Origin of the sequence: Chitinivorax sp. PXF-14, from assembly GCF_040812015.1 — a bacterium.
Classification (GTDB): domain Bacteria; phylum Pseudomonadota; class Gammaproteobacteria; order Burkholderiales; family SCOH01; genus JBFNXJ01.
This window is the reverse complement of the sequence record NZ_JBFNXJ010000021.1, coordinates 1-57,671: the sequence shown is the minus strand read 5'-3', so window position 1 is coordinate 57,671 and position 57,671 is coordinate 1. Positions and strand designations below refer to the sequence as shown.

45 protein-coding genes (1 of these 45 running past the window's edge) are annotated in these 57,671 nt (G+C 65.5%); 22 read left to right on the top strand and 23 right to left on the bottom strand.

The features are described 5' to 3' along the window. The 4 genes in view from ABWL39_RS19320 to dmpG are tightly spaced (at most 26 nt apart) and all read left to right on the top strand, a layout consistent with a single transcriptional unit that may run on beyond the window. Window positions 1-1,080: the 3' portion of a bifunctional 3-(3-hydroxy-phenyl)propionate/3-hydroxycinnamic acid hydroxylase gene (locus ABWL39_RS19320; RefSeq protein WP_367795309.1), read on the top strand. It extends 717 nt beyond the left edge of the window; only the last 1,080 of its 1,797 coding nucleotides appear in the window; its start codon lies off the left edge, out of view; the stop codon is at window positions 1,078-1,080. Between the two features lie 26 nt (window positions 1,081-1,106). Beyond that, window positions 1,107-1,886 carry a 2-keto-4-pentenoate hydratase gene (locus tag ABWL39_RS19315; RefSeq protein ID WP_367795307.1) on the top strand — a complete coding sequence of 260 codons (780 nt, stop codon included), beginning with the start codon at window positions 1,107-1,109 and terminating at the stop codon, window positions 1,884-1,886. Between the two features lie 10 nt (window positions 1,887-1,896). Next, a complete protein-coding gene (locus ABWL39_RS19310; RefSeq protein ID WP_367795304.1) occupies window positions 1,897-2,835 on the top strand; it encodes an acetaldehyde dehydrogenase (acetylating) in 939 nt (312 codons plus the stop codon). A 10-nt stretch (window positions 2,836-2,845) separates the two neighbouring features. Further along, on the top strand, window positions 2,846-3,871 hold the full coding sequence (gene dmpG / locus ABWL39_RS19305) for a 4-hydroxy-2-oxovalerate aldolase (protein WP_367795300.1): 1,026 nt from the start codon (window positions 2,846-2,848) through the stop codon (window positions 3,869-3,871). A gap of 45 nt (window positions 3,872-3,916) precedes the next feature. On the opposite strand, the gene ABWL39_RS19300 is transcribed toward dmpG, so the two are convergent. Then, the gene (locus ABWL39_RS19300; protein WP_367795344.1) at window positions 3,917-4,663 is read right to left on the bottom strand and encodes an SGNH/GDSL hydrolase family protein; all 747 of its coding nucleotides are present in this window, start codon (window positions 4,661-4,663) and stop codon (window positions 3,917-3,919) included. A gap of 231 nt (window positions 4,664-4,894) precedes the next feature. Continuing rightward, complete coding sequence (locus tag ABWL39_RS19295; protein ID WP_367795297.1) at window positions 4,895-5,578, bottom strand: type 1 glutamine amidotransferase domain-containing protein; 684 nt, start codon at window positions 5,576-5,578, stop codon at window positions 4,895-4,897. Between the two features lie 188 nt (window positions 5,579-5,766). On the opposite strand from ABWL39_RS19295, the gene ABWL39_RS19290 reads away from it, so the two are divergent. Then, entirely contained in the window at window positions 5,767-6,654 is an 888-nt protein-coding gene (locus ABWL39_RS19290; RefSeq protein ID WP_367795294.1) for an AraC family transcriptional regulator N-terminal domain-containing protein, read from the top strand. 141 nt (window positions 6,655-6,795) lie between these two features. On the opposite strand, the gene ABWL39_RS19285 is transcribed toward ABWL39_RS19290, so the two are convergent. After that, complete coding sequence (locus tag ABWL39_RS19285) at window positions 6,796-7,413, bottom strand: helix-turn-helix domain-containing protein (RefSeq protein WP_367795291.1); 618 nt, start codon at window positions 7,411-7,413, stop codon at window positions 6,796-6,798. A 43-nt stretch (window positions 7,414-7,456) separates the two neighbouring features. Here ABWL39_RS19285 and ABWL39_RS19280 point away from each other — a divergent pair, with 43 nt between their 5' ends. Then, window positions 7,457-8,152, top strand: a complete 696-nt coding sequence (locus ABWL39_RS19280; RefSeq protein ID WP_367795288.1) for a B3/4 domain-containing protein — start codon at window positions 7,457-7,459, stop codon at window positions 8,150-8,152. Between the two features lie 95 nt (window positions 8,153-8,247). Then, window positions 8,248-8,898, top strand: coding sequence for an FMN-binding negative transcriptional regulator (locus tag ABWL39_RS19275; RefSeq protein WP_367795285.1), 651 nt, complete (start codon window positions 8,248-8,250; stop codon window positions 8,896-8,898). A gap of 171 nt (window positions 8,899-9,069) precedes the next feature. Here the strand turns inward: ABWL39_RS19275 and ABWL39_RS19270 are convergent, their stop codons facing one another. Beyond that, the gene (locus ABWL39_RS19270) at window positions 9,070-10,029 is read right to left on the bottom strand and encodes a LysR family transcriptional regulator (RefSeq protein ID WP_367795282.1); all 960 of its coding nucleotides are present in this window, start codon (window positions 10,027-10,029) and stop codon (window positions 9,070-9,072) included. Window positions 10,030-10,164: 135 nt separating this feature from the next. Here ABWL39_RS19270 and ABWL39_RS19265 point away from each other — a divergent pair, with 135 nt between their 5' ends. The 3 genes from ABWL39_RS19265 (at window position 10,165) to ABWL39_RS19255 (ending at window position 13,351) form a co-directional block, all read left to right on the top strand. Further along, the gene (locus ABWL39_RS19265) at window positions 10,165-11,313 is read left to right on the top strand and encodes an iron-containing alcohol dehydrogenase (RefSeq protein WP_367795279.1); all 1,149 of its coding nucleotides are present in this window, start codon (window positions 10,165-10,167) and stop codon (window positions 11,311-11,313) included. A 123-nt stretch (window positions 11,314-11,436) separates the two neighbouring features. Beyond that, entirely contained in the window at window positions 11,437-12,867 is a 1,431-nt protein-coding gene (locus ABWL39_RS19260; protein ID WP_367795276.1) for an MFS transporter, read from the top strand. 88 nt (window positions 12,868-12,955) lie between these two features. Beyond that, window positions 12,956-13,351 carry a cupin domain-containing protein gene (locus ABWL39_RS19255; protein ID WP_367795341.1) on the top strand — a complete coding sequence of 132 codons (396 nt, stop codon included), beginning with the start codon at window positions 12,956-12,958 and terminating at the stop codon, window positions 13,349-13,351. Between the two features lie 329 nt (window positions 13,352-13,680). On the opposite strand, the gene ABWL39_RS19250 is transcribed toward ABWL39_RS19255, so the two are convergent. After that, the gene (locus ABWL39_RS19250; RefSeq protein ID WP_367795273.1) at window positions 13,681-14,607 is read right to left on the bottom strand and encodes a helix-turn-helix domain-containing protein; all 927 of its coding nucleotides are present in this window, start codon (window positions 14,605-14,607) and stop codon (window positions 13,681-13,683) included. 170 nt (window positions 14,608-14,777) lie between these two features. On the opposite strand from ABWL39_RS19250, the gene ABWL39_RS19245 reads away from it, so the two are divergent. The 5 genes from ABWL39_RS19245 (at window position 14,778) to ABWL39_RS19225 (ending at window position 21,558) form a co-directional block, all read left to right on the top strand. Continuing rightward, a complete protein-coding gene (locus tag ABWL39_RS19245; protein WP_367795338.1) occupies window positions 14,778-15,482 on the top strand; it encodes an ABC transporter ATP-binding protein in 705 nt (234 codons plus the stop codon). After that, window positions 15,479-16,867, top strand: coding sequence for an ABC transporter permease (locus ABWL39_RS19240; protein WP_367795270.1), 1,389 nt, complete (start codon window positions 15,479-15,481; stop codon window positions 16,865-16,867). Before ABWL39_RS19245 ends, ABWL39_RS19240 begins: the two co-directional genes overlap by 4 nt. Window positions 16,868-16,879: 12 nt before the next feature. Next, window positions 16,880-17,659 carry an outer membrane lipoprotein-sorting protein gene (locus tag ABWL39_RS19235; protein ID WP_367795267.1) on the top strand — a complete coding sequence of 260 codons (780 nt, stop codon included), beginning with the start codon at window positions 16,880-16,882 and terminating at the stop codon, window positions 17,657-17,659. Then, on the top strand, window positions 17,656-18,936 hold the full coding sequence (locus ABWL39_RS19230; RefSeq protein WP_367795264.1) for a hypothetical protein: 1,281 nt from the start codon (window positions 17,656-17,658) through the stop codon (window positions 18,934-18,936). Before ABWL39_RS19235 ends, ABWL39_RS19230 begins: the two co-directional genes overlap by 4 nt. A gap of 636 nt (window positions 18,937-19,572) precedes the next feature. Next, on the top strand, window positions 19,573-21,558 hold the full coding sequence (locus tag ABWL39_RS19225) for a diguanylate cyclase (protein WP_367795261.1): 1,986 nt from the start codon (window positions 19,573-19,575) through the stop codon (window positions 21,556-21,558). Window positions 21,559-21,604: 46 nt separating this feature from the next. On the opposite strand, the gene ABWL39_RS19220 is transcribed toward ABWL39_RS19225, so the two are convergent. The 17 genes from ABWL39_RS19220 to ABWL39_RS19140 all read right to left on the bottom strand — a co-directional run bounded on the left by ABWL39_RS19220 (window position 21,605) and on the right by ABWL39_RS19140 (window position 44,174). Then, on the bottom strand, window positions 21,605-22,066 hold the full coding sequence (locus ABWL39_RS19220) for an isoprenylcysteine carboxylmethyltransferase family protein (protein WP_367795258.1): 462 nt from the start codon (window positions 22,064-22,066) through the stop codon (window positions 21,605-21,607). 245 nt (window positions 22,067-22,311) lie between these two features. Continuing rightward, entirely contained in the window at window positions 22,312-23,502 is a 1,191-nt protein-coding gene (locus ABWL39_RS19215) for an efflux RND transporter periplasmic adaptor subunit (RefSeq protein WP_367795255.1), read from the bottom strand. A gap of 17 nt (window positions 23,503-23,519) precedes the next feature. Beyond that, a complete protein-coding gene (locus ABWL39_RS19210) occupies window positions 23,520-25,889 on the bottom strand; it encodes an ABC transporter permease (RefSeq protein ID WP_367795335.1) in 2,370 nt (789 codons plus the stop codon). Next, window positions 25,889-26,611, bottom strand: coding sequence for an ABC transporter ATP-binding protein (locus ABWL39_RS19205; RefSeq protein WP_367795252.1), 723 nt, complete (start codon window positions 26,609-26,611; stop codon window positions 25,889-25,891). The genes ABWL39_RS19210 and ABWL39_RS19205 overlap by 1 nt, the downstream gene beginning before the upstream one ends. Before the next feature lie 127 nt (window positions 26,612-26,738). Further along, a complete protein-coding gene (locus tag ABWL39_RS19200) occupies window positions 26,739-27,938 on the bottom strand; it encodes an EAL and HDOD domain-containing protein (RefSeq protein WP_367795249.1) in 1,200 nt (399 codons plus the stop codon). Window positions 27,939-28,226: 288 nt separating this feature from the next. Continuing rightward, entirely contained in the window at window positions 28,227-29,300 is a 1,074-nt protein-coding gene (locus ABWL39_RS19195) for a chemotaxis response regulator protein-glutamate methylesterase (protein WP_367795246.1), read from the bottom strand. Window positions 29,301-29,302: 2 nt separating this feature from the next. Beyond that, window positions 29,303-29,926 (bottom strand): chemoreceptor glutamine deamidase CheD, encoded by a 624-nt coding sequence (cheD, locus tag ABWL39_RS19190; RefSeq protein WP_367795243.1) that lies wholly within the window; start codon window positions 29,924-29,926, stop codon window positions 29,303-29,305. Next, window positions 29,923-30,798 (bottom strand): CheR family methyltransferase, encoded by an 876-nt coding sequence (locus ABWL39_RS19185; RefSeq protein WP_367795240.1) that lies wholly within the window; start codon window positions 30,796-30,798, stop codon window positions 29,923-29,925. Before ABWL39_RS19185 ends, cheD begins: the two co-directional genes overlap by 4 nt. Before the next feature lie 5 nt (window positions 30,799-30,803). After that, complete coding sequence (locus tag ABWL39_RS19180) at window positions 30,804-33,629, bottom strand: methyl-accepting chemotaxis protein (protein WP_367795237.1); 2,826 nt, start codon at window positions 33,627-33,629, stop codon at window positions 30,804-30,806. 162 nt (window positions 33,630-33,791) lie between these two features. Next, window positions 33,792-36,137, bottom strand: a complete 2,346-nt coding sequence (locus ABWL39_RS19175) for a methyl-accepting chemotaxis protein (RefSeq protein WP_367795234.1) — start codon at window positions 36,135-36,137, stop codon at window positions 33,792-33,794. A gap of 20 nt (window positions 36,138-36,157) precedes the next feature. Beyond that, a complete protein-coding gene (locus ABWL39_RS19170; RefSeq protein WP_367795231.1) occupies window positions 36,158-36,655 on the bottom strand; it encodes a chemotaxis protein CheW in 498 nt (165 codons plus the stop codon). Window positions 36,656-36,703: 48 nt separating this feature from the next. Continuing rightward, window positions 36,704-38,914 (bottom strand): chemotaxis protein CheW, encoded by a 2,211-nt coding sequence (locus tag ABWL39_RS19165; protein WP_367795228.1) that lies wholly within the window; start codon window positions 38,912-38,914, stop codon window positions 36,704-36,706. Window positions 38,915-38,929: 15 nt separating this feature from the next. Next, window positions 38,930-39,295, bottom strand: coding sequence for a response regulator (locus tag ABWL39_RS19160; protein WP_367795225.1), 366 nt, complete (start codon window positions 39,293-39,295; stop codon window positions 38,930-38,932). A gap of 33 nt (window positions 39,296-39,328) precedes the next feature. Next, entirely contained in the window at window positions 39,329-40,543 is a 1,215-nt protein-coding gene (locus tag ABWL39_RS19155; protein ID WP_367795221.1) for a methyl-accepting chemotaxis protein, read from the bottom strand. A 684-nt stretch (window positions 40,544-41,227) separates the two neighbouring features. Continuing rightward, the gene (locus ABWL39_RS19150; protein ID WP_367795219.1) at window positions 41,228-41,704 is read right to left on the bottom strand and encodes a hypothetical protein; all 477 of its coding nucleotides are present in this window, start codon (window positions 41,702-41,704) and stop codon (window positions 41,228-41,230) included. A gap of 139 nt (window positions 41,705-41,843) precedes the next feature. Further along, on the bottom strand, window positions 41,844-43,058 hold the full coding sequence (locus ABWL39_RS19145) for an MFS transporter (RefSeq protein ID WP_367795216.1): 1,215 nt from the start codon (window positions 43,056-43,058) through the stop codon (window positions 41,844-41,846). 123 nt (window positions 43,059-43,181) lie between these two features. Next, window positions 43,182-44,174, bottom strand: coding sequence for a hypothetical protein (locus ABWL39_RS19140; RefSeq protein WP_367795213.1), 993 nt, complete (start codon window positions 44,172-44,174; stop codon window positions 43,182-43,184). Window positions 44,175-44,393: 219 nt separating this feature from the next. Here ABWL39_RS19140 and ABWL39_RS19135 point away from each other — a divergent pair, with 219 nt between their 5' ends. The 7 genes from ABWL39_RS19135 to pelG all read left to right on the top strand — a co-directional run bounded on the left by ABWL39_RS19135 (window position 44,394) and on the right by pelG (window position 56,938). After that, entirely contained in the window at window positions 44,394-47,129 is a 2,736-nt protein-coding gene (locus ABWL39_RS19135; protein ID WP_367795210.1) for a bifunctional glycoside hydrolase 114/ polysaccharide deacetylase family protein, read from the top strand. Continuing rightward, entirely contained in the window at window positions 47,092-50,802 is a 3,711-nt protein-coding gene (locus ABWL39_RS19130; RefSeq protein ID WP_367795207.1) for a tetratricopeptide repeat protein, read from the top strand. Before ABWL39_RS19135 ends, ABWL39_RS19130 begins: the two co-directional genes overlap by 38 nt. Before the next feature lie 44 nt (window positions 50,803-50,846). Further along, entirely contained in the window at window positions 50,847-51,377 is a 531-nt protein-coding gene (locus tag ABWL39_RS19125; RefSeq protein ID WP_367795204.1) for a penicillin-binding protein activator LpoB, read from the top strand. Further along, on the top strand, window positions 51,377-52,720 hold the full coding sequence (locus ABWL39_RS19120; protein WP_367795201.1) for a PelD GGDEF domain-containing protein: 1,344 nt from the start codon (window positions 51,377-51,379) through the stop codon (window positions 52,718-52,720). The genes ABWL39_RS19125 and ABWL39_RS19120 overlap by 1 nt, the downstream gene beginning before the upstream one ends. Before the next feature lies 1 nt (window position 52,721). Continuing rightward, a complete protein-coding gene (locus ABWL39_RS19115; protein WP_367795198.1) occupies window positions 52,722-53,732 on the top strand; it encodes a lipopolysaccharide N-acetylglucosaminyl transferase in 1,011 nt (336 codons plus the stop codon). Next, window positions 53,729-55,300: a GT4 family glycosyltransferase PelF gene (gene pelF, locus ABWL39_RS19110; RefSeq protein WP_367795196.1), complete on the top strand. Its 1,572-nt coding sequence runs from the start codon at window positions 53,729-53,731 to the stop codon at window positions 55,298-55,300. Before ABWL39_RS19115 ends, pelF begins: the two co-directional genes overlap by 4 nt. 261 nt (window positions 55,301-55,561) lie before the next feature. Continuing rightward, complete coding sequence (pelG, locus tag ABWL39_RS19105) at window positions 55,562-56,938, top strand: exopolysaccharide Pel transporter PelG (protein ID WP_367795193.1); 1,377 nt, start codon at window positions 55,562-55,564, stop codon at window positions 56,936-56,938. Window positions 56,939-57,018: 80 nt separating this feature from the next. On the opposite strand, the gene ABWL39_RS19100 is transcribed toward pelG, so the two are convergent. Next, on the bottom strand, window positions 57,019-57,671 hold a 653-nt coding region (locus ABWL39_RS19100), incomplete at its 5' end, for a hypothetical protein (protein WP_367795190.1).

The following is a 57,671-nucleotide window of genomic DNA, read 5'->3' as shown; positions in this document are numbered from 1 at the left end:
GTGGTCAGCTGTATCCAGCCCGACCGCTTTCATCGCTTCGAGTTCATGCTGCAACCGGGGCAGACCAAGGAGTACATGGAGCAAGCAGACACGGTGCGTCAACACCTGTCGCGCTTCATCGATCCGGACAAGTTCGAGGTCAAACGCAAGCTGGTCTACACCTTCAACGCGTTGATCGTGGAACGGTGGCGCGATCGCCGGGTATTACTGGCCGGTGATGCTGCCCACATGACGCCACAGTTCATGGGACAAGGTGCCAGCGCCGGCATCCGGGATGCCTTCAATCTTGGCTGGAAGCTCAGTAGTGTGCTCAACGGCCAGGCAGGGGACGTGCTGCTCGACAGCTATGGGAGAGAACGCCACGACCACGCCAAGGCGATGATTGACGTCTCCGTGCGGCTTAAGGGCGTCGTATCCATGACGCACCCGATTGCCACCCTTCTACGCGATTTCGCCATCAGGGCCATACTGGCTACCCCCATGCTTTGCCGCTGGTTCCAGGAGGGCGGTTTCAAGCCGCGCCCGGTCTACACCAAGGGGCGTTACCTGGGTTTGCCACGCAGGAAACGCCGCGGGCCGGAAGGGGGCCTGGCCCCGCAACCGGACGTTCGCCTGATCAACGGACATCGACGCCTCCTCGACGAGGTATTGGGCCCGGGCTTCTCTCTGATCGGCCTTGGCGTGGACCCAAGGGCCACGCTCACGGCCGACAACCTTGATTGGCTCGCCAGTGTCCGAACCTGCTTTGCCGAAATTTACCCCTATGGGCAGCGCCCTCAGGGCCTCCATGGCGTACAGCACGCCACGCCATCCGGGCTCAACGAAATCGAGGACGTGAGTGGCGAGATGATCGGGTGGTTTGCCAGCGCAGGCTTCCGCCGCGATGCGGTCGCGGTACTACGGCCAGACCGCTTCACCTTTGCACTGGTCGCCAGCCGGGACCTGAACGATGCGATCAGCGCTCTGCGCAGGCAGATGGGAGCGGCCAGCGTGGCCGCCATGCCACGACACGAGCCGCAGCCACCGGACGGGGGATGCGGCCGGCACGGCCCGCCAGTAACGCCCCACACCCACGACTGACCAACACACCAACACAGGAGTATTCCATGTCGTCCCCACTCAGCCTGGCGGCAGCCGCCCTGCGCCAGGCACGTCATGACTTGACCCCCATTGAACAAGTGTCGGCAAGCTACGGCATCCACACGCTTGACGACGCCTATGCCATCGCCGCTTCCAACACCGCGGCCCGAATTGCAGCAGGCGCTCGCGTCGTCGGCAAGAAAGTCGGCCTCACCTCCAGGCCGGTACAGCTGCAACTCGGCGTCGATCAACCAGACTTCGGCATGCTCTTCGACGATATGGAATATCTGGATGGCAGTGCAGTGCCCATGTCACGGCTGATGCAGCCGAAGATCGAAGCGGAAGTCGCCTTCGTCGTTGGGCGCGATCTGACAGACGCCGCCCCCAGCTATGGCGAATTCGTGGCCGCATTGGCGTGCGCCCTGCCGGCGCTCGAGATCGTCGACAGCGCCATTGCCGCCTGGAAGCTCACACTGTTCGACACGGTTGCGGACAACGCATCGTGCGGCCTCTACGTGCTGGGCAATCAGCCCGTCGCCGTCGGCGAACTCTCCTACAGTGGGCTCGAACTCGAGCTCTACAAAAATGGCGAACTCGAATCGCTTGGCTCCGGCGCGGCCTGCCTTGGCCATCCGCTACGCGCCGCTTACTGGCTGGCCCGAACCATGGTCGAGCGGGGTGAAGGGCTGCGTGCCGGCGAGCTGATCCTGTCCGGCGCACTCGGCCCCATGGTGAATATCCAGGCAGGCGACCATATCAGCGCACGCATGGGCAAGCTTGGCACCGTTTCGTGCCAGATGGTTTGAGGGGAACGCGATGAACAGGAAAATCAAAGCCGCCGTCATCGGCAGCGGCAATATCGGCACCGACCTGATGATCAAGCTGCTGCGCCACGGTAGACATGTCGAAATAGCCGCAATGGTTGGCATTGACGCGGCCTCCGACGGCCTCGCCCGCGCCCAGCGCCTTGGCGTGGCGACGACCCACGATGGCGTCGAGGGTCTGGCTCGCCTGCCCGGTTTCGACGACATCCACATTGTGTTCGACGCCACCTCGGCCAGTGCCCACGTCAGAAATGACGCCTTCCTGCGCGGCATCAAACCCGGCATCCGCTGCATCGATCTGACGCCGGCGGCCATCGGGCCGTATTGCGTACCTGTTGTGAATCTGGCGGCCCAGCTCGATCGGCCCAACGTCAACATGGTGACCTGTGGCGGCCAGGCGACCATTCCGGTGGTGGCAGCCGTTTCCCGGATCGCCAAGGTGCATTATGCCGAGATCGTGGCATCCATCAGCAGCAAGTCTGCCGGCCCCGGAACACGAGCCAACATCGACGAGTTCACCGAAACGACATCCAGGGCACTCGAGGTAGTCGGCGGTGCGACGAAGGGCAAGGCCATCATCGTGCTGAATCCGGCGGAACCACCGCTGATCATGCGCGACACGGTGTATGTCCTGTCCGAGCCGGCTGACCCCGGGCGCATTCGGGATGCGATCGAGACCATGGTCGCCGCGGTCAACGCCTACGTGCCCGGCTATCGGCTCAAACAGGCAATTCAGTTCGAACTCATCCCTGCCGACGCGCCGCTGAATGTGCCAGGCCTGGGCCAGCGTTCCGGCCTCAAGATCTCGGTTTTCCTGGAGGTAAAAGGCGCGGCGCACTATCTGCCGGCGTACGCGGGCAACCTCGACATCATGACCTCGGCCGCCATGGCGACCGCCGAGCGCATTGCACAATCCATCATTCAAGGTTGAGGAATCCATCATGACCTTCAACCCGGGAAAGAAGCTCTACCTCTCAGACGTCACCTTGCGTGACGGCAGCCACGCAGTTCGCCACCAGTACAGCATACGCAACGTGCAGGAGATTGCCCGCGCCCTCGACAGCGCACGCGTCGACAGCATCGAAGCGGCGCACGGCGATGGCCTGCAAGGCGCCAGTTTCAACTACGGCTTTGGCCTCCACTCCGATCTCGAATGGATCGAGGCCGTGGCCGATGTCATCTCTCACGCCAGGATCGCGACATTGCTGCTGCCCGGCATCGGCACCATTCACGACCTGAAAGCAGCCCATGTCGCCGGCGCCCGCGTGGTGCGCGTCGCGACGCACTGTACCGAGGCAGATATTTCCCGCCAGCATATCGAGTATGCGCGCGGCCTCGGCATGGACACGGTCGGCTTTCTGATGATGAGCCACCTGGCCACGCCGACGGCGCTTGCCAGGCAGGCCAAGCTGATGGAGAGCTATGGCGCCACCTGCATCTACGTCGTGGACTCGGGCGGCGCCATGGGCATGCATGACATCCGCGATCGTTTCCGCGCACTCAAGGATATATTGCAGCCCGACACGCAGACAGGCATCCATGCCCACCATAACCTGTCATTGGGCGTGGCCAACTCCATTGTCGCCGTCGAGGAAGGCTGCGACCGCATCGATGCCAGCCTGGCCGGCATGGGGGCCGGCGCGGGCAACACCCCGCTGGAAGTCTTCGTCGCAGCCGCCGAGCGCATGGGCTGGGACCATGGCACGGACCTCTACGCGCTGATGGATGCCGCTGATGATCTTGTCCGGCCCCTGCAGGATCGCCCGGTACGCGTTGATCGCGAAACACTGGCGCTTGGCTATGCCGGGGTCTATTCCAGCTTCCTGCGCCACGCGGAGGTAGCGGCCAGGAAGAATGGGCTCAAGACAGTGGATATCCTGGTGGAACTGGGCAAGCGCCGCATGGTGGGCGGCCAGGAGGACATGATCGTCGACGTCGCGCTCGATCTAGCGACTCGCCGGACATAGAGCAGCGCCAGCGCGAGGCATGGGATCGTGGTGAAACGGCCGGGCTCAGCGCGCCGATCGCCACCGGGCGCCACCCTCGCCCTGCGCGGCATTCAAAAAGCCATGAATGCTCGTGGCGGCCTCGTCTGCCCATTGCGAATAGATGGCCGGGCCCGGATGGAACCCGTCTTCAGCCATCAGCTCCGCCCGCAACGGGAAATCGTTGACCAGCAGGGAGCAGTCGCGTCGCGCCGAAACCAGTTGGTAGCGGTGCTGGTTGAAGCGCCTTGCCCTGTCGCCCAGATACCAGCGCAACGGCTGCGGCAAGGCGGGAAACGCATGCATCGGCGGAATCGGCGCCAGCACGATGTGAGCGACGCCGTACTTGTCGCGCAGCAGATCGAGCAGCCGCCCCTGCCCTGCACGCCATTCCGCCAGCCGGATGCTGCTGGTGACATCGTTGACCCCGATCGAGACCACGGCGATATCGAACGGATCGGTCGCCGATTGCGCCAGTAATTGCAGCAAGGCCTGGGTATCCACCCCCGACCGGGCGACCAGCCGCCAGGCAACCCGATGCGTTTGCGCCAGCCGCGACACCAGTCGGCCTGCCAGCGCCTCATCCTGGCTGGGAACGCCGACACCGGCGGCCGCCGAATCACCGACGATCACGATGCGAAGCGCGGCCCCCTCGCCACGGATACCCTCGCGCACACCGAAAGCCTCGGGCAATGTTGGCGTAGCCCAACGGGTATAGTGTCCCTGCAACAGCAGCAAGGGGCCCAGCGCCAGTTTGGCGATAGTTTCAGACAGCACGACGACGATCTCCTCGCAGACCAGACGATTCTCTATTCATTATCGTTTGCGCCGCGATTGGGCGCGCAGAATCTTGCCGATCGGTGAGGTGAACGGCGGCTCGCCCCACACGATCGGCAGCGGCATCGTATCCGGCTCAGCATTCGCGACAGCGCCGGATGCTGCCATTTTCGGCCAGCGCTGCGCAATATGGCGATCCGGCCCCGGCCTGCGGGGGCATGATCGCGCTCAGCGGCCCAGGGCCTGGATCAGCAAGTCGGCCACAGCGGCGCCGGAGGCCGGGTTCTGGCCCGTGACGACACGCTGGTCCACCACGGCAAACGCCGCCCACGGCTCAGCCGCCTTCACGTAGCGGGCGCCGCGCCTGACGATTTCATCCTCGGTCATGAACGGCACATACTGATCCAGCTCGGCCTGGCGCTCCTCCTCGTTGGAGAAGCCGGTGATCTGCCTGCCTTCGATCAACGGCGTGCCGTCGGACAGCGTGATGTTCAACAGGCCGGCCACGCCGTGACACACCGAGGCGACATAGCCGCCCGCCTCGTAGATCCTGCGGCTGAGTGCCTGGAAATCCTGGTTGTCGGGGAAATCCCACATCACGCCGTGGCCGCCGACGAAGTAAATCGCCACATAGTCGTCCGGGTTCACCTCGCTGGGCTTGAGCGTGGCACCCAGGCGGTTCATGAAATCACGGTTGTGATACCACGCCCAGTCGATGGGCTCGGCCAGCACCAGGCTGTGCGGGTCGATCGGCGTGTAGCCGCCGTTGGGCGTAAGGTAATCCACCTCGTAGCCGGCCTTCTCCACGCGCTCGACAAAGTGCACCGCCTCGCCGAGCCAGATGCCGGTGGCACGGTTGATGGTCGGATATTTTTCGGTGGTGGTCAGCACTACCAGCATTTTCCTGCTCATCACGATCTCCTGTATTGGGGGCGCGACGTCGGTCGCGGTGATGCCATTTAACCGCCACCCCCGCCCCGCGGTGAATGCCTAAACATCGCCATCGCTTGCCTAATCATGCATTTCCATGGAGAGCCTGGCTTAGCAATACATATATCTGCTAGAGTTTAATCACGCCGATTAACCCAATCCTCTATACCATGCAGCTCACCAGCCCAGCCATCGCCCACGCGCTCCTGGCCCTGACACCGCTCGAAGGCCACCACCCGGCCGCGCTCGATGGCGTCACACTGATGAGGGCCGACGCCAGCCTCGCGCCGGCCCCGGTACTGCAGGAGCCCTCCATCGTCATCATAGGACAGGGGCTCAAGCGCGGTTATCTGGGTGATGAAGTGTTCCATTACCAGCCGGGGCAGTGCCTGGTCGTGTCCGTCCCCATGCATTTCAACTGCGATACGGTGGTCGGGGACGATGGCCCGATGCTGGCGCTGGCGGTGCAGGTGGACATGGCGACGGTGCGCGAGCTGTTGTCGAAAATGCTTCCGCCCCGCTCGCCGGCCCCGGCTGCACCCAGCCGGGGCATGGCCGTGGCGGACCTCGATGCGGCGATGACCGATACGGTACAACGCCTGTTGCAGGCGCTGGCCTCGGCCGATGAAACCCGCATCCTCGGGCCGCAACTGCTGCGGGAGCTGCACTACCGCGTGCTGCAAGGCCCCGGCGGCGATTGCCTGCGGGCGCTGGCAGCCTGGCACGGCAGGTCGGGCCCCATCTTCCGGGCGTGCGAGCGTATCCGGCTCGATTATGCGCAGGCGCTGGACATCGGCACGCTGGCCCGCGAAGCCGCCATGAGCGCGTCGGCGTTTCACCAGGCGTTCAAGGCGGTGACGGGGCATTCGCCGATCCAGTATCTCAAAGCCACGCGGCTGCACCGCGCGCGTGAACTGATCCTGCACGGCAGCAATGGCGCCGCGCAAGCGGCCTACGAGGTCGGCTATGCCAGCGCCTCGCAGTTCAGCCGCGAATTCAAGCGGCTGTTCGGTCATTCCCCGGCAGATGCCATCCACCATGCCGGCGAACACGCCTGAGGGCTCGCGCCATGCGGGTACGCCAGCCCAGGCGGCCCTGCATGCAGGCCAGGTCGATGACAGCTCGCAACCCCATGCACCCCATGCAAGTGCGCTACCGCTCCCGCGGATAGCCGCGCCGGGCCAAGCCGGCGCGAGCGCTCAAAATGCCGTCGCCAGCTGGTGAAGCTCAGCCACCGTCATCGTGAATAGCAGCGTGGTATCGCCGTCGTTCGCATAGCGATGCGGCGCGTCGGTCCTGGCCACGCCGGAGCTGCCGGCCGGGATCAGCAGCGCGGCCTCTCCCACCGTCACGCTCAGCGCCCCCCGCTCGACATGGAATAGCTCGAACGTGCCCTGCGGATGCCCGGACGATTCAAACGACTCGCCGGGCGGCAGCTCCCAGCGCCACATTTCGATCATATTGGGCCCGCTGGTGCCTGCGAGCAGACGTGCGGAGCCGCCCTTGGGGCCAGTCCACAGAGTCGGGATGTCCTTGCCCTCGATCAGGTGCACCGCGGGTGCGCTGGCCACGTCGACGATGTCCGCCACCGACACGCCAAGCGCCGCAGCAAGCTTGCACAGGATCGCGATGCTCGGGTTGGCGACGCATTTCTCGATCTCGACCAGCATGCCCTTGCTGACGCCGGCGCGGCGGGAGAGCTCGTCGAGCGAGAGTTTCTGCCTTTTTCTGTGCTCCTTGAGCTTACCGGCGACGGCTGCGCTGACGGTTTGCACATCGGCGCCCGATTCGGTCGTTATATTGACTTTTTTGGTCATTGGTCACTATTATGGGATAAATCAGTCACTAGGTGATTCTCCGATGCGCTCCGTCCTGCCGTCAATCGATCCGCATATTGCCAGCCTGGCGCCTGGCTTTCGTGCGCTCAGCATCAGCGTCGAGGCCGCCGACATCGTCAATCCGGGCGTCGGCGCCGAGGCCCTGAGTCATGCCTGCCAGTCGCTGTCCGCCGGTGGCGCGCCGTGGGCCGATGCCCACCTGCTGGCCTGGGCCGAGGTGTTCCGCAAGTTTGGCGCCAAGCCGCAGCGCACCCCCTGCTCCGCCGAGGCCCTGCGCAAGCGGGTGCTACGCGACGGCGGCATGGCCAGCATCGACCCGGTGGTCGACCTGTACAACGCGATCAGCATCCGGTACGCCATCCCCGTCGGCGGCGAAAATCTTGCGGCCTATGTCGGCGTGCCCCGGCTGGTCATCGCGGATGGGACTGAGCCGTTCGACACCATGAAGGACGGGGCACCGGCCCACGAAACGCCCGAGGCCGGGGAAGTCGTCTGGCGCGATGACGTCGGCGTAACCTGCCGCCGCTGGAACTGGCGCCAAGGCGTCAGGACCAGGCTGAGCGCTGATGCCAGGCAGATGTGGTTCATCCTCGAAAGCCTGCCGGCCATGCCGCTGGCGGCGCTGCACGAAGCAGGCGAGCAGCTGGCACAGAGCCTGCAGCTCATGATGCCCGGTGCGACGATCGGTTCGACGCTGATCGGCGTCGAAAACCGCTAGCCAGCGGGCACCGCCCCTGCGTCGATCCACCGCGGCTTGCAGCCGACTTGCCGGCCCTCGCAGGCGGCGCCGATCAGCTACCGAATGGAGCCAAGATGTATCTCCCCCCGCATTTCAATGAGTCACGTACCGATGTGCTGCATCAATGCATCGCCCAGCACCCGTTCGGCACGCTGATCACCCATGGCAGCAACGGGCTCGATGCCAACCACATCCCCTTCGACCTGGCGCCGAACGAAGGTGAGCTCGGCGTGCTCAGGGCCCATATCGCCCGCGCCAACCCGCTGTGGCAGGAGATTGAAGACGGTGCCGAGGTGCTCGTGGTGTTCAGCGCGGGCGACGCCTATGTCTCGCCAAACTGGTATCCCACCAAGCACGAGTCCCACCGGCAGGTGCCGACATGGAACTACATCGTGGCCCATGCCCATGGCCGAATCCGCTTTCTCGACGACGAGAAGGTCGTCAGGGGTGTGGTTGCCCGGTTGACCCGCACGCATGAAGCCTCGCAACCGGCGCCATGGAAGATGGGCGACGCGCCGGCGGATTACCTCGATTCCCTGCTGCAACGGATCATCGGCCTGCAGATCGACATCACCCGCCTCGTCGGCAAGCGCAAGCTGGGGCAGGATGAAGAGGCGCGCGACATCCACGGCGCCGGCAACGCGCTCAAGGCCTGTGGCAAGCACCTGATTGGCGACGCGATGCTGGCCCAGCTCGCGGGCAAGCAAGAGACGCCGCAGGGCTGAATTTCCGAGCTGAGGCCAGGGCCCCCTGGTTTGACGGCATGCTCGCCACGCGTGTCATGCCCCATACTCCCGCAGAGCCCACCTGGCGGTGATGGCTGCCGCCAGCCTGTCTGGCCGCTGCATCGCAGTCCGCAGCGTGCCTGCCGGGGTCGGGCCCAGCAGCCGGCTCCGTCACGGCGCCAGCCCGCGTGCCGCCGCCATCGCCAGTTCGTCGGCGGTGAGTACGAAGTCGGCGTTGTCGGTAAGCCGCTCGATCGCCAGGTCGATGAAGCGCCGCACCCTTGCCGGTTGTGCCGCGCGGCTGCCGTAGTAGACGAACAGGCTGTAGTGCTCGGCCACGTGGTCGAGCAGCAGCGGTACCAGCCGGCCCGAGCGGATCAGCGGCGCGGCGGTCGGTGCGGCGAGCTGGCCGATGATTTCGCCGCCGAGCACGGCCCTGAGTTCGAGCGCTTCGTCGTTGGTGCAGAACGCCGGGTTGACCGGTTGATCCTGCATGCTATCGCCTAGCCGCACCCGCCATGGCACCACGCGACCGTCGCTGGGGCGACGGAACGCGCTGCAGCGGTGCGAGCTCAGCTCGTACAGGCTTTTGGGCACGCCATGCTTGCGCAGGTAGCTGGGGGCGGCGCAGATGACCAGCTGCAGCGGGAACAGCCGCCTGGCCACCAGCCCTTCCTGCGGCGAGTTGCCGAGCCGGAAGCCGACGTCGATGCGGTCCTCGACCCAGTTGCCTATCCTGTCGTCGAGCTGGACATCGGGCTGCACCTCGGGGTACAGCCGGCAATACTCATCGAGCAGCGGCCCGATGACGGGCAGCAATACCGTGCGCGGCCCGACGACGCGCAGCGGGCCGGCAAGGTCTTCGCGGGTCTGCCTGGCAGCGAGCAGCGCCTGCTGGAAGCCGATCAGCGACGGTTGCACCGCATCGAGAAAGCGCTGCCCCTCCTCCGTCAGCGACATGCTGCGCGTGGTGCGATGGAACAGCCGCGCGCCCAGGTATTGCTCCAGCTGGCCCAGCGCCTTGCTGGCGGCCTGCGGCGATATCTGCTGCGCCTCTGCCGCGCGGCTCAGGCTGCCGAGCTCGGCGGTGAGCACGAAGGTGGTGATGGAGCGCAATTCATTGATTGACATGCTGGCTTCCGTTAGCGTGATTTACATATTTTAGTTGTAAATAATTCAAGCAATATCACTCTAGTTCAATGTTTGTCCGGAAACTAAAGTGTCGTCCAGCAAGCACCACGGCAACGACTGACCAAAGGACAAATCATGGACAACTTCACTTTCCATAACCCCACCAAGATCGATTTCGGCACCGGCAAGGAACAACAGATCGGCCAGCACCTGGCTGAGCACGGCATCCGCAAGGTGCTGCTGTGCTACGGCAGCGACCGCATCAAGCGCGACGGCCTGTTCGATACCGTCAGCAAGAGCCTGGCCGCGCACGGCATCGAATTCATCGAATTCGGCGGCATCGTCAGCAACCCGCTGCTGTCGACCGTGCGCGAAGCGATCGCGCTGGCCCGCGGCCATCGTGTCACCGCCGTCCTGAGCGTGGGCGGCGGCTCGGTGCTCGATAGCGCCAAGGCTGTGGCCGCCGGTACGCTGTATGACGGCGATGTGTGGGACCTGTTCATCGGCAAGGCCGCCGTCACCGCAGCGCTGCCGGTGTTCGACATCCTGACGCTGGCGGCCACCGGCAGCGAGATGAACGGCGGCGCGGTGGTGACCAACGAGGCGACCCGCGAGAAGTTCGCGATCCAGTCCCCGCACGTGTTCCCCAAGGTTTCCATCGTCAACCCGGCGCTGATGCAGACGGTATCGCGCGACTATCTCGTCTATTCCGCCGCCGACGTCATCGCGCATTCGATCGAAGGCTATTTCACGGCGACGGTGCAGCCGGCGTTCCACTCGCGCATGGTGGAGGCCATCATCAATACCGTGATCGAAACGACTGAAGCGCTGCTCGCCAACCCGGCGGACTACGACGCCCGCGCCCAGTTCGCCTGGGCTTCGACGCAGGCGCTGAATGGCCTGATCTATACGGGCACCGCCGGCTTCAGCTACCCCAACCACATGATCGAGCACGCGCTGTCGGCGCTGTTCAACGTGCCGCACGGTGCCGGCCTGTCGGTCGTCATCCCGGCCTGGATGAAGTGGTATCACGGCCGCAACCCGGCGCAGTTCGAACGCTTTGCCCGCCATGTCTTCGGCGCGGCCAATGTCGAGCAGGGGATTGCCGCGCTCGAGCAGTGGTTCGACAAGATCGGCACGCCCACCCGGCTGTCGCAGTTGGGCATCACCGAGGACGACCTGCCCGCCACGATCGAGAACGTGCTGAACAACGCGCGCTATTTCGGTATCGCCGAGCTCTACACCCGCGAGGCGGTGGCCACCATCCTGCGGCACGCCCTGTAAGGCGCGGCAGGGCACGGCGGGGCTCGCTCCTCGCCGTGCCCTGCTGGCAAGCACCAGCCACCGACGATGTGTTGCGCCCGCAGCCGGGCGCAAGGCAGCAATCGCAGAAGAACGGAAAGAAATATGAGCCGCACGGACAACACGGTCGATCGCCGCGCAGTGCTCGCCATCATCATGGCGAGCTATCTGATGATCGTGATCGACATCTCCATTGTCATCACCGGCCTGCCCAGGATACAGGCCGGGCTGGGCTTCACGCCTGCCGGGCTGTCGTGGGTGCAGAACGCCTACACGCTGGCCTTTGGCGGCCTGTTGCTGCTCGGGGCACGGGCGGGTGACATCCTGGGCCGCCGCCGCATGTTCATGCTGGGGCTGGCCATCTTCACCGTGGCCTCGCTCGCGATCGGGCTGGCGCCGTCGCCGGCCTGGCTGCTGACCGCCCGCGCGGTACAGGGCATGGGTTCGGCCATTCTGGCGCCCTCGACACTGGCGCTGATTTCCACTCACTTTGCCGAAGGGCCGGAACGCACCCGCGCGCTGTCGCTCTACGCCGCCGCAGCCGGCATCGGTGCCACGCTTGGCCTGGTGCTCGGCGGCCTGTTCGCGGACCTGCTGTCCTGGCGCGCCGGCTTCTTCATCAATCTGCCGATCGGCCTGCTGCTGATCCTGGCGGCCCAACGCCATTTCCGCGAAACGCCAATGCAGGCGGGCCGCTTCGATATCGCCGGCGCGGCGAGTTCCACGCTCGGCATGACGGCGCTGGTCTACGGCCTGGTCAGCGCCGCCGACCATGGCTGGGGCGACCTGCTGACGCTGGCGGCCCTGTCGGCCGGATTTGTGCTGCTCGGGCTGTTCCTGCTGATCGAGGTCCGTGCCCGCCAGCCGGTGCTGCCACTCAGACTGTTTGCCAGCCGCGAACGCAGCGGCGCCTACGCGGCCCGCCTGCTGTTCCTCGGCGGCATGGTGGGGTTCTGGTTCTTCATCACGCAGTTTCTGCAAGGCGTGCTTGGCTTCAGCCCGTTCGAGGCCGGGTTGGCGTTTTTACCGGCCACGCTGACCAATTTCGCCTCGGCCATGCTGGTGCCGCGCCTGACACGCCGTTTCGGCAATGGCACGCTACTGGCAAGCGGCCTGCTGGCCTGCCTGGCGGGCCTTGCCTGGCTCGGGCAGATGTCGGCGGAAACCCCTTACCTGAGCGGCATCGCGCTGCCGATGGTACTGATCGGGCTGGGCCAGGGGGCCGCATTGGCGCCGCTCACCGTGTCGGCCGTGGCCGGAGTCGCGCGCGAGGATGCCGGGGCGGCATCGGGCCTGGTCAACGTCGCCCATCAGCTGGGCGGGTCCATCGGGCTCGGCATGCTGGTGGTGGTCTTTGCGGCAGCGGCACCAGCACAGCTGACGGGCGCGCCATTGCTGGCACACCGCATCGCCATGGTGATGGACAGCAGCGCGCTGATGATGGCCCTGGCGCTGCTGGTGACACTCACCCAGATCTTGCCGGCACACGCCGGCAAGGCCGACACCACCGCAAGGCAAGCCGCCGCCGGCGGCTGACCTTGGCCCGCCTAACCAACAACGATCAAGTCAAGTAACGATCAAGCGAGGAAACATCATGTCCGACCTATCCCTATCACCTGCCGCCGTGACCGTTGCCCGGGCCGGCTCGCAGGCATCCTACCCCGGCCCGGCCGACTGGTTCACCGGTATCGTGCGGGTCGACCCGCTGTTCGCGGCCCGGCAGCCCGCCGCCGGCTCCGGTGCGCTGGTGACCTTCGAGCCCGGCGCGCGCACCGACTGGCACACCCACCCCTTGGGCCAGACCCTGATCGTGACGACCGGCTGCGGACGGGTGCAGCACTGGGGCGGCCCGATCGAGGAGATCCGCCCGGGCGACGTGGTGAGTATTCCGCCCGGTGTCAAACACTGGCACGGTGCCGCCCCTACCACGGCGATGAGCCATATCGCCATTCAGGAACAGGCGGACGGCAGCGTCGTCCACTGGCTCGAAAAAGTCAGCGACGAGCAGTACCCGCCCTGAGTTACCGGTGATTTGAAAGCACTGTTTGCTGTTGGACGGCTGCTTCGCGCGATCGGGCAGCCGTTTTTTTCGTGCGGCATGGGCCGGGCACGGCAATGCAAACCTGTGCCAGGCGGCTTTCTGCGTAATGCCAGTCAGTTAAGCTCTGGCGACCCTCTCCCCTGGCCCCTCTCCCACACATGGGAGAGGGGCAATTTGTAGCCAGGCCCACGGTTTTGCTCCCTCTCCCGTTTACGGGAGAGGGTTGGGGAGAGGGCAAATTGTGGGATATTTTCCTCAACTGACTGGCATTGGGCTTTCCGCGGGCAATAGGCCGCTGGCCGGCCAGCTCAGCGCGGCAGATGACCTTCGCTGAAGCCCCATAGCCGATAGGCCCAGAAAGATTCGTCGGCAAAGATGCGGCGGCGTAATTCTTCTGGTGAAAAGCCGGTGATCTGGCGGGTCTGGCGGCACAGGTGCGACTGATCGGCGTAGCCGGATTTGCTCGCTACCTCGCTCCAGTTAACGTCGCCCGAACGGCTGGCGACCACCGCATCGTAGAACGCCTGCTCCGACCGCCCCAGGCCTCGCAGTTCGCGCAGCGGCTGGCCGGTCCACTGCTTGATGCGCCGCTCGATCTGGCGCACGCTGCGCCCCCACCCCGATGTCGCGGCACGCAGCGCCAGGCCCTGCGACCAATCGGTGTAGATCTGGCTGCACACGCCCTGCTCCGGCCGGGCCTGCGACCACAGGGGCAGCAGAAACGATTCGATCAGCTTCACCCGGCTGTCGTCGTCCGGTGCCGTTGCCACGGCATGGCACATCGCCATCCAGGCGGGGTCGAGCACCGCCTCCGCCGGCTGGCAGCGGTTGAGGTGGGCGCCTGGGTCGATGCCGGTCAGCGCCGACAGGGCATCGGGTAGCAACAGCAGCACCATGGCGTGCATCGGCCCGGGGTTCCAGCTGATGGCCGGACGGTTGTAGGGCCCGCAAAATGTGATCGGCCCGATCGGGCTGCGCGGGCTCGCGCCGTCGGCGGGAAAACCTGCGTCGAGCACATCGCATTGCCCGCTCAGATACCACAGGATCGAACACACCGGCGACGCCGGCAGGTGGTTGTAGCGCTGCTCGTCGAGCAATACGGCGCCACGGGTATCGCGACTGATGATCGCGCGCACGCACGACGCCAGGCTCGTTCGCGGCAGCCACAGCTCGGCGCGGGCCGCGCTCGGCGGCACATGCGCGAAGGATTCGGTGGGCGGCTGGATTTTGAACATGCGGCAGTATAAAAAACCCGCCCGCGGCTGCCTAGGCCCTGTTGATATGGGGCAACCGGGCCGCGCCACATGTCGAAAACATTCAATACGCCCAAGCCGGATACAATTATTATGCCATCCAGATTGGCCGGCCCCATGCCGGCCGTAGTTTGACTTGTGGAGGCAAAACCATGTACCCGGTCAGTTTGCGTCATGTGGAAAAAATCTATCATCTGGACGCGGTGGCGGTGCCGGCATTGAGCGACATCACCATCGACATTCATCCGAGCCGTTTCACCGTAATTTCCGGGCCGTCCGGCAGCGGCAAGACGACGCTGCTCAACCTGATCGGCTGCATCGACCGTCCCGATCGCGGTGAGGTCGTGGTCTCGGGGATCGAGGTGCAGAAGATGACGGACGACGCCCTCTCCGATTTCCGGGCGCGCCACCTCGGCTTCATCTTTCAGAATTTCAACCTGCTGCCGGTGCTGACTGCTTACGAAAACGTCGAATATCCGCTGCTGCTGGCCAAGGTGCCGCCAGCCGAGCGCAAAAAACGCGTACAGGCGCTGCTCCACGATGTCGGGCTCGCCGATCGGCAGCACAACCGGCCCGGACAGCTGTCCGGCGGCCAGCGGCAGCGGGTGGCCATTGCGCGGGCGCTGGCCACTCAGCCCAAGCTCGTGCTGGCCGATGAGCCCACCGCCAATCTCGATAGCCATACCGGGGCGGAAATCATCGCGCTGATGCGGAAAATGCAGCGCGAGCACGATGCGTCGTTTGTGTTTTCCTCGCACGATCCGCAAGTCCACGCCGAGGCGGACGACGTGATCTACATTCGCGACGGGCGAATAGTCGGCGCTGAACAGCACAAAAACGGGGGCGCCCAGCAATGAATACCCTGAAACTGGCACTCCGCAACCTGCTGCGCAATCGCCGCCGCTCGCTGACTACCCTGCTGGCGATGATCGTCGGGCTGGTGTCGATCCTGACGTTTGGCGGCTATCGCTCCAACATCATCTACGGCTCGCTGACCGGTTTCGTGCAGCACACGGGCCACCTGCAGATCCAGCACAGCGGCTATTTCCTCGATGGCGGCGACAACCCAACCGCCTACGGCATCGCCGATTACCAGCGGATGATTGCCGCAATCAAGCGCGACCCGGAGCTGGCGCCGATGTTGACGGTGGTGACGCCGACGCTGCAGCTCGGCGGCATCGCCGGCAATTTCTCCGCCGGCGTATCGCGCTCGGTGATGGCAATTGGCCTGGTGCCCGAGGAGCGCAACCAGATGCTGCAATGGAACGAGTTTGGCGTCGTCAGCTATGCCAAACCGCTGCCGCTGGCCGGTACCCGCATCGATTCAGCCGTCGTCGGTACCGGCGTGGCACGCAAGCTGAAGCTGTGCCAATTGCTTAAGGCCAGCGACTGCTCGGCGGCGCCAACCAGCGCGGCGAGCGGCGGCAATGCCACACCCGACGACATCGCCGCGCTGTCGTCGCTGGAACAGACCGGCCCGGCACAAGTCGACCCCAATCGCATCGAAATGCTGGCGGCCACCGCGCATGGCGCGCCCAACGTCGCCAGCCTGAGCGTGATCAAGGCCAACAATATGGGCATCAAGGCGCTCGACGATGTCTACATGGCCCTGCACCTGCCGCAGGCGCAGCGGCTGATCTACGGCTCGCAGCCGCCGCAGGTGACCGCGATCATCGTGCAGTTGCGCCATACCGCGCAGATTCCGGCGGCGCGCCAGCGGCTGGCAATGCTGCTGGAGAAGGAATTCGGCAATCAGTCGCTGGAAGTGCTGGATTTCAAGGAGCTCAACCCGATCTACGGCCAGACCAATCAGTTCATGGATTCGATGTTCAGCTTCATCTCGCTACTGATCGGCGTCATCGTGCTGTTCACCATCGGCAACACCATGAGCACCGCGGTCGTCGAGCGCACTGTCGAGATTGGCACCCTGCGCGCGATGGGGCTGCGCCGCGCCGGCATCCGCCGCCTGTTCCTGTGCGAGGCGGCGCTGCTCGGGCTGGCCGGGGCGGCGCTGGGCGTGATCTGCGCGCTGCTGATCGCCTACCTGATCAACCACAGCGGCTGGAGCTGGACCCCACCGGGCTATTCCTACGCCTACCTGATCCTGGTGCGCGTCGGGCAGGATATGCCGCTGCTCATCGGCAGCGTCACCGGCATGGTGGCTGTGACCCTGCTCTCCGCCTGGTGGCCCGCCCGTCGTGCCGCCAAATTCGAAATCGTCGATGCCCTGCGCCACGTCTGAAGGAAAACGACCATGAAACGACTCAAGACCGCCGCCCTGTTCGCACTGGCCCTGGCCTGCGGCACCCTGCCAGCGTGGGCGGCACGCAGCCCGCAGGAAATCCTCATCGCCAGCGATGCGGTGCGTAACCCGGATTTCCCCTTCGGCCTGACCAACACCCTGGTCGAATACCGCAAGGGCAAGGAGACCGATCGCAGCACGCTGGCGATCTACTCCCGGGCCGACCCGAATGGCGGCCAGTTCCGCAGCCTGGTGCGCTACACCGCGCCATTGCGCGATGCCAACAAGCTGATCCTGTTCAATGGCAAGGACATGTGGTTCTTTGATCCGTCGAGCAAGGCGAGCATCCGCCTGTCGCCACAGCAGCGGCTGCTGGGGCAGGCCTCCAACGGCGACGTGGTTACGGTCAATTTCGCCAAGGACTACCAGGCGACAGCCGCCGTTGAAGAAGACACGCAGGACGGCGACCGGCAAACCCGCCATTGCTACAAGCTGACCATCAATGCCAGCACGGACGCCGCCACCTACGCCCAGATCACCATGTGGGTCGATGCCGCAACGACAAGGCCGGTCAAGGCGCGCTTCTTTTCCGACAGCGGCAAATTGCTGAAAACCGCCTACTACCGCCATTACCAGCCTATCTTCGGCGTCGAGCGCCCGACCGAGACCGTCATCATCGACGGCCTGGAACCCGACTGGGTGACGGTGATGCGCTATTCCGACTGGGTCAAGCGCGATGTGCCGGAAACCTGGCTGCAACGTGACTATCTGCCGCGCTTCAAACCAGAATGAGCCCATCCCGACTCCCCCGCCTCGCCCTTGCCGCGATCGCGCTGCTGCTGGCCCGACACGCCTGGGCCGACGATGACGACGCGAATGCGCTGATGCTGGCCGACCAGGTCGACAGCACGGTGGCGCAGCGCAGCGACTGGCGCTCGTTCATCGAAGGCTCGGCCGGCTACAGCCACTGGCGCAACGGCAACAACCGCCGCGATAGCCAGCGCCTGTCGCTCGACACCCAGTACGATCATTCGCTGTCGCCGGCCTGGCGCCTGTTCGTGGCCGACCGGCTCGACATCGGCTGGCCATCGCAGAACGGTAACCCGCATGGCATCAACACGCTGAAGGAAGCCTACCTCAACTGGCGGGCGCAGCCGGAAACGCTGCTCGACGCCGGGCGCGTCAATGTGCGCAACGGCGTCGCCACCGGCTACAACCCGACCGACTATTTCCGCCGTGGCGCCGTCCGCTCGCCGGTGTCGATCAGCCCCGCCAGCCTCAAGGAAAACCGGCAAGGCAGCGTGATGCTGCGCGGGCAGCAATTGTGGGATGGCGGCTCGCTGACGGCGCTCTATTCGCCCGAGCTCGACGATCGTCCATCGAGCGACGGCTTCAGCCTCAACCCGGGCGCCACCAATTACCGCGACCGCTGGCTGCTGTCGCTGAGCCAGAAAATCAGCAGCGACTACACGCCGCAGCTCCTTTTCTATCAGGAAGCAGGCCGCAACGCGCAGCTCGGCTTCAACCTGACGCGGCTCATCAACGACTCGACGGTTGCCTATCTCGAATGGTCGGGCGGGCGCCGGCAGCCGGAGCTGGCGCAGGCCTTGCAGCAATACCAGCCCGGCTGCGCCTGCAAGGCCTGGCGCAACCAGCTGGCGACCGGCGCGACCTACACCTCGCCGAACAAGCAGTCCCTCACCGTGGAATATCACTATAACGGCGCGGCGCTCGACCGCGAGCAGTGGGATGCGCTGCGCCACGGCTACCTGCCCGCCTATGCCCAGTACCGCAACTGGACGGCCGCGGCGCAGGATTCGCCGACGCAGCAGGCGCTGTTTTTCTATGCCAGCTGGCAGGATGCGCTGCTGCAGCACCTCGACGCCAACCTGATGCACAACGTCGATCTGGCCGATCACAGCCGCCGGCTCTGGTTCGAGCTGCGCTACCATCCGGGCCACGTCGATTACGTGATTCAGTGGCAACGCAATAGCGGCGAGGCCCTGAGCCATTTCGGCGCAATGCCCGAAGCGCAGAGCTGGCAGGCGCAAGTGCGCTATTACTTCTAGGCCGGCACGCGGGCCGGCTGCCGGCCAGGGCCGCCGCCCGCACCTCATGCCGCTGGCTTCTCCATCCGCCGGGACAATACGCCGAACCGCCCGCACGGCATGGGCCCGCCATGGCGAGATGCTGGCGGGCCATCACGGCAGGCCGCCCCCGGCCGGAAAGCGGCGGCAAGCCGCGAGCCCGCCCAGGCCTATTCGTCACCGATGCAACAATCCCGGAATGAACAAATCCGCCACCCAGGCAGCGGGCATGTGGCGCACGCCCGCCAGGCATGCTATATCGAGCTAAACTCGCCATCCGCCTTGCATGTAGCGTTGTCAGGGGGCGTGCTGGCGCGCCGGAACATGAAAGACCCAATAGAAAACTGATGACCGGGATTGCGCTATCGTTGGCACCCCACCCGCTCGGCGGGACAGCACGACGCCCGTCGAGGCATACTTCGACATGGGCGCCAGCCCTGGCTGAATGCGGGCCGCCAGCGCCATGAAAGCAGACAAGACATCCGTCGTACAACCGATGAAGAAGAAGATAGCCGCACGCCTTACCGCACCTTGCCCATGCCTTTGAGATCGACAGAACTGCTTGGCCCTCCCCTCCCGATTCGCGGCCGGCGAATCCGGGTACTCCTGGCCTGGCTCGTGTTCGCCAGCCTGCTGCCTGGCATGATCGGCGTCGCCTTCCTGTTTGTGCGGGAATACCAGCGCGGCGCAGCCAATGCGGAGCGTGAGACGATCACCACGGCGCGCGCACTGTCCCAGGTCGTCGACAGCCGTCTGACGCAGGCCCAGACCGTGGCACAGGTGCTCGCCACGGCCGGCGCGCTGCGCAGGGGCGATTTCGAGCGGTTCGATGAGCGTGCCCGGGAAATCCTGGCCCTCACCAAGGCTGGCGCCAACGTCGTGCTGGCCGACGCGACCGGGCAGCAGGTGTTCAATACGCTGCGACCGATTGGCGCGGCACTGCCGCAACACGGCAACCCGAAGCAGCTGAAGCAGGTGTTCGAGACCGGCCAGGCGGTCGTATCCGACCTTTATCTGGGTGGCGTGTTACGTAAATCCATCATCAGCGTGGACGTGCCGGTGATCATCGACGGCCAGGTCAAGTACGACCTGAGCATGGGTGTCATGCCGGGTACCTTCAGCCAGATCCTCGCCGCCCAGTCCTTCGCCCCCGACAAGATCGTCGCCATCCTCGACAGCCAGGGCGCCATCGTCGCACGCACGCACGGTCAGGGGCGTTTCGTCGGCCAGAAAGCGGTTCAGCCGGTGCTCGACCGGATGCGCGTATCGCCGGAAGGGTCGATAGACGTCCCCACACGCGAGGGCATTCCGTCCGAGATCAGCTGGAGCCGCTCTCGAACGACGGGCTGGGGTGTGGCCATTGCCACGCCGCACGCCACCACCCGGCGCGAGCTGATGGCGCCGATCGCCACCCTGCTGGCCGGCATGATCGCCATGCTGGCGCTCGGCCTGGCATTGGCATGGACCTTGAGCCGCAGCATCGCCGACTCGCTCCATGCCTTGCTGGAACCCGCCGCCAGGCTCGGCAACGCCGAGCTGGCACCGATTCCGCCGGTCGCGATTTGCGAGGCCGCCGAAGTTGCCGTCGCGATCAACCATGCCTCCATATTGCTGACGCGCCGCACCAATGCGCTGCTGGAAGCCAACGAGAAACTGCAGGCCCAGGGCGCTGAGCTGAAGGAAGCCCATTACCTCGCCCGCTTCGGCCACTGGCGCTGGCGGCAAGACTCGCCCGAGCTGCTGGTGTCCGAGTCGTCGGAAGAGATATTTGGCAGGAAGATTCCGCGCCTGCTGAAGGATTGCCTGTCCCTGCTATCGCACGATGCACGCGTACAGCTGCTCGAAGCGGTGGCCGAGACGTTGCGTACCGGCCAGAGCTTTTCGCTGGAGCTCCCCGCCATTCATGCCGATGGCCACACCATCTGGCTCGACATGAAGTGCGAGGCCATCCGCAACGATGCCGGCGAAATCGTGGAACTGCTGGGGACGGCGATGGATGTCACCGCGCGCAAGCAGGCAGAGCTTGAGCTGATGGCGCTGAATAAATCCTACCGCACCCACCTGGAGCAGCAGGTGGCGCAACGCACGGCAGAGCTGTCCACCGCCAACGAGGAGCTCGCCAAGCTGGCCCGCACCGACGCCCTGACCGGCATCCATAACCGCATTGCCGCCCAGGAGCGGCTCAAGGCCGAGCGGCTGCGCATGAAGCGAAGCGGTACGGCCTATTCGGTGCTGTTCCTCGACATCGATCATTTCAAGAACGTCAACGATACCTATGGGCACGAAATCGGCGACCTGGTGCTGAAGCATTTTGCCCACCTCGTCCAATCGTCGATCCGGGAAGTCGATTTCCTGGCCCGCTTCGGCGGCGAGGAGTTCCTCGCCCTGCTGCCCGACACGGGTCTCGAAGGTGCGCTGACGATGGCGGAAAAGATCCGCCAGATCATCGCCAATGCCCCGTTTCCCGGGGTTGGGTCGATCACCGTCAGCATCGGCGTGGCGGTGGCCGGGCATGCCGACGACAAGGAGGACGACGTGGTGAACCGCGCCGATGCGGCGCTCTACCGGGCCAAATCGGGTGGCCGCAATGTGGTGCGCGCCTGAGCGCGCTTAGCAGGCGCTCAGCCCAGGCTGTTGCCGGGCAAGCCCGTCACAACCAGCGCCGGACCTTCGCCCGGTAATCACCATAGGCTTCACCGAACCTCGCGGCAAGGACGCGCTCTTCGGGCATGATCTGAAAGCGCGTGATGTAGGCCACGAAGGCGATCGGCCCGACCAGCGCCCACGGTGCGGCAAGAAAGACCATCCAGCCAAGCAGCACGAGCGCGCCACCGACATACATCGGGTTGCGCGTCAGCCGATAGATGCCGCCCGTCACCAAGGTCGAGGCCTGTTCGGGCTTGAGCGGGTTAACGGTCGTCCGGGCACGGCGGAAGGCACTGGCACCGGCATAACTGATGCCACCGCCCAGCAGCGGCAGTACGAGCGCAAGCGCCACCCGCGCGGGCAGCGGCATGTCGATACCCGGCGTGTAGCGGGAAATGCCCCACATGGCGCCCCCCATGATCAGGGCGACGACGGGCGGCGGGATTTTAAGTTCGAGCGTGGGCATGATGGCGATCCGTGAGGTGACGCAATGGGGCGCTTCAGAACACCTGCGGCGTATGCGCCCACCGTCACTTTCGCCCGCCTGAGGCGGTTTTTCAAGGCCCCCCCGGTGGAAATGGGCTCGACGAATGCCTGACTCACCAGCGCGGCCTTCACCGGCTTGGTGCGCGCCGTCGATAGGCCCGGGTGAGCTCGCGGCGGCGGTGGCCCGCCAGAATCAAGCCCGATGGCGGCGCAAGCCTGGCTCGCTCAGCGCGCCTTGACGCGTACCCCGTCGCTCACCTTGTCGTCGGGGTGGCTGACGAGCACGTCGCCGGCCTTGAGGCCCGATGTCACCTGCACCTGCAGGCCGCTCTGCTGGCCGATGACGACCTGGCGCAGGCGGGCGCGGCCAGCCTCGACGGCAAACACCGCCCAGCCGCCTTGCTGACGGAACAGCGCGCTGGCTGGTATCTGCAGCACATCCTGCCCCTCCCACACGATGAAACGCGCCTCAACCCGATAGCCATCGCCGAGCCGGCGCCATGCCTCGCGCGGCGAGGTGAGATCGACGATCACCCGCACGCGCTGCTCCTCGACACCAAGTGCGGAAACCTTGGTGAAGCCGGTCGGCTCGACCACGCGCACGAGGCCCTGCAAGGCGCTGTCCCCACCCCAGCGATCCAGCCGCACCGGGTTGCCCGGCGTGATCCTGACGGCCTGGCTGGACAGGACCTCCACCTCGATCTCGAGCGAGCCGGAGTCGCCGAGCTCGATCAGGGCACCGCCGGGCGGCACATCACCTTCGCTTTCGTGGATCACCTTGAGCACGCGGCCGTCGATCGGCGTGCGCACCGCCAGCACGTCCGCCGCCATGCCAGGCACGCGCGACGTGGCCTGCAGCGCGGCGCGGGCCCGCTCCAGGTCGAACGACGCCGCAGTGGCGGCATGCTCGGCCGACAGTTGCGCGGCACGGGTGCGGCGCTGTTCCGCCTGCGCTGCATCGAGCGCCTGCCGCGACACGAACTGCTGGCGGAACAGGGCCTCGTTGCGCGCCACCTCCAGCCGTGCCAGTTCGGCACTCGCCGCCGCCACCCGCACCGACTCGCGGGCGGCATCCAGCGTGGCTTCGGCGGCTTTCACGGTAGCCGTGGCCTGGGCATGGGCGCGCGGGTCGAGCGCCACCGAGCGCGCCGGCTCGATCTCGGCCACGGCCTGGCCCGCGATGATGCTATCGCCAACCTTCAGCGCGATGCGCCGCGCATGGCCCGCGACGGGTGCCGAGATCAGGTAGCGCTCGCGCACGCGGGTCTTGCCCTCCTCCTCCACCATGACTTGAAGCGGCCCGCGCGTCGCCGCCACCGTCTCGACCTCGATGGCGCGCGGAAAGAAGCCGAACGCCAGGCCGCCAAGCACGATCAGCGCCAGCAGGACGAACCCCAAGTGTGCACGCAAGCGCATGATGAGCGGCTTCCCCACTATTCCCTCGTTTTGAGCACGGCGACCAGATCGAGGCGCCCGAGCTTGCGCCAGATCAGCCAGCCCGACAGCAGCGCCGACACTACCACCACCGCGGCGCCCTTGGCGAAATTGTCCGGATTGAGGATCAGCGGCAGGCGATACAGCTCGTTCTGGAACGCGCCGACCAGCACCGCCACCAGCCCGACGCCGGCCAGCATCCCGAGCGGGATCGCCGCGAGCGTGAGCAGGCAGAACTCACCGAGCAGGATATAGGCGATCTCGCCACGGGTGAAGCCCAGCACCCGCAGGCTGGCCAGCTCCCGCCCGCCTTCGGACAAGGCGATGCGCGCGCTGTTGTAGACCACGCCAAAACCAATCGCGCCGGCCAGCAAGGTGGCGACCAGGTTGTAGAACAACACGAATTCGCCGATCGTGGCGTAGAAGCTGCGGATCGCGCTGGCGTTGGCCACCATGCCCAGCACGCGCGGCCGATCGTGCAGCGCTCGGTACACGGCAGCCTCGGCGCCGGGTGCGATGGCCAGATAGGCGCCAGAGACCACGTCGCCCTCCCGCAACAAGGTGTTCAGCGAGGCCTGCTGCATGTAGGCGGAGACGCCGAGAAACTGCCGCGTAATGCCCAGCACCGGCACCTGCAGCACACGGCGCTCGCCTTCGAGTATCTCCAGCGTCAGCCAGTCGCCAGGCTTGACGTGCAGGATGCGCTCGGCCAGGTGATCGGTCAGCACGATGCCGCCGGCCGGCACCCGCACCGGCTGCAGCTGGCGATCCAGCGAGCGGTGCAGCTGCCCCTCGGGCTGAATGCCGAACACGGCGGAACGGAAGTGATAGTTGCGGAAACGCAGCACCGCCGCCACATCGCGGAACCCTTCGACATGGTTGATGCCGGGCAGCGCAGCCAGCTCGTGCAGTGCCTTGCCCGAGGTCGGCTCGATGAAGCTCAGCGACAGGTCTTCACGCGCAGACTGGCGCAGCTGCACGTCGACGATAAAATCGATGGCGCCCTTCTGGTAGTTGCCTACCATCATCAGCGCGCAGGCGGTGGAGATGCCGAGCACGGTCAGCAGCGACTTCACCGGGCGCCGCTCGATGTGGCGGATGATCATCCGCGACGGCGTGGTAAACCAGCGCTGCAGGCCGGCCCGCTCGAGCAGCGTAACGCGGTAGCTGGCTGGCGTCTCCGGCCGCATGCCCTCGGCCGGCGCGAGCCCGGCCGCACGGAACACCGAGAACAGCGTGCCACTGACGGCGGCCGTGGCAGTCACCGTGAAGGCGATCAGCAGCACGCCGGCATCGAGATGGTAGTCAAGGTAGGGAAAGCGGAAGGTCGTCTCGGTGTAGACCCGCGACAGCCCGAGGCCGAACCACACGCCCAGCGCCGTGCCTGCGGCCACGCCCAGCGCCACTACCAGCAGGATCAGCTTGACGAAGTGCCAGCCGATGGCGAGCCGCGAATAGCCAAACGCCTTGAGGATGGCGATCTGCTCGCGCTGCAGCGCGATCAGCCGGCTCACCACCACATTCAGCAGAAAGGCGGCCACGCCGAGGAAGATGGCGGGAAAAATGGTCGCGGTCGTCTGCAGCTGTTTCAGTTCCTCGGCCAGGAAGCGGTTGGACAACTGGTCCTTACGGCCATAGGCGCCGGTGCCGCCGTAGCGGCCGAGAATGGCGTCGATCTGGTCGATCACGTCCTGTAGCCGCGCACCGCGCACCAGCTTCGCCGTCAGGTTGTTGAACGCGCCATCCATGCCATAGGCCGCAGCCAGCGCACGCCGCCCCATCCACACCACGCCGTAGCGCTTGAAATCGGGAAACATGGCGCCAGGCGCGATCTGGTAGACATACTCGGGCGACACCACGATGCCGACGACAGCCAGCCACTTGTGCTTGCCGTTGATGATGGCGCCGACCCGGTCGCCGGGCCTAAGGCCGTGCGCCTCGGCAAAGGTCTCCGCCACCAGCGCCTCGTCGCCGCTGTCAGGCTGCAGCATGCGGCCACGCTTCAGGTGCAGCGCGTTGAGCCGGGGCTCGCCATGGTCGGGCAGCGACAGCAGGAGGCCGGTGATCGGGTCGCCGAAGCCCGCCACCTCCAGCTTGACCCCCGCCACGATGCGGGTTTCGAGCCGCTCGATGCCCGCGACGGCACGCACACGCTCGGCCACCGGCTCGGGCGCGCGCTTGAGGTTGGCGAAGACATCGGCCAGGCGGTAGTTGGCATAGAAGCGGTCGCGCGTGGACAGCAGCGAATCGTAGGTCGACAGCGACATCCCCAGCGTCGCCACCCCGCCCATGATGACGGCCGCGATGGCGAACACCTGGCCGCGCAGGTGCCAGAAATCGCGCAGCAGTTTGCGGTCGAGCGCCTTCATCACCAGTTGAGCTCATGCGCGGGCTTGCGCGCGACATTGACGCGGGTATCGGCAATCGCCCCGTCGGACAGGCGGATCACGCGGTCGGCCATGTCGGCGATGCCCATATTGTGCGTGATCAGCACGGTCAGCGTGCCGAGCTCGCGGTTGACGCGTTCCAGCGCGTCGAGCACGACCACGCCGGTCTGCGAGTCGAGCGCGCCGGTCGGCTCGTCGCACAGCAGCACCGATGGGTTCTTGGCGATGGCACGGGCGATGGCCACCCGCTGCTGCTCGCCGCCCGACAGCTGCGCCGGGAAATGATCGAGGCGCTCGCCCAGGTTGACCAGCCGCAGCGCATCCTCGGGCCGCATCGGCGCCCTGGCGATCTCGGTCACCACGGCGACGTTCTCGCGTGCGGTCAGGCTCGGGATCAGGTTGTAGAACTGGAACACGAAACCCACGTGCTCACGGCGAAAGCGCGTCAGCTCGTGCTCGCTGGCAGCCGTCAGCGACCGATCGAGGTAGGAGACCGCGCCCGATGTCGGCGTATCGAGCCCGCCCAGGATGTTGAGCAAGGTCGACTTGCCGCTGCCCGATGGCCCCAGCAATACCACCATTTCACCGGCGAAGAGATCGAGATCGACGCCGCGCAGCGCGGGCACCTCAACCTCGCCCATCCGGTAGACCTTGGTCAGCCCGCGTACGCTGAAGACCGGTTTGCCTGGGTTTTCATTCGCCATGCTTCACTATGCACGCAGGCGGGGGATTCCGCCGGACGAATTGAGGGCGTTGCCGCTTGGGATGGCCGCCACACGGGCCGTGGCCGGCGAGGCAGATGCGGTACGGTGTCAGCCGGGGTGCGGCCGATCAGCCGTTGCCACGCTGCTGCCCCAGGGCGCCAGCCCAGGCCAGCGCGTCGAGCTCACACTGGTTGAAGCGCTCCGCATCGATATTCAACGCCTCCCAGTCGATCACCGCATCGGGGCCGGCCTCGCTCGCGCAGACAGCATCGAGCAGGCGGCCAAGCACGCCCTGGCGCTGCAGCAGCGCCTGCGTTACGTCGTCGGCCAGGTGCAGCGCCTCCAGCAGGGACGCAAGCGGCTGCTGCAGCAGCACATCGAGCAATGACAAGAGGCCGACCATGAATGCCTTTTCACGCAGGGCGGGCTGCTCGGCGGCAAGCTCCATGGCCAGCAGCTCCATGAAGCGGCCGCGCGTGGCGGCGAGCTGGGTCAGCGGTGCACCGCCACCGGGTGGCACGCTGCCATGGGCGAACAGCAAGAGCTGGAGCCAGCGCTGCAGCTTCTGCCGCCCGAGGATGCGCAGCGCATGCGGGATGCTGTCGATCTTGATCGGCAGGCCGCTCGCCACCGAGTTCACCAGCCGCATCAGCGATACGCTCAGCTCCGGGCTGCTCTTCAAGCCCGCGAGGATGTCGGCATCGCTGGCTTCGCCGATCACCATCCCGAGCAGGCGCAGCAACTGCTGCTCGCTCGGCGACGGGCGCCGCCCGGAGAGCGTCACCGGCCTGGCGAAATAATAGCCCTGGAACAGGTCCATGCCGATCTTGAGGCAGGCATCGAACTGCGTCTGCTTGTCGATTTTCTCGGCCAGCAACGCCGGCCGGTGCGAGCCAAGCGAGCGGGCGATCGATGCCACACGCTCCGCGTCGATCACCGCCATGTCGAACTTGATGATGTCGAGGTACGGAAACAGCCGCTGCAGCCCGGTATCGAACGCGATCACGTCGTCGAGCGCCAAGCGGTAGCCCATGCGCTTGAGCTCGGCACAGCGCTCGACGATGGCGTTGTTGACCACCACCGTTTCCAGTATTTCCAGCACGATCTGCCGTGCCGGCAGCAACTCGATGATGTCGCTCATCAACAGGTCTTCGTTGACGTTGATCAGCCCGAAGTGCTCACCGAGCACCTGCTCCACCCCGTGCTGGGCGAACATGGTCTCGATGACGCTGGCCGTCGCGTGCACGTCGCTGATGACGTTCGCGGCATTCCGTGTGCCGTCCCGAAACAGCAGCTCATAGCCAACCAGGCGCTGCTGCCGGTCCATGACCGGCTGCCTGCCGAGAAAGTATTCGCATGATGGCATTGTGCTGGGTAGTCCCTATATGACGGATTCGAGTGGTGGCCCTGCGGCTGGCTTCGCTATTCAGCATAGCCCCCCACCAACGCTTTGGCAGCCGGCCAGCGGCGCTGCAGCCGGCGGCGACCGACACCGCCGGGGCGCACTGCCTGGGCTGGCCGCCGTCTGCCCCTGTAAATTGAAAATATATTATATTCTAATTTATTGATGTTACCAGCACTACAAATGGCCTAGCCAGCCGCTTTCAGGTGGGCATCAGATGCGGAAGGCCTTCTCCTTGCCATGGGTCCAGGCCAGCAGTTGCACGGCGATCTCTCCCAGCGGCAGGACGAGCTCGGCAGCACCAAGATTGACCGCCTCGCGCGGCATGCCATACACCACGCAGCTGGCTTCATCCTGGGCCACGGTTCTACCGCCGGCCTCGCGCACGTGCAAGAGGCCCTGGGCGCCGTCGGCCCCCATGCCGGTCAGCAGCGCGGCAACGGCATTGAGGCCGGCCACGCGGGCGACCGAATCGAACAACACGTCGACGGAGGGCCGATGCCGGTTCACCGGGGCGCCCTGATGCAGACGGCAGACGTAGTTGGCGCCACTGCGAGCCAGCTCGAGGTGGGAGTGCCCCGGGGCAAGATAGGCGTGGCCGGGCAGCACGCGCTCGCCGTCCGTCGCCTCGCGCACATGCACACGGCAAAGGCTGTCGAGGCGCTTGGCAAACGAGGTGGTGAAACGCTCCGGCATATGCTGGGTGATCAGGATGGCCGGCGCATCGGCGGGCAAGGCCGACAGCACCTCCTTGAGCGCCTCGGTACCGCCGGTCGAGGCCCCAAGCGCGATGATCTTCTCGGTCGAGCGCAACACCGGCGCCAGCTTCTCCCCCACCGGGGCCGACGGCGCTGGCCGTGTCACCAGGCGGCGCACGCGCGCATTGGCGGCGGTCCTGATCTTGTCGACGAGCATGCCGGCATAGGCCTGCATGCCGCCCGCCAGGTCAACCTGCGGCTTGGCGACGAAATCCACCGCGCCGAGTTCAAGCGCGCGCACCGTGATGTCGGAGCCCGCCTCGGTCAGGCTCGACACCATGACCACCGGCGTCGGCTTCAGCCGCATCAGCTTTTCGAGGAAGTCGAGCCCGTTCATGCGCGGCATCTCGACATCGAGCGTGACGACATCGGGGTTCTGCTCGCGTATCACCTCTCGCGCCTGATAGGGATCGCCGGCGATACCGACGACCTCGATGTCCGCAGCCTGGCTGAGGATCTCCTTCAGGATTGCCCGCATCAGCGAGGAATCATCGACGACCACGACCCTGATCTTCCGGCTCACGGGCATGCCTAGCTGAACAACTCGACATCGCCTTCGAGCGACGAATACTGGAGCCGTTGCCCGTATTCCTTCTCGCGCGCGACGATGGTGTCGTTGTGCACGTTCTTGAGCTTCTTCACCAGCACGCGCCCCGTGCCGGGGAAGAAATAGATCTTGCGCGGGTAGATGTCCATCAGGTCCTTGGCCACCACGGGGATCCGCTCGAAGCCGAGGTAGTTCAGCACGAAGCGCGCATTGCGCTCGCCGACATTGGCCACGGTGAAGCCGCGCAGCACATTGCCGCCGCCGAACACCTTGGCCTCGAGGTTCGGCCGCTTCGCACCGAGCTTCAGCAGCTGGTTGATCAGCACCTCCATGGCATAGCTGCCGTAGCGCGCCGAGGCGGCCAGTGGATTGCCCATGTCGCCCGCAGCGCCTTCGGGCAGCATGAAATGGTTCATGCCGCCGATGCCGCTGACCTTGTCGCGGATGCAGGCCGAGACGCACGAGCCCAGCACCGTGACCAGCACCATCTCGCGCCCGGTCACATAGTATTCGCCAGGCAGGATCTTGGCGGCCTCGCACTCGAAATTGCGATCGAAATAGATCGTGGGCGCGAGCAGCTCTTCATAGCCCTTTTGTGGCGAAGTCATCGATAGATCCGTTTCATGTGCTCGGCCTGTTCTGCGTGCGCATAGACCGTTTGCCCGACCAGCTTCAGGGTATCCGAAACATGCAGCAGGCTTTCCGAGTGCCCGGCGAAATACAGCCCGTCCGGGCGCAGCCGGGCGGCAAGCCGCTCCACCACCTTGCGCTGGGTTACTTTGTCAAAATAGATCATCACGTTGCGACAAAAAATGATGTCGAATACGCCCTCGACCGGGTAGGCGTTCGACAGCAAGTTGAGCTGCTGGAACTCGACCAGCCTGCGCACATCCTGCCGAACCCTCGCCTTGCCCTCGTTAGCCCCGCGCCCGCGCATGAAAAAGCGCTTGAGCTGCGCCGGCGGCAGGTTTTCCAGCCGCGCCAGGGGATAGACGCCGGCGGCCGCGGTGTCTAGGCAAGTCGTGTCGAGGTCGCTGGCGATGATCTGCACCGGCGGCGTCCAGCTGTTGAAATGTTCAACGACACGCATCGCAATCGAATAGGCTTCCTCGCCGGTCGAACACGCAGCGCTCCAGATGCGGAATTTCGCGCCACGCCGGCCGTGCTCGGCCAGATATCGTTCCATCACCTCGAAATGGTGCGGCTCCCTGAAGAACGACGTCAGGTTGGTCGTCAGGGCGTTGGTAAAAGGCTGCCACTCCTGCGCGTCATCCGCGTCCAGCAAATCCAGATAGGCCCGGAAGCTGCTGAGCGACAGCGCCCGCAGGCGCCGCGACAGCCGGCTGTACACCATGTTGAACTTGGACGCTTCGAGGCGGATCCCTGCCCTGGCATAGATCATCCCGCGCACGCGCTCGAAATCCTGCTCGGTGTAGGCAAATTCGCGGCCGGCGCCAAGCTCGCGCCCCGCTGCGGGCATCCGGCTCAGAATTCCTCCCAGTCACCGTCGTCCGTTGGTGGCACGGCCTTTGGCAGGCGCGCCGGCGCCTTCGCAGGCGACGCCTTGGCCACCGCCCGCGCCCGGCCCTGCTTGGCCGGCGGCTGCAGCAGCGGCAACGTGCCCTCATCGCCCAGCTTGAACATGGCGACCGCCCCGACCAGGCTGCGGGCCTGGTCTTCGAGACTTTCCGCGCTCGCCGCGGCCTGTTCCACCAGTGCGGCGTTCTGCTGCGTCACTTCGTCCATCTGCGTGATCGCGCGGCCGACCTGGTCGATGCCGTCGCTTTGTTCACTCGATGCGTGTGCAATCTCGTTGATGATGTCGCGTACCCGCTGCACCGCGCCGACGATGTCGGTCATCGTGCCCCCCGCTTCCACCACCAGTTCGTGGCCGTCGTTGACGCGCGACACCGAGTCCTGGATCAGTTCCTTGATTTCCTTCGCCGCTGCGGCGCTGCGCTGCGCCAGGCTGCGCACTTCGCTTGCCACCACCGCGAAGCCGCGCCCCTGCTCGCCGGCGCGTGCCGCTTCCACCGCGGCGTTCAGCGCCAGGATGTTGGTCTGGAAGGCGATGCCGTCGATCACGCCGATGATGTCGGCGATCTTCTTCGAGCTGTCGGAGATGCTCGACATGGTGGTGACGACGCGGGCCACCATCTCGCCGCCGCGCTGCGCGATGTCGGAGGCGCTGCTGGCCAGCTGGCTCGCCTGACGGGCGTTGTCGGCATTCTGCTTCACCGTGCCGGTCAGCTGTTCCATGCTGGCGGCCGTCTGCTCCAGGCTCGAGGCCTGTTCCTCGGTCCGGCCCGACAGGTCGGAGTTGCCGGCGGCAATCTCGCCTGCCGCGGTGTTGATCGTATCCGCCGACGATTTGATCTGCGTCACGATCTCCCGCAGGTGCTCGACGCAGGCATTGGCGTCCGTGCAGATGGTGGCCAGCTCGCCTTCGTACTGCGATTCGATGGTGCTGCGCAGGTCCCCCGTGGCGAGCGCCGACAATACTTTGCCAAGATCACCGAAGCCCTGCGCCATGCGATCGAGCAGCATGTTGAAGTCGACGCTGACATTGCGCACGAAGCCTTCCTTGCCCTCCAGCTTGATGCGGTCGCTCAGGTGTCCACGTGCGGCCTTCTCGACGATCTGTTCCACTTCGCTCTCGATCAGCAGCTCGTCGGTCAGGTCCGCCCACTCGACCGCAGTGCCGAGGCGCTCTTGCCGATCGTTGATCACCGGCGTCACCGTCAGCATGAAGGTGTGCCCGCCCAGCTGGACCTTCGAGCGGTAGGTCGTGGTCAGCCTGTCGAGCAGGCCGCGCTGGTGGCTGGGGTTCTTGTGGAACACATCGATATTGGCGCCCAGCAGCGTGGCCACGCTGAAATTGGGCAGCGACTTGCGAATGTCGGTCTCGGCCTTGGTCATCATCTGCACCAGGGCCTTGTTCATATAGATGATGTTGTATTGCGAATCCGCAATCATCACGTTGGTCGTCACATTGTCGAGGCCGACGCGTACGCGCGTGCTCTCCTCGGAGACGCGCCGTGTCTCGGCCACCTCGAAGCCCAGGCGCACCTGCAGGCTCTGCAGGCCCTGCATCACGCGGCCGGTCTCGTCGTTGCGGGAGATATCGATCGTGTTGCGGAAATTCCCCGAGGCCAGCTCGCGGAACAGCGAGATCACGTCCTGCAGCGGCCTGACGGACGAACGCAACAGCCACACGGAGAACAGCGCGGCAATCACCAGAAACAACACCACACCGATGGCCAGCTCGGCCCAGGCGGTGGAGGCAACCTGGCGCATGTCGGCAAGCTGCGCCTTGCCGGCTTCGGTCTCGTAGTTACGCAGGGTATCGAGCGCCTTGGCCAGCTTGTCGCTGAGCGGCGGCAACTGGGTCAGCGCTTGCTGCAACAGGGCCTCCTGCCTTGTCTGAATCCCCGCGGCCAGCGGGCGCAGGCCAAGCGACAACAATGCGGACTGGGCTTTGGCCACGTCCTCCACCAGGGCCTTGTGGCGGCTCTCGCCGATCTTCGCGCGGTAGGCCTGCAGCGTCTTGTCAGCGCCGTCGAGGTGCGCAACGGCAGCCGTCACGTCGGCCGGTGCCTGCGCGCTCTTGCTGCGCAACGCTTGCAGGCTTCTGCCAGCCTCGGCCACCAGTTGCAGGCGCGCCAGGCCGATGTCGTTCTGCATCGAGAGCAGGTTGGCGAGCCCGGTGACCCGTCCATCGTAAAGCTGCTCGCTGAGCTCGTTGCTGCGCTTCATGTTGTAGAGCCCAAGCCCGCCAACCAGCAGCAGCAATACCAGGAGCGCCCCCAGGCCGGCTGAGAGGCGCTTGCTGAGCCCCGAGTCGGCAATCTTTCTGAGCCAGGCCCGGCGCCGCAGCACTACCTGCCCATGCAGGATGGCCATGCCCGACGCGCGCTTTTCGCGGAACAGGCGGTAGGCTTCTTCCGCCGCGCTCACCTGCTCGCGTGTCGGCTTCACGCGCACCGACATGTAGCCGACCACCTGCCCGCCTTCGAACAGCGGCGTGGCATTGGCCACCACCCAGTAATAGTCGCCGTTCTTGCAGCGGTTCTTGACCATGCCGGTCCATGGCCGGCCAGCCTTGAGGGTGTTCCACAGGTCCAGGTAGGCCTCGGGCGGCATGTCCGGGTGGCGCACGATGTTGTGCGGCTCGCCGATCAGCTCTTGTTCGGAGAACCCGCTGATCTCGACGAAATCGCGGTTGATATAGGTGATGCGCCCTTTCAGATCGGTCCGTGACACGATCATCGTATTGTCACGCAGCGGTACCTCAGTCTGCGTTACTGGCATGTTGACCCGCATAGCACCCCCTGGCTGGCGGTTGCCGCTGATCCCCGGTGTTTCTTGCTCTGCCTTGTCAATGCCGGGGCGGCGACCGCTGAACGATTAACCTGCTTGAAGTCACCCTGTAGGGCCCGCCACCTGGCGGGTCTTACGGGGCCGTTTGAACAATCAGAACTCTTCCCAATCCCCGTCGTCGGACGAGGCAACACGCTTTGGCAGGCGCGCCGGCGCCTTCGCAGGCGACGCCTTGGCCACCGCCCGCGCCCGGCCCTGCTTGGCCGGCGGCTGCAGCAGCGGCAACGTGCCCTCTTCGCCCAGCTTGAACATGGCGACCGCCCCGACCAGGCTGCGGGCCTGGTCTTCGAGACTTTCCGCGCTCGCCGCGGCCTGTTCCACCAGTGCGGCGTTCTGCTGCGTCACTTCGTCCATCTGCGTGATCGCGCGGCCGACCTGGTCGATGCCGTCGCTTTGTTCACTCGATGCGTGTGCAATCTCGTTGATGATGTCGCGTACCCGCTGCACCGCGCCGACGATGTCGGTCATCGTGCCCCCCGCTTCCACCACCAGTTCGTGGCCGTCGTTGACGCGCGACACCGAGTCCTGGATCAGTTCCTTGATTTCCTTCGCCGCTGCGGCGCTGCGCTGCGCCAGGCTGCGCACTTCGCTTGCCACCACCGCGAAGCCGCGCCCCTGCTCGCCGGCGCGTGCCGCTTCCACCGCGGCGTTCAGCGCCAGGATGTTGGTCTGGAAGGCGATGCCGTCGATCACGCCGATGATGTCGGCGATCTTCTTCGAGCTGTCGGAGATGCTCGACATGGTGGTGACGACGCGGGCCACCATCTCGCCGCCGCGCTGCGCGATGTCGGAGGCGCTGCTGGCCAGCTGGCTCGCCTGACGGGCGTTGTCGGCATTCTGTTTCACCGTGCCGGTCAGCTGTTCCATGCTGGCGGCCGTCTGCTCCAGGCTCGAGGCCTGTTCCTCGGTCCGGCCCGACAGGTCGGAGTTGCCGGCAGCAATCTCGCCTGCCGCGGTGTTGATCGTATCCGCCGACGATTTGATCTGCGTCACGATCTCCCGCAGGTGCTCGATACACTCGTTGGCATCATGCTGGATCACCGCCAGATCGCCCTGGCACTGGGTATTCATGGTCTGCGTCAGGTCGCCCGCAGCAAGCGCACTCAACGTGCGGCCCAATTCGCCAAGCAGGCCGGTGATCGCGTCGAGCATGCTGTTCAGGCCTTCGGCTGTCTGCAGGTAGAAGCCCTCCTTGCCGGTCAGGTCGACCCGCTGGCCGATGTCGCCGTTGACCACGGCCTGCACCACCCGTGTCAGCTCTTCCTGGCTGCGCAGCTGGTCGGTCAGGTCACGCCACTCGCTGATCGAGCCCATGCGCGTGCCGCCCTGGGTGATGACTGGCGTGGTGATGATCTGGAACTGGCGTTCGCCGATCTCCAGCATCGCTTCACGCTGCGTCGTCAGCTGCTTGAGGCTTTCGACGGCCTGCGCCGGGTTGTCGTAGAGCAGGCCGATATTCATGCCGACGAAACCGCTGGCGCGGAACGCGGGCTGCCGCTTCTGAATCGCCGATTCGATACGGAACAGCGTGTGCTTCAGCGCCTCGTTGGCGTAGATGACGAGGCCATTGTCGTCCGCAATGCGCACGTTCGCCGACACCTTGTCCAACGCGAGGCGGATGCGCAGGTTCTCGTCGCGCTGCTCGGTGAGCTGGTTCTGCTTGGCCTGGATGTCGTCGAGAATGCCGTTGAAGGCGCCCGCCAGCACCGCGAACTCACCGCTCAGGCCGGATAGACGGCGGGTATAGTCCTGGCTGTCGCGAATCCGGCTGACCATGGCCACGGTGGCGCTGATGGCGCGGCTGATGCCCAGCGCGATCAGCCCACCGGAAACCAGGCCGATCAGGATACCCGCCACCACCAGGATCGTGGTTTCGGTGCGCTCGCTGACGGCGGTCTCTTCCGCCTGCTGGCTGATGCGCCCCTTCCATGCGCTCAGCTGCTGGGTGAATTCATCCTGCTGTTTCTCCATGGCCTTGAACTGCCGGTTGAACTCGGCAAGGCTGGCCTCGACGCCCTTCGGGTCGGACTCCAGTTTGGCAACGGTGCCGACCGCCTCTGCCTCGTACACGGCAAACGCAGCCTTGGTCTGCAATACCTTGTCGCGCAAGGCTGGCGGCAAGTCGACGCGTTCGAGCGCGGCAATATTCTCGTGCAGCACAGCACGATGCTCGTCCATCGCCGAGCGGACTTCCGCCAGGCGCTCCGGATGCCCGCTGCGGACATTGATCACCGCTTCGAGCACGTCGGCACGCATGCCGTCATGGATCATGTCCATCAGGATGTGCGCCTTGACCGCGGTAAAGCTGCCGGCCAGCTCGTTCTGGCTGCGCACGAGCGAGCCGACACTACGTACATTGACGATGCCCATCGCGACGATGATCGCCGTGGTCACCCCGACCAGCAGCATCAGGCGCGTCTTCAGGCTGTTGATTCGCATTGCAATCCCTTAATCACTGCTCAGTTGACATACTGCTCGACCAGGCCCATTTCCTCGCTGGTCATCAGTGTTTCGATATCGGTGACGATGATCATCCTGTCGTCGAGTGTCGCCAGCCCGCGGATGTACCGTGTGTTGAGGATGGCACCGAACTCCGGCGCCGGGCGAATCTGCTCCTGCGCCAGCAGCACGACATCAGAAACGGTATCGACGACGACACCGACGATGCGCCGCGATATGTTGAGGATGATGACCACGGTGAAGGCGTCGTACTCCGCGCGGGACAAGCCGAACTTGATACGCAGATCGACGATCGGCACGATGGCGCCGCGCAGATTGATCACGCCCTTGATGAAGGCAGGGCTGTTAGCGATATGGGTGACGCGGTCGTAGCCGCGGATTTCCTGCACCTTGAGGATATCCACGGCATATTCCTCACTGCCCAGGCTGAAGGTGAGGTATTCGCGGCTGGCCTCCGTGCCGGAGGCGTTGTCGATCGCCGTGTTACTGGTTTCCATTTGTTGTTCCCCTGCATGTTGTGCCGGACGGGTGTTGCTGCACGCTTGTCACTCCTGCGTCAGCCTCACCAGGGCCGTCACGTCCAGTATCATGGCCACACGGCCATCTCCGAGTATGGTTGCGCCGGACAGGCCCGGCACGCGGCGATAATTGGTTTCGAGATTCTTGATGACCACCTGGTGCTGCCCGAGCAGCGCGTCGACCTGCAAGGCCACCTTGCCGCTGTCGGCCTCGACAACGATGGCCAGGGACTCTCCAGTCAGCGGCTCGCCAGCCTGATCCGGCCCGGCCGTCAGGCCAAGAATGCGATGCAGCGGCACCAGCGGCAGGTACTCGTTGCGCACATTGAGCACCAGCCCCTTGCCGGAGATCGAATAGATATCTTCCGTGCGTGGCTGCAGCGATTCGACGATGAAGCTGATGGGCAGGATGTAAACATCGCCCCCGACCGCGACCGACATGCCGTCGACGATGGCCAGCGTCAGCGGCAATCGTATCGTCATGCGCGCGCCGTACCCCGGTGTCGAGCTGACGTCGATGCGCCCGCCCATGTCGTCGACATTGCGCTTGACCACATCCATGCCGACCCCCCGGCCGGAGATGTCCGTCACCTGGTCGGCGGTGGAAAAGCCCGGCGCGAAGATGAGCTGCCAGACGTCGCTGTCCGACATGCCGTCGCTGACCGCCAGGCCCCGCTCGCGGGCCTTCTCCAGTATCTTGTCGCGGCGCAGGCCCTGGCCGTCGTCGCTGACCGAGATCACCACGCTGCCGCCCTGGTGCATCGCCTCCAGCGTGATCTGGCCTTTTGCCGGCTTGCCCGAGGCAAGGCGCTGCTCCTGCGTCTCGATGCCATGGTCGATACTGTTGCGCACGAGATGCGTGAGCGGGTCGGCGATCTGTTCGATCAGGCCCTTGTCGAGCTCTGTGTGCTCGCCGATCAGCTTGAGATCGACCGCCTTGTTCATGCGCCCGGCCACGTCGCGCACCATGCGCGGAAAGCGGCTGAAGACCGAGCTCATCGGCAGCATGCGGATCGACATCACCGCCTCCTGCAGGTCGCGCAGATTGCGCTCCAGCTGGGTCAGGGCCGCCTGCATCGGGTCCGACACCGTCTGTTCGTCCTCCGCCGTCTGGGCGAGCATCGCCTGGGTGATCACCAGCTCGCCGACCAGGTCGATCAGCTGATCGACCTTCTCGGTGCTGACCCGTATCGACGAATCGCCCGATCCCGCCTTGCTACCCGGCCTTGCTGCCGCGCCAGGCTGCGCCGCTGGCTTGGCCGGCACGCTGGCGGCCGGGGCTGCCGTCGCCGCTACAGCCGGCACGGGCGCCGCAGCTACGGGGGGGTGGAACAGCCCGAAGCCATCTTCCTCATGAAACGTCCCGGCGGCGGCCGGCTCGACGAACAGCCCGAAGCCGTCCTCCTCGACCCAGGCCTGCGCATCCTGTGCAATACCCGGCCCATCGAGAAACAGCCCGAAGCCATCCTCTTCCAGCAGGTCCGCCCCACCAGCAGACCACGCGTCGATCTGGCTGCCCGGGCTATCGACGAACAGGCCGAAACCGTCATCCTCTTCGACGGCGGGCTGGCCCGCCACATCGCGGGTGATGTCCTCCAGCCCGATGAACCGGGGAGGCAGCAGCAACTCCAGGGTTTCGTAGAGTTCAGCGCGTTCGACGGCGGTGCTGATTTCGATCGTGGCCTGGCGCTGTATCAATTCGGCACGCAGCAACTCGCCGCGTGTAGCCCAGTCGTCACGCAGGATATGGAAGACCACTTCGTCAACGCTATCCAGCGTCGCGCGGAAGACGCGCTCGCCCTCACGGCGGGCGCTGACGGGCGACGTGTCCGGCTCCGCCCTGGCAGGTGCGCTGGGCCGCAAGGCACTGAGCTGCAGGCACAGCTCGGCGATCTGTGCCTCGTCGCTGGTGCCGCCCCGCCGGTGTTCCGCCAGCATGTGGCGCAAGCCGTCGACCGCCTGCAGGAACACGTCCACGACCGGGACTGTCAGCGGGGCCTTGCCCTGGCGCAGCAGATCGAGGTGGTTTTCGAGCAGGTGGGTGACTTCCGTCAGGTCGTGAAACCCGAAGGTGGCAGCCCCCCCCTTGATCGAATGCGCCGCCCGGAAGATCGAATCGAGCTCGTCGGCGGTGGGATCATTGATATCGATGGCAACCAGCAACTGCTCCATCGTGTCCAGGTGCTCTGCCGCCTCATCGAAGAAGACTTGATGAAACTGGCTCAGGTCGAAGCTCATTGGGCCGCTCCGACCTTAGCCGATCACCCGCTTCACCACATCCAGCAATTTCTGTGGGTCGAATGGCTTGACCAGCCAGCCGGTCGCACCGGCGGCACGGCCGGCGCTCTTCATGGCATCGCTCGACTCGGTCGTCAGCATGAGAATCGGCGTGTTGCGGTACTCAGGCAGGCCACGCAGCGACTTGATCAGCGACAGGCCATCGAGCTTCGGCATATTCTGATCGGTCAACACCAGGTCGTAGCGGGCCGTGCGTGCCTTGCTCAGGCCTTCGGCCCCGTCCGCGGCCTCGGCCACGCTGTAGCCGGCAGCTTTGAGGGTGAACGCCACCATCTGACGGATGGAGGCGGAATCGTCGACGGTCAGTATGGTCTTGCTCATCTATCGCCTATCCTAGCTTGTGTCATTTTTTATTTAGAACAACTCGATCGATCCGGCGTCCATCGAGGACTGCGAAACCGGATTACGAATCTCCTCAGTGCGGTGAACCGCGCCCTGCTGGGCCTGGCGAACCGCTTCCTGGGCCAGCGTGGTGCTATTGTCGAGCGAGCGGCCGCGCAGGCCGGACAGGGTACGCAGCGGCTGCTCCACGCTGTCGATGGAACGGCCGATGAAACTGACCAGCTGCATCGAGATATCCTGGAATTGCAGCTTGGTCACCGCCTCGTGCACCAGCCCGGAGAACTCCTTGGCACAATCGCCGACCTGCTGCGTCACCTCGCGGCTGTGATCGTTCACTTCCTGCATCGCCTGCATCATTTCCAGCACGCGCTGCTGCGACCGCAGCGATACCGTCATGTCGGACGATGCGATCATCGTCATCGAGCCTTCGGCGCGGGCTACTGCATCCTGCACCTGCCCCATGTGATCGCGGATCTGGCGGCTGAACTGCGCCGTGCGCAAGGACAGGTTCCGCACTTCGTCCGACACCACGACGAACCCACGCCCGGCCTCACCGGCACGCGCAGCCTCGATGGCGGCATTGAGGGCAAGGAAATTGGTTTGTTTGGCGATGCCTTCGATTTCGCCCAGAATGCCGCCGACCGAGCTGACGCCATGCGAAATGTCGTCCATCTGGTCGGCCAGGGCGATCGCCATCTTCGAGGTCTGGGTGGTTTGCTGCACAAAGGCCTGCAGCGTGACGGAGACTTCATCGACGAACTGAGCGAAGCCAAGCTTGGCACCCTCCTCGTCCGCCAGCCCGCCCTGCTGACGCATGCTGGCCGACACATCGAGCATGGCCTGCACCAGCTCCAGCTGCCGCAGGGAGATGGCCTCCATACCCCGGAACAGCTTGACCAGGCCATCACCCGCGTCGGCGATGATGCCGGACAGCCGCCCCAGCTCGTCGCCGCTGACTCTGACCGTATCCGCGGACAGGAGGGTGGTCTCAGAAATGGCATCGGTGGTCAGCGCAAACAGCTCGGCCTTGCTCCGCGACACGCCATCCATGTTGACGCGCTGCCGGCGTTCGGCCATCTCGGTCAGGCGCTGTGACACGACGAATGCAGCAGGGCACAGCACCAGCGTCGCACCGAGCATTCCCCACCCACCGCCGAGCCAAGCGAATAATCCCTCGGTCACGATCACCGAGCTACCGATCAAGCCTGCAAGCGTGGATATTTTCAAATTGCGATCTCCAAGACTGAGGGTGATAGCCCCTCTGCAACATCAGGCTCTACTGTCATTGCGGAAATTTACTATCGGCCACGCGCCTTGCGTTTACAAGTTCGTGGATCATTATATTTTTATGTGTGACAGGTATGCCGAAACCCTGTCGTCCGCCAGCGACATGGCATAGCCATGGGTGCTTTGGCAATATTCATGCCATTTGGAATATAAGGCTACCACCAACGGTGAAAAGCCAAGCCCGATCCAACACAGGCACATCGCAACAAGCCGTGATTACTCATCCATCACAATATTAGAAAATTATATTATCCGCATCATGCCCGCGACAAGCCGTATTTCACTGGTTTTCCGCGGCAGGCCTGTCATGTGGACAGCATATGTAAAGAGCCGGGCGTAGTATTCCATTGACCGGCCCCTGCCGCCCACTGCTTGGCAACGGTATGCAACAGGGGCATCGGCCAGCGGCAGCTAGCATGAAGCGGGCCGGCCACCGGTAAAGCTTGTTGAGTCGCCTCTCACCGCCGCCGCCTATCCGCCGCCGACACGCCCCTCCCTGAGACCGGTTCCTTGCCACCATGCGGCAGTGGGCTGCCGACGCACGATTCGAACCATTGCGGCTGACCGCGCGGGCCGACCCCGTCCTTGCATGACGAAACCACCCGCCATGCAGCAGCCGGCACATCAGCCCTTGCCGTGGCCGTGCTGGTATCGGTCGTGCCCCTCACCTTGCCTGTCGTCGTGGCGATCACCGCGACTGCCGCGCTCGTCGTCATCGCGCCGGCCGTCGCGGCCATGGTCGTGGCGGGCGTGATCGTCGCCGTAGCGTTCGCGGTAGCGCGGGGCGTAGTCGTTCAGATACCAGTCGTCGCGGACGAAATAGACCTGCCGATCGCAGGCGTGGTAGCGGTAGCAGTACTTGGACCAATGCCTGGCGTGGCCGAGCGGTACACGCAGGTAAATCGGCTCGCGTTCTATATAGCGCGGCCCGCGCTCGATGATGATCGGGCGCTCATAAACGATCAGGGGTGGCGGGAAATCACCGATGTCGATGCGGCCGTAGAAGCCAGGCTGGCCGATCGAGATCGATATCCCCACATCGGCCGCCATGGCCATCGGACTGGCAAGCAACAGGCCGGCAACCAGTCTCGGTACATTCATGGCGTGACTCCTGTCTCGAGCAACCGTCACCGTTAGCATCGTGGCCGCCTGTCGCCCCGACCTGCTCAGCGGGATGCCCAATCCACTTTTAACTATATCGCCTGCGTTGCCAAACGTCTCGCCGCGCATTGGGCCATGGCTAAGCGTCTTGCCGCACAGCACCATCCCCCAGCCGCAGCCGGAAAAACGCCACCAGCGCGGCCAGGGACAGCGAGGCCGCGAACAGGAAGGCTCCCGCAGGATGGAGCAGCCACAACGCCCCGGCAATCAGCGATGCCGGCAGGTAGACGACACCGGTGACAAAGTTGTAGAGCCCGACCGCCGAGCCGCGCCGCTCCAGCTCGAGATCGGCGATGAAGGCCTTGCTCTGCGCCTCGTCGATGGCATAGAACACGCCGAAGACGACGAACAGCACCACCACCTGCCACTGCGTCGAGGCAAATGCGAAGCCCAGGCACATCAGCAGGTAGATCAGGTAGCCCAGTACGATCATGCGCGGGCGGCCCAGCCTGTCGCCCAGGCGGCCGATCAGCGGCGCGGCGACGACACAGGCGATATTGAACAGCGCGTAGAGCAACACGATGTCCTTCACCGAAAAGCCGACGCTGTGGGCGCGCAACAGCAGGAAGCTGAAACTGAAATAGGCCAGCGAGAACAGCGCGGCAACGATCAGGTAGCGTTTGAAGGCCGGGCTGAGGGTATGCCAGGTTTCAAACATGCTCTCGCGTTGATGAGGCACACCGGGTTTATCCTCGACCAACCCCAGCACCACGACCGCCAGCACCGCCGGTACCAGCGCCACCACGAACAGCACGCGGTAGGTCGACATCCCCTCGCCCAGCCACGACAGCAGGCCATAAGCCACCAGCGGGCCAAGCACCGCGCCGGACTTGTCGAGCGCCTTGTGCACGCCGAACGCGTAGCCGCGCGAGCTCTTGTCGGCGACCGACGCCAGCCAGGCATCGCGTGGCGGCCCGCGGAACCCCTTGCCCAGCCGCTCGATCACACGGAAGGCGCCGAGCCCCGCCACCGTGCTCGACAGCAGCAGGATGACCTTGGCCAGCGTGGAAAAGCCATAGCCGGCCAGGGTAAACGCCTTGCGCCTGCCGCTGCGATCCGATAGCCAGCCGGCCAGGTAGTTCAACGACGAGGCCGACAGGTCGGCGAGGCCCTCGACCACCCCGAGCAGCGCTGCGGATGCCCCGGCGACCGCGGTGAAGAACACCGCGAACACCGAAAAGATCATTTCGGAGCTCAGGTCCGTCAGGAAGCTGACAGACCCCAGTTTGAGCACATCGGGATGGATGCCGAACTTCGGCTTCGATGCGTCACGCGGGATGACGGGATCGGGCATGGGCGGCCTCGGGAACGGGATGATTGGCGTCGTCCAGCATCATATCCCACTCCCGCCGCAAGGTTGCGTGAGGCGCCCAAGCCACGTCAACGGGCGAGCACTGGAAACCAGCCCAGGCGCGGCTCAACCGCCGCCGCACGCGCTGCCGGGCGCCATCGGGGTAAACATGGCACCCTCCGCGCCGCCATCCCGGCCAGGCAGGATGCACACGCGCAGGATCAGGCCCTGGGTCGCGCGGCGCATGTCCGGCGGGAAGGGCGAGAACGGCGCGGCCCGCTCGAACAGCGCGTTGACGTAGGCGATCTCGGCCTGCTGATCGGCCGACCACAGCACGCGGAAGCTCTTCAAGGTGCCGTCCTGGTTCAGCGTCACGCTCACGGCCGCCGCACGCCGCCCCATCCCGGCATTGCCGCGCTTGACCATGGCCGCGGTGCGGTTGAGCTTCTGATAAAGCGCATCGAAATACATCTCCAGGCTGAAGCGGTCGACCTGCTGCAGCCTGCGGTTTTGCGACGCCAGCTCGCGCAGCTCGGCCGGGTCATCCTCCACGGTGGGCGCGGCCCGAGCCGCCGCCAGGGCACGATATGCCAGCTCGCTGCCGGTGGCTGGCTTGGCCTTCGCCGCCAGCTCGTCGAGGAACTCGCCCATTTCCGCATCCTGCGCCGGGGTCGCCACGATAGGTGTGCTGGCGGTAGGCGCCGTCTCGGCACGGCCCGGCACAGAGAAGGTTTTGCGGGGTTCGCGGGCCTTTGCGGCGGGGGCTGTCAGCAGGCGCTTGCTCTGTTCGCTGTGCGTTTGCGGCGCCCGCTCTACCACCTTGGCGACGGGCACCGCTGGCCGGGAAGGCGCCATCGTCACCTGCAAGGGCCCCTCCCCGGCACGGCGCCGGCTAGCCGACGGCGACGCAACATGCAGCGCCAGCACGGCCAGGTGCAGGCCCAGCGCCAGGGCCAGCGCGATACCGAAGCGCCGGTCGTCGGGGCGTATCGTCAACAGCATCGGAAAGATTGGTACCGTGGATGAAGATGGATGGGGAATGGCCGGCATCGCGCGCCATCGCGGCACCGCTCCGGCGGCAAAGATGGCGGCGATCATACCGTCAATCAATACGGACATGTGCACAAAACGCCCGTGCCCACTGCAGGCAATGCGTCGGCCGGGAAGTTCCGGCCAAGCCATGTCCAGGCCTGCAACACCTCGCCCGCCCTCCCCCCTTTTGGATCGTCGGATGGCGATGGCACTCGGCCCAAGCGGCGCCGGTGCTGCATCTCAGCCTCTGAGCAAGTTGGCATATGCTAAAATTACTGCATTCCTGATCTACCCCACCCGTCATCCATGCTTCGTTTCGTCGTCTGCCTGCTTGCCAGCCTGTTTGCGCTGGCTGCCGGGGCCACGCCCAGTATCGCCCTGTATTACGGCCAGCAACCGCCGTACGAGGCGCTGCGCGCGTTCGACGACGTGGTGCTGGAACCGGGCCACGTCGAGCAGCTGCCTGCCGGCGAGCGTACGCACTGGCTCGCCTATGTAAGCGTGGGCGAGGTGCATCCGGGGCGCGACTATGCAAAACGCCTGCCGCCGGCGTGGATAGTGGGCCGCAACCAGGCCTGGCAGGCCGACATCATCGACCAGAGCCAGCCCGACTGGCCCGCCTTCTTCGTCAACGAGGTGGCGGCGCCGCTGTGGGCGCGCGGCTTTCGAGGCTTCTTTCTCGATACGCTCGATTCCTACCAGCTCACGAGCCACGACGATGCCGCCCGAGCGGCTCAGCGGCGCGGGCTGGTACGCGTCGTTCAGCTGCTCAAGCAGCGCTTTCCCGAGGCGCGGCTGATTGCCAACCGTGGCTTCGAGCTATTGCCCGAGATCGCGCCGCTGATCGACGTCGTCGCAGCCGAGTCGCTTTACCAAGGCTGGGACCAGCCGGGCCAGCGCTATCGCGAGGTACCGCAGGCGGACCGCGACTGGCTGGCGGCACAGCTCAAGACGGCGCGCGACACCTACAAGCTGCCGGTGTTGGCGATCGACTATGTCGATCCGGCGCAGCGCGGGCTGGCGCGGCAGACGGCAAACCGCATCAAGGCCGACGGCTTCATCCCCTGGGTCAGCAACCCGGCGCTCGACCTCGTCGGCGTCGGCGCGATCGAGGTGCAGCCGCGCCGCATCCTGATGCTTTACGACCGCCGTGGCAGCGTCGGCCTGCGCCTGCACGAGGCGGTGCGCAATGCCACCATGCCGCTGCACCACCTGGGCTACGCCGTCGACTACGCCAATGTCTACGAGCCGCTGCCGGCCTACCCGCTGGCCGGGCGCTACGCCGGCATCGTGGTGTGGACCAGCGGCCCGACCAACACCGAGCTGCCGCGCTGGCTCGCCCGGCAGATCAGCCAGGGCATGCGCGTGGCGGTGCTCAATCACTTCGGTTTCGATCCCGACGACCAGCTGCTCGCGCCATTCGGCCTGGAAAGCGTCGCCACGCCGGACAGCACCGGCCCGATCCAGCTCGCCTACCAGGCGCCCGGCATCGGCTTCGAGTTCCCGCCCACGCCAAACCGCGACCTGCTCTATCCAGTGCGCCTCAGCGGCGCGGGCAAACGCCTGCTGCAGCTCAACGCCAGGGGCGCGCTGGTCGATGCCGTCGCGTTGACCGACTGGGGCGGCTTCGCGCTTGCGCCCTTCGCCGTCACCGAGCTCCCGGCGGCCAGCCAGTCGCGCTGGATCGTCAATCCGCTCGACTTCTACCGCGAGGCGCTGCGTCTGCCGCTGCTGCCGGCGCCCGATGTGACGACCGAGAATGGCCGCCGCCTGATGATGGTGCATGTCGACGGCGACGGCTTTCCGAGCAAGGCCGAGATGCCCGGCTACCCGTATGCGGGCGAGGTCATGCTCAAACAGCTGCTGGAGAAATACCGCGTGCCCTCCAGCGTGTCGATCATAGAAGGCGAGTTGGCGCCCTGGGGGCTCTATCCCGCCGAGTCGCCGGCACTCGAGAACATCGCGCGGGCCATCTTCGCCCTGCCCCATGTCGAGCCGGCCAGCCACACCTGGTCGCATCCGTTCAAATGGAGCAAGCTCGAATCGGGCGAGGCGGAAATCGGCGAGGGCAACAGCCTGCCGCTCAAGGGCTACGAGTTCGACCTCGAGCGCGAGATCGCAGGCTCGCTCGACTACATCAACACCCGCCTCGCGCCCAAGGACAAGCCAGCCCACCTGCTGTTCTGGAGCGGCGATTGCAACCCGACCCGCGAAGCGCTGCAGGTGGCCGCGCAACACGACGTGCTCACCCTCAACGGCGGCGACACCATCATCACACGCAGCCGCAAGTCGTGGTCGGCGATCGAGGGCCTCGGCGTGTGGAAAGGCCCCTACTTCCAGGTATTCGCGCCGAACCAGAACGAGAACGTCTACACCGGGCTGTGGACCGGACCGTTCTACGGCTACGAGCGCGTGATCGAGACCTTCGAACTGACCGACAAGCCGATCCGCTTCAAGCCGATCGACATCTACTACCACACCTATGCCGCCAGTAAGGGCGCGTCGCTCAAGGCGCTGCAGAAGGTCTACGAATGGGCGCTGGCACAGCCAGTGATGAACATCTACGCCTCCGAGTACATCGGCAAGGTGCAGGATTTCGACCGCGCCAGCGTCGCCCAGACCGAAGACGGGCTGGCGATCCGCAGCGGGCCCTCGCTCCGCGAGCTGCGCCTGCCGGCGTCGGCCGGCTTTCCCGACCTGGTCGCGAGCCGCGGCATCGCCGGCTTCAAGCGCGAGGGCGAAGCGCTCTACCTCCACCTGAGCGGCGACTCCGCCCTGCTCAAACTCAGCGCCACGCCACCGACGCAGCCCTATCTGAGCGAGGCCAACGGCCGCCTGACACGCTTCGAGCGTGACGGCAGCAACGTCAAGGCCACCCTGCAAGGCCACCTGCCGCTGCAATTCGCGCTCGGCAACGTGGCCGGCTGCCGCATCAGCGCCGACGGCAAGCCACTCCAGCCCGCGCGCACTGCCGGCAATATCTCTCAATTCAAACTGACCACCCATGCTGTCGACACGCTCGAACTCCGCTGTCCAGCCTAAGCCGCGCGAGCGCCTGTTCCCCTGGTGGAGCATGCTGCTGTTCGCCGTCATGGTCAGCCTGACGCTGCTGCTGTTCTTCCCGCAGAAGTGGCTGATGTCGCAGGTGCAGCAGACCCGGCCCGGCGACCGCGTATCGCTCGAATACCTGGCCAACCTGGTCAAGTTCAATCCGAGCGACAACGCGCTGCAGCTCGCGCTGGTGCGGCAGTACCTGGCCAGCGGCGACTGGGGCAACGCGCGGGTCGCGCTGCGTTCGGTCGACGCCGGTGACGACGGCAAGTTGCGCACCGAGCGCGATGCGCTGTACTACCGCACGCTGATGCTCGAATACCAGGAGCTCAAGCCGGACGACCCGCGCCGCGCGCAGCTGCTGCAGACGCTCTCGGTCGCGGCCGGCAACAGTCCGGCCGGCGGCGGCTCGGTCGACAGCCTGGTATGGCTGGCCCGGCAGGCCGAGGCCATCGGACAGCCGGCGCTGGCCGGCCAGCTCTACGACCAGCTCGCCCGCACGGACAGCGCCCGCCAGCTCAACTGGCTTGAAGCCGGCGCCCGCGTGGCGCTGGCCAATGGCGACTACGACGGCGCGGCACGGCGCTATTTCGCCGCGCGCGCGCAAGTGCGCAGCCTGCCGCTGCAGCGGCACTACTTCCTAGCCGGGCTGCGCACGCTGCAGTCCGGCAACCAGCTCGACGCGGCCCTGGCGATCGCGCAGAAGGACCTCGGCGCGCTCGGCGACGACCCCGACACGCTCAAATACCTGATCGCACTCGCGCGCTCGGCCAACCAGCTCGACCTGGCGGCCCAATTCGCACGTCGGCTGCTGCAGATGAGCTGGCTGCGCGAGCAGCTGCCGGCGCATGAGCTGGCGCAGCTGGAGGGCGGGCTGCGCTGGCTGACCGTCGACTACGAGCCGGGCCGGTCGCCGCAACGCGCGTTCGACGAAGAGGCCTACCGGCTCGGCTACGAGGTGTTCGTCGCCAGCCGCAAGCTCGACGATGCGGTCGCGGTGGCGCAGCGCGCCGTGCAACTGTTGCCGGGAGACCTGAACTGGCGCAAGCGTCTGGCCCAGGCGCTCGAATGGTCGGGCCATCCCGAACTGGCGATCGAGCACTGGACGGTGATCGCCGAGCGCGGCGGCAGCCAGGAGGCCTGGCAGGCACTGCTGCGCCTGGCGCCGGGCCTCAACGACAACCGCGCGCTGCTGCTCGCGCAGAAGCACCGCGCGGCCACCGAGCGGCTCAGCGATGCCCAGTGGCGCGACCTCGCCGCGCTGTACGAAAAGATCGCCGAGCCACGTGAAGGCGCGGCCTATCTCGTGCAGCAGTACCAGCGCCAACCCCAGCCGCTGTTGCTGGAGCTGGCTGGCGAAATGTACCAGCGCGCCGGCGACGAGCCCGCCGCCGGCACGACGCTGCAGACCCTGATCCGCGACTACGGCCCTGCGCCGCAGTACGCACTGAAGCTGGCGACGCTGCAATACCTGCGTGGCGATGTACAGCAGGCTTACGAGACCTTGCGCTCGGCGCAAACCCGCGCGCGCGACGAAGACATCGATTACTGGCATACCCTCGGCGAGCTCGCCTGGCAGGCGCAGCAGGACCGCACCGGCATCTCGGCCTACCGCACCCTGCTGCGCCAGGGCAAACAGCAGCCCGTGGAGCTCGAACGGCTCTATCTGCTGCTGCAGGACAGCGCACCCGACGAGGCCGCACAAGTCGCAGAACAAGGCTGGCAGCAATACCGCGAGCCGCGCTTTCTGCTGTCGTTGATGGCGCTGCGCAGCCGGCAGGCCGCCTGGATCAGACTGAAGCCCGTGCTCGACACACTGACCGCAGACGACCTGCGGCGGCTCGGCAGCGAGGTCAATTTCTGGCTGTTGCGCTCGCAATACCACCTGCAACTGGGCCAAGCCGAACCTGCCGTGCAGGATGCCCGCCAGGCGGTGGCCACCGCCCCCGGCGACAACGGCGCGCGCATCAACCTCTTGTGGCTGCTGATCGACCAGCACGCGCAGCAAGACCTGGCGCAGGCGCTGCAGCAATGGCGGGCGGTCGCCGAGGGCGCGCCGCAGTACTGGGACGTCTATGCGAGCGGCTACCTGGCGCTGAACCAGCCCGAACAGGCGCTGCCCTACTTCCGCCGCGGGCTGGCCCGACACGCCAGCGACTATCTCTGGCTCATGGGCTATGCCGATGCGCTCGAACAGGCGCAGCAGCCCGACATCGCCTGGCGCATCCGCCGCCACGCGTGGGCAGCGCTGCGCCAGCCGCAGCCGCCGGACCAGCCCCAGGCCATGCTCGCCCAGGCAAGGCTGGCGCTGCAGTTTGCCCCGGCCGACACAGTCGCGCCGCTGCTGCGGCAGCTGTTGCGCCAGGACTGGGCGCGCGGCGACGACGCGGTAGCCGCCCAGGCCAATGAACTGGTGCTGTCCTGGCAGCTCTCCACCGACAGCGAGGAAGCCGCCCGGGGCTGGCTCTGGAAGCGCTATGCGACGCATCTTGCACAACCCGACTGGGCGGCGCTGTCACTCGCGCTGCAGGCGCAGGATCTGCCAGCGCTCGACCGGCTGCTGGCGGCACGCGCAGAGGCCTTGCCGGTTCGCGACCATATCGAGGCGCTACGCCAGCTAGGCCGCCTGGGCGAGGCGCAAGCACTGGCCTTCGACACGATGTCCAGCAACGAGCGCGACGACCAGGCCCAGCAGCAGCTCGACGAGCTGGCACTGCAGGCCGCGCCGCGTGTGGGCCTGGGCTACGAAAACAGGCGGCAATCGGGGCTGGTGCAGCACTCGGTCGAGATGCGTTACGAAACGAACGTCACGCCAGCGCTCAGGCTCAGCCTCGAACTTGGCGAGGCCAGCCAGTCCACACGCGGCGACAGCCTGCGCCAGGATCTGTCGGCGGCCGATGGGCGTCTGCCCGATCTCAGCCGGCAGTTCCCGTCGCGCGAGCGTCAGGCCAAGCTCGACCTCACACTGACCGATGCGCACGGCCAGACCGTGCTGAGCCTGGCGCGAGAGCAGAATCTCGACAGCTACACCTCGCTCAGGCTCGAACGCCAGCAGACCTTATCGCGCGAGCTCAGCCTCGGCCTGAGCCTGGGCCGCCGCCAGCAGGCCAGCGACAGCGACCTGATGCAGCTGCTCGCCATGCGAGACAGCGCCGAAGCCACGCTGCGCCTGAGCCCCAACCGGCTCGATTACGCGAGCATCGGCCTGGGCTGGCACCGCTACCGCCTGCAGAGCGGCCCGGGGCTGGGCCGCGGGCAGCAACTGAACTGGGAGATCGGCCACCGGCTGCGCACCGAGTATCCCGACGTCAGCATACGGCTATCGGGCTACCACAACCGCTATACGCAGCAGTTCGACGCCGCGCCGGCCGACCCGGAGACCGACACGCCACGGCTGCTGCCCGACGACAGCAGCGCCGTCGGCCTCAACATCGGCTTCGGCCAGGCTTACCTGAACGACTATACTCGGGGCTGGCGGCCCATCGCCGACATCGGGCTGAACCACAGCCCGCAGGCCGGCCGAGGCTACAACTGGCTGCTCGGCATGGCCGGCAGCGTGCTCGGGCACGACCATCTCGCCGTCTTCGCACGCAACAGCCATGGCGGCAGCGGGCCGACCGCCGACAGCGGCGCGCTGGGACTGCACTACTGGCTGGCCTATTGACCGCCGCAACAAGAATACGCAATCACGTGACACCAAGGACCACCATGAATCGACTCCGCCCCACGCTACTTGGCGCCCTGCTGCTCGCAGGGGCGCTGGCTGGCTGCTCGACGGTGCAGACCGCCCGTCCCGCCGCCCCGCTCGACAAGTCCGCCAAATGGGTGCTGCTGCCCATTCTCAACCACACCGAGACGCCACAGGCCGGGCTGCGCGCCGAGGCCATCACCGAGTCGCTGCTGCAATCGGCCGGCGTTTCGGCACTCGTGCACTACCCCTCGCAACTGAAGACGGAAACGCTGCTCGACGCCGCCGAGCGCAAGGTGCTCGACGACGCCCGCAAATGGGCCGGCGACCAGGGTGCGCGCTACGCCGTCACCGGCAGCGTGTCGGAATGGCGCTACAAGGTCGGCGTGGATGGCGAGCCGGCCGTGGGCATGACGCTGCAGGTGATCGACCTGCCCTCGGGCCAGGTCGTCTGGAGCGGCAGCGGCGGCAAGACTGGCTGGAGCCGTGAATCGCTGTCCGGCGTGGCGCAGAAGCTGTTGCAAACACTGATCAACGGTGCCGGCCTGTAGTGAAATCGCAGCTGCTCAGAATCATTCTGCCCAAGCCGCGCCCGGCCTGGATCTGGGCCGAAGCCATCGGCCTCACCTTGCTCGCGCTGCTGGCCGGCTTTACCGTCGATGCGCACGACCCGCTGCTGACCCAGGCCGGCTTTCCCTGGCTGTGGCTCTCGCCGGTGTTGCTGTCGCTGCGCTACGGCACCCTGCCGGGCGTCGGCTCCGCCTTCATCCTGCTGCTGGCGTGGCTCGTCGCGCTACGGCTCGGCTACACGGCAGAGACCGATTTCCCGCGCCTGTTCTTCCTCGGCGGCCTGCTCGTGACCATGCTCTGCGGCGAGTATGCCGGCCTGTGGCGCACCAAGCTCCGGCGCATCGAGGAGCTCAATGGCTATCTCGATCACCGGTTGGAAGAGATCACCTATCGCCTCTACCTGCTCAGGCTGTCGCATGACCGGCTCGAACAGAACCTGATCAGCAAGCCGGCGACGCTGCGCGACGCGCTGATCCGCCTGCGCGACTTCATCCTGTCGCTCGAACATGTGCCGGGCGAGCTGCTCGGGGCGCAGCCGTTTCTCGACTTCCTCACCCAGTTCTGCCAGATGGAGGCCGCCGCGATCTACCGCGTGAAGCGCCGCCAGGTCGAGCCGGCAGCGGTCGCCAGCGTCGGCTCGATCGGCGAGCTCGCCGCCGACGACCCGCTGCTGCGCCACGCGCTAAGCACCAATGCGATGAGCCATGTGGCCGAAATCGACGAGATCGACGGCGCGCATGCGAGCCGCTACCTCGTGGTGGCGCCGATTCACAACAGCTTTGGCCAGACACTGGGCGTGCTGGTCGTCGAGAAGATGCCCTTCTTCGCGCTCAACGACGAAACGCTGCAGACGTTGGCCGTGCTGCTCGCCTACTACGTCGATCACATGATCGCCGCCGAGGCCGCCATGCCAATCCGCGAGGTGCTGCCCGATTGCCCGCCGATGTTCGCCGAGGAAGTGCTCAAGCTCGGGCGCATCGAGCGCGATACCGGCGTGGCGAGTTACATCGTGGCGCTGGCGTTCAGCCCGCACCCGAAGCAGCAGGACATGTACATGATGGTCAAGCGCATGCAGCGCGGCCTCGACCTCACCTGGGAGATCGAGGAGGCCGGCACGCGCATCATGCTCACGCTCATGCCGCTGTCCGGCCAGACGGCAGCCGAGGGCTATCTCGCGCGCATCGAGCATTCGCTGCAGGACCAGTTCGGCGGCAACTTCCACGATTGCCGCATCCGCCCCTACAGCACCAGCGTAGGCATTGGCTCCGCGCCGCTCTTGGTGCAGGATCTGGTCGCGCGCTGCCGCAACAGCCTGGGGCTCTGACATGATCAACCTCAAGTTCGCCTCGACCGCGGTGATGCTGGAATCCGGCGCGCTCGCCGTGCTGTTCAGCGATCAGCCGCCGGGGCTGTTGCTGCTTGCCTTCCTGAGTCTGCACGCGGCAGCCAGCGCCTGCCTCGCGCTGTTCGTGTGGATATTGATGCCGTCCCACTACCAGCGGCCACGCCGCTGGGCGCTGGCCTTCCTGTTCGCGTTCAGCTTCTTCATCCCGTTCATGGGGCTGATCGGGCTGTTCGTCGGCGTGCTGGTGGCCTCCTACCTGCCACGACTGCGGCTAAACACGCCGTTTCGCAACATCAGCGTGCCCGAGTACAACAACCTGAGCGGCAACGTGAAGGTCAGCTACGGCCAGGGCGGCCTGCGCGCACGGCTGCAGGATACCGGCGCCAGCCTCGAATCACGCATGAAGGCGCTGATGGCGATCCAGCAGATGCCGAGCCGCGACGCCAGCCCGCTGCTGCGCGAGATGCTGTCCGACCCGTCGGACGACATCCGGCTCGTCGCCTACGGCATGCTCGATCAGCGCGAGAAGGCCATCAACCAGAAGATCACGCTCGAACTCGCGGCGATCGCCGGCGAGCAGACCGAGGCTCAGCGCCATGCCGCCGTGCGCCACCTGGCCGAGCTCTACTGGGAGCTGATCTACCAGGGCCTGGTGCAGGGCGACGTGCGCAAGCACGCGCTCGAACAATCGATGGATTACACCGTGATGGCGCTCGAACTCGTGCCCGGCGACGCCGGCATGTGGGTGCTGCAGGGCAAGCTGATCACCGCGCTGGGCCAGGTGCAGGCGGCGGTGTTCGCGTTCCGCAATGCCATCGACCTTGGCTTTCCACGCACGCGGCTACTCCCCTACCTGGCCGAGATCGCCTACACCCAGCGCGACTTCGCCGAGGTGAAGCGGCTGCTGTCGGAGATGTCCACCTTTGACAATTCGGACAAGACCCTGACGCTCACGCGTTTCTGGCGCATCAACAAGCAGGCTGGCACATGACCCACGCGCCCTACCCCAAGGCGGCATCGGCCGACATCGCCATGCTGCTCGAAGGCACCTTCCCCTTCGTCTCCGGCGGCGTATCGAGCTGGGTGAACCAGATCATCCGCGCCTTTCCCGACTACACCTTCGCGCTGATCTTCATCGGCAGCCGGCCCGAGGACTATGGCCAGCCCAAGTACGAGCTGCCGCCCAATGTGGTGCATCTCGAAACCCACTACATCCACACCCAGATCGACATCCCGCTGATCCGCCGCCAGCGCGGCGACCCGGCAACCTTTGGCGACGTCGAGGCGATGCACGAATACTTTCGCGCGCCGCACGCCTCCCCGGACGGCGCCAACGCCTTCGAGCGCCTGAGCCGCGAGCTGCTGCCCGGCGGCAAGCTCGACCGCGACACCTTCCTGTTCAGCGAGGCGTCGTGGGATTTCATCAAGACCAAGTACCGCGAACACTCGATCGACCCGAGCTTCGTCGATTTCTTCTGGACCATCCGCGCCATGCACCAGCCGATCTGGACCATGGCGCAGATCGCCGAGTCGTTGCCCGAGGTGCGCGCCTTCCACACCATCTCGACCGGCTACGCCGGCTTCCTTGGTGCGCTGCTGAAGCGCCGGCGTGGGCGTCCGCTGATCCTGTCCGAGCACGGCATCTACACCAAGGAACGCAAGATCGACCTGTTCCAGAGCGAATGGATCACCGACAACCGCAACGTGTTCCAGAAAGACCCGACCGAGATCAGCTACTTCCGCCAGCTGTGGATGCGGCTGTTCGAGTCCTTCGGCAAGCTGTGCTACGACGCGGCGGACGACATCATCGCGCTGTACGAGGCCAACCGGCAGCGGCAGATCCAGGATGGCGCCGAGCCCGCACGCACGCGCAACATCCCCAACGGCATCAACCTGAAGGCGCTCTCGCCGCTGCGGCAACAGCGCCCGGCCGAGACCCCGCCCATCCTGTGCCTGATCGGCCGCGTGGTGCCGATCAAGGACATCAAGACCTTCATCCGCGCGATGCGCACCGTGGTCAACCGCATCCCGCAGGCCGAGGGCTGGATTGCCGGGCCGGAGGACGAATCGCCCGAGTATGCCGAGGAATGCAAGAACCTCGTGATCTCGCTCGGCCTGGAGAAGAACGTCAAGTTCCTGGGCTTCCAGAAAATCCCAGACCTGCTGCCGAAGATCGGCCTGATGGTGCTGAGCTCGATCTCCGAGGCGCTGCCACTGGTGATACTCGAAGGCTATGCCGCCGGCGTGCCCACCATCAGCACCGATGTCGGCTCGTGCCGCCAGCTGGTCTACGGTTTCGACGACGCCGACCGCGCGATCGGCGCCTCCGGCCGCATCGTCGGCATTGCCGACCCGCTCGCGCTGGCCAACGCGGCAATCGAGTTGCTGCTCGACCCGGCAGCCTGGCAGGCGGCGTCGCAGGCGGCGATCGAGCGTGTCGAGCGCTATTACACGCAGGACATGATGTTCGGCCAGTATCGCAGCGTCTACGAGCGCGCGCTGAGCCTGCCGGTACCGTCCCTGCCCGGTGCTGCCGGGCAATGTCCACGGCGGGGCTGAGCACGGTTCACGCGCCGTCGCTGGCGGGGCCCGGCAGCGTGCGGTACCTGCGCTGCGAACAGCCACGGGCGCTGCCCGGCAGGCCGCCAGAAAGCGGGCGACCGCCAGGAAAGCCCACCTCCCCGGCAGCAAGCCGGGCTGCGTGCGCCCAGCACCATCGCCACAACCCAAGGCGGCCGGCGCGCTGCGGTCTAGTCTGACCCGTGCCGCGCCGGGCAAAGCCGAGTATCATTCAGGCCGTTCGCCACCTACCCTTATCCCATGGCCGGCATTGGTTTTGAAATCCGCAAGCTGCTCAAGAAGGAAAGCTATTTCGGGCTGATCCAGGCCTACACCTACGCCGGTATCATCGGCGCAGGGCCGTGGATCCTGTCCATACTCGGCGTGCAGGCGATCGGCTTCCTGAGCCTCGCCATCGTGGTGCCGACCTTCCTGATCACCCAGTTCCAGGTATCGGTCACCCACATGATCGCCGCCAGCCTGATCCTGACCGGCATCCTGCAACTGGCGTTCACCCGCTACATCTCCGACCGGCTGTTCGAGAAGCGCGACGATACGGTGCTGCCCAACTTCATCGGCGCGCTGTTCGCGGTGATGGTCGCGGCCGGGGCGATCGGGCTGGCCGCCGCGGTCTTCCTGTTCGACGGGCTGGGCGTGGTGTACCGGCTGCTGATGCTGTCGGGCTTCATCATCCTCAGCATGATCTGGATCGCGACGATCTTTCTGTCGGGCATGAAGCAGTACAAGCAGATCCTCTGGCTGTTCCTCGTCGGCTACTCGATCTCGGTGCTGGCCGCCGTGGTGCTGCGCCAGTTCGGGCTCGAAGGCCTGCTGCTGGGCTTCGTGCTGGGCCAGTTCGTGCTGCTGACGGGGATGATGGTGTTCACGCTGCGCACCTACCCGTCCAACCGCTTCATCGAGTTCGACTTCATCAAGCCGGGCCGCATGTACCTGAGCCTGATGGGTGTGGGCTTCCTGTACAACTTCGGGGTGTGGATCGACAAGTACATGTTCTGGTACACCGCCGGCGCCGGTCAGCAGATCATCGGCCCACTCAACGCCTCACTGATCTACGACCTGCCGATCTTCCTCGCCTACCTGTCGATCATCCCCGGCATGGCGGTGTTCCTCGTGCGCATGGAGACCGATTTCGTCGAATACTACGACAAGTTCTACGACGCCGTGCGCGAGGGCGGCAGCCTGGAGCAGATCGAACAGCTGCGCGACGAGATGGTGCACACCATCCGCCAGGGCATCTTCGAGATCGTCAAGATCCAGACCATCGCCGTACTCGTCACCTTCGTCGCCGCACCCGCCCTGCTGCGGCTGCTCGGCGCCTCGCAACTCTACCAGTCGCTGCTGTATATCGACGTGGTGTCGGCCAGCACGCAGGTCGTACTGCTCGGCCTGCTCAACGTGTTCTTCTACCTCGACAAGCGCCGCATCGTGCTGCTGCTGACCGGTATCTTCGTGCTGCTCAACATCGGCCTCACCGCCCTCTCGCTACACTGGGGCCCGGCCTACTACGGCTACGGCTTCGCCCTCGCTGTGCTGATCACGGTGCTGACCGGCATGGCCTTCCTCGACCGCAAGCTGCAAACGCTCGAATACGAGACCTTCATGTTGCAGCGGGGGTGAGAGACGTGCGGCCCGGAAGTTAACAAGAGTTCGGTCGCTTAACGTACCCCCTCGACGCCGGGTTAGAACCAGGCGTATGTTCAACAGAAGACCACAGCTGCTCCTGTATCAACTGCCCTTTTGCACGCCCAAATGAGTTTGATGCAGCTAAATGATTCAATACCAAAGCGTTGCCACCTTGCTGGCCCAACACCCGGAGCGTCGGCAGCGTCCCAGACCTCTCTTGCTTCTGGGTCTGTTGATTCAGGTAGCTCCAGTATGGCGGCCAACGCTTTGCACTCGGCAAGCAAACGAATAGCAGAGCCAATTCCGCCACCCACGACCTCGAATAGTTCGCCTGGATCAATTACCCGAGGGGAATCAACGGGGACGTAGAAGCCTTCCGAGTGTCCGTGCAGCATCAAGTGTTGAAATGGCAAGTCACTGATATCTCCATTACCGACCGCCGCGTAATAGCAATCAACGATCGGATCTTGAGCAGGCAACTCCCGTGAAGGTTCGTAAATCGGCTCGTTGAAGGCGACGTGCGCAGCAAGACGCCGAAGATGATGGAGGCCGGAATAGCCGAACATTTGGCAAGAGAACCAAGCGTCTTCTAGTAATTCGGCTGGTTCGGAGTAGCCAACTACTCCATGGCGGGCCAAACAATCCTCCAGCACCTTCAAACGATCAACGAATTCGTCCGCGAACTCCGGGTCTTCTTGTAGTACGTCAGCAAGATAACCAACCATAC

What these genes read in the sequence shown, in the direction of transcription:
- ABWL39_RS19315 (WP_367795307.1), top strand. Translation starts at nt 1,107, where the DNA reads ATGTCGTCCCCACTCAGCCTGGCGGCAGCCGCCCTGCGCCAGGCACGT.
- ABWL39_RS19310 (WP_367795304.1), top strand. Translation starts at nt 1,897, where the DNA reads ATGAACAGGAAAATCAAAGCCGCCGTCATCGGCAGCGGCAATATCGGC.
- dmpG (WP_367795300.1), top strand. Translation starts at nt 2,846, where the DNA reads ATGACCTTCAACCCGGGAAAGAAGCTCTACCTCTCAGACGTCACCTTG.
- ABWL39_RS19295 (WP_367795297.1), bottom strand. Translation starts at nt 5,578, where the DNA reads ATGAGCAGGAAAATGCTGGTAGTGCTGACCACCACCGAAAAATATCCG.
- ABWL39_RS19290 (WP_367795294.1), top strand. Translation starts at nt 5,767, where the DNA reads ATGCAGCTCACCAGCCCAGCCATCGCCCACGCGCTCCTGGCCCTGACA.
- ABWL39_RS19285 (WP_367795291.1), bottom strand. Translation starts at nt 7,413, where the DNA reads ATGACCAAAAAAGTCAATATAACGACCGAATCGGGCGCCGATGTGCAA.
- ABWL39_RS19280 (WP_367795288.1), top strand. Translation starts at nt 7,457, where the DNA reads ATGCGCTCCGTCCTGCCGTCAATCGATCCGCATATTGCCAGCCTGGCG.
- ABWL39_RS19275 (WP_367795285.1), top strand. Translation starts at nt 8,248, where the DNA reads ATGTATCTCCCCCCGCATTTCAATGAGTCACGTACCGATGTGCTGCAT.
- ABWL39_RS19270 (WP_367795282.1), bottom strand. Translation starts at nt 10,029, where the DNA reads ATGTCAATCAATGAATTGCGCTCCATCACCACCTTCGTGCTCACCGCC.
- ABWL39_RS19265 (WP_367795279.1), top strand. Translation starts at nt 10,165, where the DNA reads ATGGACAACTTCACTTTCCATAACCCCACCAAGATCGATTTCGGCACC.
- ABWL39_RS19260 (WP_367795276.1), top strand. Translation starts at nt 11,437, where the DNA reads ATGAGCCGCACGGACAACACGGTCGATCGCCGCGCAGTGCTCGCCATC.
- ABWL39_RS19250 (WP_367795273.1), bottom strand. Translation starts at nt 14,607, where the DNA reads ATGTTCAAAATCCAGCCGCCCACCGAATCCTTCGCGCATGTGCCGCCG.
- ABWL39_RS19245 (WP_367795338.1), top strand. Translation starts at nt 14,778, where the DNA reads ATGTACCCGGTCAGTTTGCGTCATGTGGAAAAAATCTATCATCTGGAC.
- ABWL39_RS19240 (WP_367795270.1), top strand. Translation starts at nt 15,479, where the DNA reads ATGAATACCCTGAAACTGGCACTCCGCAACCTGCTGCGCAATCGCCGC.
- ABWL39_RS19235 (WP_367795267.1), top strand. Translation starts at nt 16,880, where the DNA reads ATGAAACGACTCAAGACCGCCGCCCTGTTCGCACTGGCCCTGGCCTGC.
- ABWL39_RS19230 (WP_367795264.1), top strand. Translation starts at nt 17,656, where the DNA reads ATGAGCCCATCCCGACTCCCCCGCCTCGCCCTTGCCGCGATCGCGCTG.
- ABWL39_RS19220 (WP_367795258.1), bottom strand. Translation starts at nt 22,066, where the DNA reads ATGCCCACGCTCGAACTTAAAATCCCGCCGCCCGTCGTCGCCCTGATC.
- ABWL39_RS19215 (WP_367795255.1), bottom strand. Translation starts at nt 23,502, where the DNA reads ATGCGCTTGCGTGCACACTTGGGGTTCGTCCTGCTGGCGCTGATCGTG.
- ABWL39_RS19210 (WP_367795335.1), bottom strand. Translation starts at nt 25,889, where the DNA reads ATGAAGGCGCTCGACCGCAAACTGCTGCGCGATTTCTGGCACCTGCGC.
- ABWL39_RS19205 (WP_367795252.1), bottom strand. Translation starts at nt 26,611, where the DNA reads ATGGCGAATGAAAACCCAGGCAAACCGGTCTTCAGCGTACGCGGGCTG.
- ABWL39_RS19200 (WP_367795249.1), bottom strand. Translation starts at nt 27,938, where the DNA reads ATGGACCGGCAGCAGCGCCTGGTTGGCTATGAGCTGCTGTTTCGGGAC.
- ABWL39_RS19195 (WP_367795246.1), bottom strand. Translation starts at nt 29,300, where the DNA reads ATGCCCGTGAGCCGGAAGATCAGGGTCGTGGTCGTCGATGATTCCTCG.
- cheD (WP_367795243.1), bottom strand. Translation starts at nt 29,926, where the DNA reads ATGACTTCGCCACAAAAGGGCTATGAAGAGCTGCTCGCGCCCACGATC.
- ABWL39_RS19185 (WP_367795240.1), bottom strand. Translation starts at nt 30,798, where the DNA reads ATGCCCGCAGCGGGGCGCGAGCTTGGCGCCGGCCGCGAATTTGCCTAC.
- ABWL39_RS19180 (WP_367795237.1), bottom strand. Translation starts at nt 33,629, where the DNA reads ATGCCAGTAACGCAGACTGAGGTACCGCTGCGTGACAATACGATGATC.
- ABWL39_RS19175 (WP_367795234.1), bottom strand. Translation starts at nt 36,137, where the DNA reads ATGCGAATCAACAGCCTGAAGACGCGCCTGATGCTGCTGGTCGGGGTG.
- ABWL39_RS19170 (WP_367795231.1), bottom strand. Translation starts at nt 36,655, where the DNA reads ATGGAAACCAGTAACACGGCGATCGACAACGCCTCCGGCACGGAGGCC.
- ABWL39_RS19165 (WP_367795228.1), bottom strand. Translation starts at nt 38,914, where the DNA reads ATGAGCTTCGACCTGAGCCAGTTTCATCAAGTCTTCTTCGATGAGGCG.
- ABWL39_RS19160 (WP_367795225.1), bottom strand. Translation starts at nt 39,295, where the DNA reads ATGAGCAAGACCATACTGACCGTCGACGATTCCGCCTCCATCCGTCAG.
- ABWL39_RS19150 (WP_367795219.1), bottom strand. Translation starts at nt 41,704, where the DNA reads ATGAATGTACCGAGACTGGTTGCCGGCCTGTTGCTTGCCAGTCCGATG.
- ABWL39_RS19145 (WP_367795216.1), bottom strand. Translation starts at nt 43,058, where the DNA reads ATGCCCGATCCCGTCATCCCGCGTGACGCATCGAAGCCGAAGTTCGGC.
- ABWL39_RS19140 (WP_367795213.1), bottom strand. Translation starts at nt 44,174, where the DNA reads ATGTCCGTATTGATTGACGGTATGATCGCCGCCATCTTTGCCGCCGGA.
- ABWL39_RS19135 (WP_367795210.1), top strand. Translation starts at nt 44,394, where the DNA reads ATGCTTCGTTTCGTCGTCTGCCTGCTTGCCAGCCTGTTTGCGCTGGCT.
- ABWL39_RS19130 (WP_367795207.1), top strand. Translation starts at nt 47,092, where the DNA reads ATGCTGTCGACACGCTCGAACTCCGCTGTCCAGCCTAAGCCGCGCGAG.
- ABWL39_RS19125 (WP_367795204.1), top strand. Translation starts at nt 50,847, where the DNA reads ATGAATCGACTCCGCCCCACGCTACTTGGCGCCCTGCTGCTCGCAGGG.
- ABWL39_RS19115 (WP_367795198.1), top strand. Translation starts at nt 52,722, where the DNA reads ATGATCAACCTCAAGTTCGCCTCGACCGCGGTGATGCTGGAATCCGGC.
- pelF (WP_367795196.1), top strand. Translation starts at nt 53,729, where the DNA reads ATGACCCACGCGCCCTACCCCAAGGCGGCATCGGCCGACATCGCCATG.
- pelG (WP_367795193.1), top strand. Translation starts at nt 55,562, where the DNA reads ATGGCCGGCATTGGTTTTGAAATCCGCAAGCTGCTCAAGAAGGAAAGC.